The 57671-nt window shown below is 50.4% G+C and carries 50 protein-coding genes (1 of these 50 only partly in view); 31 read left to right on the plus strand and 19 right to left on the minus strand.

Annotation, left to right across the window (positions count from 1 at the left end; genetic code table 11):
- The 6 genes in view from argC to argA are tightly spaced (at most 31 nt apart) and all read left to right on the plus strand, a layout consistent with a single transcriptional unit that may run on beyond the window.
- Positions 1–435: the final stretch of an N-acetyl-gamma-glutamyl-phosphate reductase gene (gene argC / locus KJY73_RS11715; protein WP_214343933.1), read on the plus strand. Its footprint begins 591 nt before the window's first position; 435 of the gene's 1026 nt are visible here — the last part of the coding sequence; its start codon lies off the left edge, out of view; the stop codon is at positions 433–435.
- Positions 432–1202: an acetylglutamate kinase gene (gene argB / locus KJY73_RS11720; protein WP_214343934.1), complete on the plus strand. Its 771-nt coding sequence runs from the start codon at positions 432–434 to the stop codon at positions 1200–1202. The genes argC and argB overlap by 4 nt, the downstream gene beginning before the upstream one ends.
- 31 nt (positions 1203–1233) lie before the next feature.
- A complete protein-coding gene (locus KJY73_RS11725) occupies positions 1234–2142 on the plus strand; it encodes an ornithine carbamoyltransferase (protein WP_214343935.1) in 909 nt (302 codons plus the stop codon).
- A gap of 11 nt (positions 2143–2153) precedes the next feature.
- On the plus strand, positions 2154–3371 hold the full coding sequence (locus KJY73_RS11730; RefSeq protein WP_214343936.1) for an argininosuccinate synthase: 1218 nt from the start codon (positions 2154–2156) through the stop codon (positions 3369–3371).
- Complete coding sequence (gene argH, locus KJY73_RS11735) at positions 3371–4756, plus strand: argininosuccinate lyase (RefSeq protein WP_214343937.1); 1386 nt, start codon at positions 3371–3373, stop codon at positions 4754–4756. The genes KJY73_RS11730 and argH overlap by 1 nt, the downstream gene beginning before the upstream one ends.
- Before the next feature lie 11 nt (positions 4757–4767).
- Positions 4768–6078, plus strand: a complete 1311-nt coding sequence (gene argA / locus KJY73_RS11740) for an amino-acid N-acetyltransferase (RefSeq protein ID WP_214343938.1) — start codon at positions 4768–4770, stop codon at positions 6076–6078.
- Positions 6079–6127: 49 nt separating this feature from the next.
- On the opposite strand, the gene KJY73_RS11745 is transcribed toward argA, so the two are convergent.
- Complete coding sequence (locus tag KJY73_RS11745) at positions 6128–8677, minus strand: penicillin-binding protein 1A (RefSeq protein WP_214343939.1); 2550 nt, start codon at positions 8675–8677, stop codon at positions 6128–6130.
- 158 nt (positions 8678–8835) lie between these two features.
- Here KJY73_RS11745 and pilM point away from each other — a divergent pair, with 158 nt between their 5' ends.
- The 9 genes from pilM to KJY73_RS11790 all read left to right on the plus strand — a co-directional run bounded on the left by pilM (position 8836) and on the right by KJY73_RS11790 (position 17537).
- The gene (gene pilM, locus KJY73_RS11750; RefSeq protein WP_214344620.1) at positions 8836–9879 is read left to right on the plus strand and encodes a type IV pilus assembly protein PilM; all 1044 of its coding nucleotides are present in this window, start codon (positions 8836–8838) and stop codon (positions 9877–9879) included.
- Positions 9867–10454 (plus strand): PilN domain-containing protein, encoded by a 588-nt coding sequence (locus tag KJY73_RS11755; protein WP_206593437.1) that lies wholly within the window; start codon positions 9867–9869, stop codon positions 10452–10454. Before pilM ends, KJY73_RS11755 begins: the two co-directional genes overlap by 13 nt.
- Positions 10454–11062, plus strand: coding sequence for a type IV pilus inner membrane component PilO (locus KJY73_RS11760; RefSeq protein ID WP_214343940.1), 609 nt, complete (start codon positions 10454–10456; stop codon positions 11060–11062). The genes KJY73_RS11755 and KJY73_RS11760 overlap by 1 nt, the downstream gene beginning before the upstream one ends.
- Positions 11059–11598 carry a pilus assembly protein PilP gene (locus KJY73_RS11765; RefSeq protein WP_214343941.1) on the plus strand — a complete coding sequence of 180 codons (540 nt, stop codon included), beginning with the start codon at positions 11059–11061 and terminating at the stop codon, positions 11596–11598. The genes KJY73_RS11760 and KJY73_RS11765 overlap by 4 nt, the downstream gene beginning before the upstream one ends.
- Positions 11591–13351 carry a type IV pilus secretin PilQ gene (locus KJY73_RS11770; protein WP_214343942.1) on the plus strand — a complete coding sequence of 587 codons (1761 nt, stop codon included), beginning with the start codon at positions 11591–11593 and terminating at the stop codon, positions 13349–13351. Before KJY73_RS11765 ends, KJY73_RS11770 begins: the two co-directional genes overlap by 8 nt.
- Positions 13352–13566: 215 nt before the next feature.
- Positions 13567–14082: a shikimate kinase AroK gene (gene aroK / locus KJY73_RS11775; RefSeq protein ID WP_206593441.1), complete on the plus strand. Its 516-nt coding sequence runs from the start codon at positions 13567–13569 to the stop codon at positions 14080–14082.
- Positions 14083–14110: 28 nt separating this feature from the next.
- Entirely contained in the window at positions 14111–15181 is a 1071-nt protein-coding gene (aroB, locus tag KJY73_RS11780; RefSeq protein WP_214343943.1) for a 3-dehydroquinate synthase, read from the plus strand.
- A 20-nt stretch (positions 15182–15201) separates the two neighbouring features.
- A complete protein-coding gene (locus KJY73_RS11785; RefSeq protein ID WP_214343944.1) occupies positions 15202–16605 on the plus strand; it encodes an SPOR domain-containing protein in 1404 nt (467 codons plus the stop codon).
- 65 nt (positions 16606–16670) lie between these two features.
- The gene (locus KJY73_RS11790; protein ID WP_214343945.1) at positions 16671–17537 is read left to right on the plus strand and encodes a Dam family site-specific DNA-(adenine-N6)-methyltransferase; all 867 of its coding nucleotides are present in this window, start codon (positions 16671–16673) and stop codon (positions 17535–17537) included.
- Here KJY73_RS11790 and KJY73_RS11795 read toward each other — a convergent pair.
- The 3 genes from KJY73_RS11795 to KJY73_RS11805 all read right to left on the minus strand — a co-directional run bounded on the left by KJY73_RS11795 (position 17478) and on the right by KJY73_RS11805 (position 18834).
- Positions 17478–17669, minus strand: coding sequence for a DUF2970 domain-containing protein (locus KJY73_RS11795; protein ID WP_206593445.1), 192 nt, complete (start codon positions 17667–17669; stop codon positions 17478–17480). The genes KJY73_RS11790 and KJY73_RS11795 overlap by 60 nt on opposite strands.
- Positions 17669–17986, minus strand: a complete 318-nt coding sequence (locus KJY73_RS11800; protein WP_214343946.1) for a hypothetical protein — start codon at positions 17984–17986, stop codon at positions 17669–17671. Before KJY73_RS11800 ends, KJY73_RS11795 begins: the two co-directional genes overlap by 1 nt.
- Before the next feature lie 173 nt (positions 17987–18159).
- Positions 18160–18834: a TorF family putative porin gene (locus KJY73_RS11805; RefSeq protein WP_206593447.1), complete on the minus strand. Its 675-nt coding sequence runs from the start codon at positions 18832–18834 to the stop codon at positions 18160–18162.
- 276 nt (positions 18835–19110) lie between these two features.
- On the opposite strand from KJY73_RS11805, the gene rpe reads away from it, so the two are divergent.
- Together rpe and trpS are read left to right on the plus strand one after the other, a co-directional pair.
- On the plus strand, positions 19111–19788 hold the full coding sequence (gene rpe / locus KJY73_RS11810; protein ID WP_214343947.1) for a ribulose-phosphate 3-epimerase: 678 nt from the start codon (positions 19111–19113) through the stop codon (positions 19786–19788).
- 41 nt (positions 19789–19829) lie between these two features.
- A complete protein-coding gene (trpS, locus tag KJY73_RS11815; protein WP_214343948.1) occupies positions 19830–20840 on the plus strand; it encodes a tryptophan--tRNA ligase in 1011 nt (336 codons plus the stop codon).
- A 25-nt stretch (positions 20841–20865) separates the two neighbouring features.
- Here trpS and KJY73_RS11820 read toward each other — a convergent pair whose 3' ends face one another.
- Positions 20866–22401, minus strand: a complete 1536-nt coding sequence (locus tag KJY73_RS11820) for an alkaline phosphatase D family protein (RefSeq protein WP_214343949.1) — start codon at positions 22399–22401, stop codon at positions 20866–20868.
- A 179-nt stretch (positions 22402–22580) separates the two neighbouring features.
- Here KJY73_RS11820 and KJY73_RS11825 point away from each other — a divergent pair, with 179 nt between their 5' ends.
- From KJY73_RS11825 to KJY73_RS11865, 9 genes are all read left to right on the plus strand, one after another.
- Positions 22581–23177 (plus strand): anthranilate synthase component II, encoded by a 597-nt coding sequence (locus KJY73_RS11825; RefSeq protein ID WP_214344621.1) that lies wholly within the window; start codon positions 22581–22583, stop codon positions 23175–23177.
- A gap of 49 nt (positions 23178–23226) precedes the next feature.
- Positions 23227–24141 (plus strand): GGDEF domain-containing protein, encoded by a 915-nt coding sequence (locus KJY73_RS11830; protein ID WP_214343950.1) that lies wholly within the window; start codon positions 23227–23229, stop codon positions 24139–24141.
- An 81-nt stretch (positions 24142–24222) separates the two neighbouring features.
- The gene (locus KJY73_RS11835; RefSeq protein ID WP_214343951.1) at positions 24223–25377 is read left to right on the plus strand and encodes an HDOD domain-containing protein; all 1155 of its coding nucleotides are present in this window, start codon (positions 24223–24225) and stop codon (positions 25375–25377) included.
- 309 nt (positions 25378–25686) lie between these two features.
- Entirely contained in the window at positions 25687–26892 is a 1206-nt protein-coding gene (locus KJY73_RS11840) for an aspartate aminotransferase family protein (protein ID WP_214343952.1), read from the plus strand.
- A gap of 144 nt (positions 26893–27036) precedes the next feature.
- A complete protein-coding gene (gene astA, locus KJY73_RS11845; protein ID WP_206593454.1) occupies positions 27037–28065 on the plus strand; it encodes an arginine N-succinyltransferase in 1029 nt (342 codons plus the stop codon).
- 2 nt (positions 28066–28067) lie between these two features.
- Entirely contained in the window at positions 28068–29537 is a 1470-nt protein-coding gene (astD, locus tag KJY73_RS11850; RefSeq protein WP_214343953.1) for a succinylglutamate-semialdehyde dehydrogenase, read from the plus strand.
- Positions 29538–29802: 265 nt separating this feature from the next.
- Positions 29803–30603, plus strand: a complete 801-nt coding sequence (locus KJY73_RS11855; protein ID WP_206593456.1) for a DUF1338 domain-containing protein — start codon at positions 29803–29805, stop codon at positions 30601–30603.
- A gap of 103 nt (positions 30604–30706) precedes the next feature.
- Positions 30707–31633, plus strand: a complete 927-nt coding sequence (locus tag KJY73_RS11860; RefSeq protein ID WP_214343954.1) for a chemotaxis protein — start codon at positions 30707–30709, stop codon at positions 31631–31633.
- Between the two features lie 172 nt (positions 31634–31805).
- On the plus strand, positions 31806–34154 hold the full coding sequence (locus tag KJY73_RS11865) for a zinc-dependent metalloprotease (protein WP_232848581.1): 2349 nt from the start codon (positions 31806–31808) through the stop codon (positions 34152–34154).
- Between the two features lie 156 nt (positions 34155–34310).
- Here the strand turns inward: KJY73_RS11865 and KJY73_RS11870 are convergent, their stop codons facing one another.
- Positions 34311–34571 carry a hypothetical protein gene (locus KJY73_RS11870; protein ID WP_214343955.1) on the minus strand — a complete coding sequence of 87 codons (261 nt, stop codon included), beginning with the start codon at positions 34569–34571 and terminating at the stop codon, positions 34311–34313.
- 183 nt (positions 34572–34754) lie between these two features.
- Between KJY73_RS11870 and KJY73_RS11875 the strand changes: the two genes are divergently transcribed.
- On the plus strand, positions 34755–35810 hold the full coding sequence (locus KJY73_RS11875) for a peptidase M42 (RefSeq protein ID WP_214343956.1): 1056 nt from the start codon (positions 34755–34757) through the stop codon (positions 35808–35810).
- 16 nt (positions 35811–35826) lie between these two features.
- On the plus strand, positions 35827–36858 hold the full coding sequence (locus tag KJY73_RS11880) for a WD40/YVTN/BNR-like repeat-containing protein (RefSeq protein ID WP_214343957.1): 1032 nt from the start codon (positions 35827–35829) through the stop codon (positions 36856–36858).
- Positions 36859–36917: 59 nt separating this feature from the next.
- On the opposite strand, the gene KJY73_RS11885 is transcribed toward KJY73_RS11880, so the two are convergent.
- From KJY73_RS11885 to KJY73_RS11905, 5 genes are all read right to left on the minus strand, one after another.
- Complete coding sequence (locus KJY73_RS11885) at positions 36918–38459, minus strand: amidase (RefSeq protein ID WP_214343958.1); 1542 nt, start codon at positions 38457–38459, stop codon at positions 36918–36920.
- Positions 38460–38621: 162 nt separating this feature from the next.
- Positions 38622–39422, minus strand: a complete 801-nt coding sequence (locus KJY73_RS11890) for a PEP-CTERM sorting domain-containing protein (RefSeq protein ID WP_214343959.1) — start codon at positions 39420–39422, stop codon at positions 38622–38624.
- A 295-nt stretch (positions 39423–39717) separates the two neighbouring features.
- Positions 39718–40758 carry an ACP S-malonyltransferase gene (locus tag KJY73_RS11895; protein ID WP_214343960.1) on the minus strand — a complete coding sequence of 347 codons (1041 nt, stop codon included), beginning with the start codon at positions 40756–40758 and terminating at the stop codon, positions 39718–39720.
- Positions 40758–42983, minus strand: a complete 2226-nt coding sequence (locus KJY73_RS11900) for a dehydrogenase E1 component subunit alpha/beta (RefSeq protein WP_214343961.1) — start codon at positions 42981–42983, stop codon at positions 40758–40760. The genes KJY73_RS11895 and KJY73_RS11900 overlap by 1 nt, the downstream gene beginning before the upstream one ends.
- Before the next feature lie 18 nt (positions 42984–43001).
- The gene (locus KJY73_RS11905) at positions 43002–44177 is read right to left on the minus strand and encodes an acyl-CoA dehydrogenase (RefSeq protein ID WP_214343962.1); all 1176 of its coding nucleotides are present in this window, start codon (positions 44175–44177) and stop codon (positions 43002–43004) included.
- A gap of 129 nt (positions 44178–44306) precedes the next feature.
- On the opposite strand from KJY73_RS11905, the gene KJY73_RS11910 reads away from it, so the two are divergent.
- On the plus strand, positions 44307–45140 hold the full coding sequence (locus tag KJY73_RS11910; protein ID WP_214343963.1) for a LysR family transcriptional regulator: 834 nt from the start codon (positions 44307–44309) through the stop codon (positions 45138–45140).
- A 24-nt stretch (positions 45141–45164) separates the two neighbouring features.
- Here the strand turns inward: KJY73_RS11910 and KJY73_RS11915 are convergent, their stop codons facing one another.
- Positions 45165–45929 (minus strand): substrate-binding periplasmic protein, encoded by a 765-nt coding sequence (locus KJY73_RS11915; protein WP_214343964.1) that lies wholly within the window; start codon positions 45927–45929, stop codon positions 45165–45167.
- A 249-nt stretch (positions 45930–46178) separates the two neighbouring features.
- Positions 46179–47099, minus strand: coding sequence for a LysR substrate-binding domain-containing protein (locus tag KJY73_RS11920; RefSeq protein WP_214343965.1), 921 nt, complete (start codon positions 47097–47099; stop codon positions 46179–46181).
- A gap of 98 nt (positions 47100–47197) precedes the next feature.
- Here KJY73_RS11920 and KJY73_RS11925 point away from each other — a divergent pair, with 98 nt between their 5' ends.
- Positions 47198–47347 (plus strand): hypothetical protein, encoded by a 150-nt coding sequence (locus KJY73_RS11925; RefSeq protein WP_206593468.1) that lies wholly within the window; start codon positions 47198–47200, stop codon positions 47345–47347.
- An 80-nt stretch (positions 47348–47427) separates the two neighbouring features.
- Here the strand turns inward: KJY73_RS11925 and KJY73_RS11930 are convergent, their stop codons facing one another.
- The 6 genes from KJY73_RS11930 to kynU form a co-directional block, all read right to left on the minus strand.
- Positions 47428–48651, minus strand: a complete 1224-nt coding sequence (locus KJY73_RS11930; RefSeq protein ID WP_214343966.1) for an outer membrane protein assembly factor BamB family protein — start codon at positions 48649–48651, stop codon at positions 47428–47430.
- A gap of 108 nt (positions 48652–48759) precedes the next feature.
- Entirely contained in the window at positions 48760–50166 is a 1407-nt protein-coding gene (locus KJY73_RS11935; RefSeq protein WP_214343967.1) for a winged helix-turn-helix domain-containing protein, read from the minus strand.
- Between the two features lie 100 nt (positions 50167–50266).
- Positions 50267–51295: a 4-hydroxy-2-oxovalerate aldolase gene (dmpG, locus tag KJY73_RS11940; protein ID WP_214343968.1), complete on the minus strand. Its 1029-nt coding sequence runs from the start codon at positions 51293–51295 to the stop codon at positions 50267–50269.
- 10 nt (positions 51296–51305) lie between these two features.
- The gene (locus KJY73_RS11945; protein WP_214343969.1) at positions 51306–52190 is read right to left on the minus strand and encodes an acetaldehyde dehydrogenase (acetylating); all 885 of its coding nucleotides are present in this window, start codon (positions 52188–52190) and stop codon (positions 51306–51308) included.
- A gap of 13 nt (positions 52191–52203) precedes the next feature.
- Positions 52204–53589 (minus strand): sodium-dependent transporter, encoded by a 1386-nt coding sequence (locus KJY73_RS11950; protein WP_214343970.1) that lies wholly within the window; start codon positions 53587–53589, stop codon positions 52204–52206.
- Between the two features lie 65 nt (positions 53590–53654).
- On the minus strand, positions 53655–54893 hold the full coding sequence (gene kynU / locus KJY73_RS11955) for a kynureninase (RefSeq protein WP_214343971.1): 1239 nt from the start codon (positions 54891–54893) through the stop codon (positions 53655–53657).
- A gap of 448 nt (positions 54894–55341) precedes the next feature.
- On the opposite strand from kynU, the gene KJY73_RS11960 reads away from it, so the two are divergent.
- The gene (locus KJY73_RS11960) at positions 55342–57645 is read left to right on the plus strand and encodes a TonB-dependent receptor (RefSeq protein WP_214343972.1); all 2304 of its coding nucleotides are present in this window, start codon (positions 55342–55344) and stop codon (positions 57643–57645) included.
- The last annotated feature ends 26 nt before the right edge of the window (positions 57646–57671 follow it).

Genomic DNA, 57671 nt, shown 5'->3' on the forward strand with positions numbered 1-57671 from the left:
AACACCAGTTACTGTGAAGTCAGTCTGCAAGCTTACGGTGTGCTTGGGCACAGACATCAGCCGGAAATTTCTGCCGAGTTGGGACGTCAGGTTATCTTCACGCCGCATCTGGGCAATTTCAAACGTGGCATATTGGCCACGGTAACCGTTAAGGTTAAAGCCGGTGTAACGGCATCTCAGGTGAGTGATGCTTATAACTCCGCCTATCAGGGCAATCCTATGGTGCGGATTCGCAGTAGCTGGCCGAAGATCGACGAAGTGGCGGGTACCTGCTATTGCGATTTGCACTGGAAGCTGGATGAAACGTCCGGGCATCTGGTGGTGACCAGTGCCATTGATAACCTGCTAAAAGGTGCAGCCGCACAAGCCTTGCAATGCGCCAATATCCGTTTTGGCTACGCCCCTGAGACGGGTCTGGCGGAGAAAACCGTATGAAACCCTTAATCGTTAAAGTCGGTGGTGCTTTTATTGGTGATGCGCAAGCAGCCAAAGCCCTGCTTGATGTGTTGGCCCAGTTGCAAAAAAGCCGACCTGTGTTGTTAGTACATGGTGGTGGCCCGATTGTAGAAGAGTGGATGGTGGCCCTGAATCTGAAAACCGTCAAGATAGATGGTTTGCGGGTCACCAGTGCCGAACAAATGCCTTATATTGTGGGTGCTTTGGCTGGAACGGCTAACAAGCAACTGGTGGCGCAAGCCATCGCTAGCGGTCTGAACCCTGTGGGACTGGCACTGACTGACGGCGGTATGGTGAAGTGTACCCCGATGGATGCTAAATATGGTGCAGTGGGCAGTGTTGAGCCAGCTGATGCCACCTTGCTGAAGTTGTTACTTAGCCAGGATTATCTGCCCGTGGTCAGTTCTATTGGTGCCGACCCATCCGGTCAGTTACTCAACATTAATGCCGACCAGGCGGCCACTGTGATGGCCCAACTGTTACATGGCGAGCTAATTTTGTTGTCTGATGTGGCTGGCGTATTAGACGCAGACAAACAACTGCTCAGCGAACTGAATGCCGTACAAATTCAGCAATTAATCGACGCTGGTGTTATCCGTGACGGCATGACTGTCAAAGTTGAAGCTGCGCTCAGTGCTGCACGTGATATTGGCGTGCCGGTTACTATCGCCAGCTGGAAACAACCCGAATCTTTGTTGCGCCTGGCGGGCAATCAGTCCGCCGGAACGCGTATTTATCCTGACTGAAACCCATTTAGGGGAAACTGGGGAAAGACCTATGAAAAAGGATCTGCTGACTTTTGCTGATTGGAGCAAAGCAGAACTACTGAGCCTGCTGGAGCTGGCTCAACAGACTAAGCAAAATCCATCTGCCTATCGTAAGGCGCTGGATGGCAAAGCCGTCGCTGCTCTGTTTGAGAAGCCTTCATTACGTACCAGGGTCAGCTTTGACATAGGTATCAACAAGTTGGGTGGCCATATGGTGTATCTGGACAGCCAGGCCGGTAAGCTGGCTGGCCGTGAAGATGCCCGTGATATGGGCGGTAACCTGGCGTGCTGGGCCGATGCCATTGTAGCCCGGGTTTATAGTCATCACACCCTAGTGCAGATGGCCGAAGCCTCGAAGGTGCCGGTCATCAATGCCCTTTGTGACTTGTATCACCCTTGTCAGGCGCTGGCGGATTTTCTCACCATCAAGGAAGTGCTTGGTGAGGTGGAAGGCTGTCGTCTGGCTTATATAGGTGACGGTAACAATGTCAGTAACTCACTATTATTGATGGGGGCTATCCTGGGTGCCGATGTACGGGTGATAACGCCGGTTGGTCACGAAGTGAAGCAAGAAATCCTCGATCAGGCGTCTCGTCTTGCCCAAATCAGCGGCGGTAAGATAACCGCCAGTAACGAGTTGAGTGCGGCCACTGGCTGTCAGTTTTTGTATACCGATACCTGGTTATCCATGGGGGATACAACACCACTGGCGCAAATTAAAGATAAGTTCCAACCTTATCAATTGAACAACGCTTTGATGGACAGCTGCGGTGCGACTTATGCTATGCATTGCCAGCCAGCTCATCGGGACCTGGAAATAACCAGTGAATTAGTTGATGGTGAGTGTTCGCTTCTGCTTCAACAGGCAGAAAATAGGATGCACGCCCAGAATGCGATTTTAATCAGCCTGCTCGGCTAAGGAAAAACAGAATGTCAAAGTCTCAAGTGAACAAAGTGGTATTGGCCTATTCTGGTGGTCTGGATACTTCCGCCATCATTCCATGGCTGAAAGAAAACTATGACTGCGAAGTGGTCGCTTTCGCGGCTGACGTGGGTCAGGGTGATGAAGAGCTGCAAGGCCTGGAAGAAAAGGCCATCCGCAGCGGTGCCAGTGAATGCCATATTGTTGACCTGAAAGAAGGTTTTGTCGGTGATTACATTTACCCCACAGTGATGACGGGTGCCGTTTATGAAGGTCAGTATTTGCTGGGTACTTCAATGGCACGCCCCATTATTGCCAAGGCGCAGGTTGAAGTGGCATTGAAAGTTGGTGCCGATGCACTGTGTCACGGTTGTACCGGTAAAGGGAATGACCAGGTGCGTTTTGAAGGTGCCTTTGCTGCTCTGGCTCCACAACTGAAAGTGATTGCTCCTTGGCGTGAGTGGGACATGCATTCCCGTGAAGACCTGTTGGCCTACCTGGCCGAGCGTAACGTGCCGACCACAGCGTCTGCGACCAAAATTTACAGCCGTGATGCCAACGCTTGGCATATCAGCCATGAGGGTGGCGAGTTGGAGAACCCTTGGTGTGAACCTACCAAACAAGTTTGGACCATGACGGTAGATCCAGAAGATGCCCCTAATCAGGCTGAACGTGTACAGCTTGGTTTTGAGCAAGGCCGTCTGGTGTCCGTTAATAACGAAAAACTCAGCCCCTACCAGGCGTTGGTTAAGTTAAACCAGATTGGTGCAGCCCACGGTGTTGGTCGCTTGGATATCGTTGAGAACCGTCTGGTTGGTATGAAGTCCCGCGGCTGCTATGAAACGCCGGGAGGAACTATCCTGATGGCCGCTTACAAGGCCCTGGAGCACCTGGTACTGGATAAGAGCGCACTAAAATTCCGTGAGCAACTGGGTCTGGAATTCTCTCACCTGGTGTATGACGGTCGTTGGTTCACGCCGCTGAAAGATTCTATTCTGGCTGGCGCCCAGGCGTTTGCCAACCAGATCACCGGCGATGTTGTGGTGAAGCTGTATAAAGGTCAAGCCACCGTTGTTCAGCGGCGTTCGCCCAACTCCTTATACTCAGAAGATTTCGCCACCTTCGGTGCGGACGATGTGTATGACCAAAGCCATGCAGAAGGTTTTATCCGTTTGTATAGCTTGGCCAGTCGTATCAAGGCCCTTAAAGACAAGGGACAAGCCTAATGGCGTTGTGGGGCGGACGCTTCCAGGGCGGAAGCAGCGACATGTTCCGGCAGGTGAACGATTCCCTGCCCTTTGACCAGCATCTGGCCAGTCAGGACATTCGCGGTTCAATCGTCTGGTCTCGTGCCATTGCCAAAGCTGGTGTCCTGACCGAATCCGAACAACAGCAACTGGAGCAGGCCTTAAATGGTCTGCTGGCCAAGGCCGAAGCCGGTGAGCTGGACTTTGCGGGCAGCAATGAAGAAGACATTCACAGCTTCGTGGAAGCGGCGCTTACTGAACAGTTGGGGGACATTGGTCGCAAGCTGCATACCGGTCGCAGCCGTAATGATCAGGTGGCCACCGATTTTCGTTTGTGGGTGCGTGAGCATTGTCAGCAGCTACAGCAGGACCTGCGCCAGCTAAAAGCGGCATTGGTGAAATCTGCCGAGCGTCATCAGCATGTAATTCTGCCTGGTTATACGCATCTGCAGCGCGCTCAGCCGGTACGCTATCCCCATTGGTGTTTAGCTTATGTGGAGATGTTCAAGCGTGATATCAGCCGCATGGGCGACCTGCTGGTCAGAATGAACCAGTGCCCTTTGGGCAGTGGTGCACTGGCCGGCACTGTGTATGCTATTGATCGTCAGGACATTGCTGAGCAACTGGGCTTTGACAGCCCCTGTCAGAACAGCCTGGATGCGGTGTCTGATCGTGATTATGTGTTGGAACTGCTGTTTTGTGCAAGTACCAGCATGATGCACTTGTCGCGTATGGCTGAAGACATGATTTTCTTCAATTCCGGTGAAGCAGGCTTTCTGCGCCTGGGCGACAATGTTACCTCCGGCTCGTCATTGATGCCTCAGAAGAAAAACCCTGATGCACTGGAGCTGATCCGTGGCAAATGTGGGCGGGTATTCGGCAGCCTGCAAGGCTTATTGGTGACTATGAAAGGGTTACCGCTGGCCTACAATAAAGATATGCAGGAAGACAAAGAAGGTGCCTTTGACGCCGTCAATCAATGGCATATCTGTCTGATGATTGCCTGTGAAGTGGTCGACAGTGTGGAACTGAACACCGAGCGCTGTGCTCAGGCCGCACGTGAAGGTTACGCCAATGCTACAGAGCTTGCGGATTATCTGGTGGGTAAAGGTGTACCTTTCCGCACTGCCCATGATATCTCAGGTCAGGTGGTGTTGACTGCGTTAGCCCAGGGTAAAGCCATTGAGGAGCTGAGTCTGGCAGAGATGCAGAAGCATTCCGCTTTGATTGGTGACGATGTTTACCCTGTGCTGCAGTTGGAGTACCTGGTGGACAAGCGCAATATTCTGGGTGGCACGGGTAAAGACCCTGTGTTTGCGGCACTTAAGCGCGAGCTTGCCGCTATTGCCGACGAACAGTGCTAGAGGAGTCTCGCGTGGTGCTATCTGAATCTGACAATGTGAAATTGTTTCGTCAATCAGCCCCTTATATCAATTCTCACAGGGGCAAGACCTTTGTGTTGGTATTTGGCGGTGAGGCGGTGGAAGATGCCAATTTTGCCAATATCATCAATGACATTGCCTTGTTGAATAGCCTGGGCGTACGTCTGGTGTTGGTGCATGGGGCTCGACCTCAGATAGACCAGCGTGAGGCGCTGCGTAACCGGCCTTTACGTTTTCACAATGACGTACGAATAACCGACAAAGAGACCATCGAGTCGGTAAAGGATGCGGCTGGGTCGGTACGTTCTCAGGTTGAGGCTTTGCTCACCATGGGGCTGGCTAATTCGCCCATGCATGGTTCACAGATCAGGGTCTGCTCCGGCAACTTGGTTGTCGCGATGCCAATGGGCGTGCGCGAAGGCGTGGACTATGAACTGACCGGGTTGGTGCGTCGCATTGATGTATCTGGTATCAATGACCATCTGAATGATGGTTCCATTGTGTTGCTTGGCCCCATGGGTTACTCCTCTACCGGAGAGGTATTTAACCTTTCTCATGAGGATGTCGCCACCCAAGCGGCCATTCATATGAAGGCCGACAAGCTTATTGTGTTCACTGAGCAAGACGGTTTGCTGGATGAAAATGGCACCTTGATCCGCAATTTGGATCGCAATCGCCTGCAAAAACAGCTAGACCGGCCCCATGATATTCGTACTGCGAATATTCTGTCTGCGGTAGCCGCCAGTCTGGATGCAGGTGTCAGTCGTTGTCATTGTGTCAGCTATCAGCGTGACGGTGCTTTGTTACAGGAGCTGTTTACCCGTGACGGTGTTGGCACCCTGATCTCGCACTACTATTACGAGCAGCTCAGACAAGCCACCATTGATGATGTGGGTGGGATCCTCAAGCTGATTAACCCTTTGGAAGAGAAAGGGGTGTTGGTTAAACGCTCTCGGGAATTGCTGGAAAGTGAGATTGATCGGTTCACCATCATTGAGCGTGACGGCATGATCATCGCGTGTGCGGCTTTGTATCCTTATGCTGATGAGGGTATGGGCGAACTGGCCTGCGTGGTTACCCATCCCGATTATCGCGGTTCAAACCGGGGTGAGCGGATGATGAACGCTATTATTGAGAAAGCCAAAGATCAGGGACTGAACCGCATCTTTGTGCTGACCACAGTCACAGGTCACTGGTTCAGGGAGCAGGGTTTCCTGCCTTCTGGGGTGGAAGAACTGCCCGAGGGCAAGAAACGACTCTACAACTACCAGCGAAACTCTAAAGTGTTAATGTTAGCAATCTAAGTTGCGGGTAAAAAAAACGGGCGTCTGGCGCCCGTTTTTTTGTGGGTGCTTAAAAGATATCTTCGGTTTCAAGCACCGGCGTATCTTGCTCAAATGGATCGATAAACTCCTCTTCGTCTACGTACTGAGTAGGCTCGGTGCCTTTGATAAAGTACTCAAAACGGGAGGTGTGATCAGTTCGCTGAGTCAGCTTTCCACTGGTACGGTCGATGCGCACAGTGACAATACCATCAGGTACTGGTGGGTAGGCTTCCGGCACGCCTTCCAGCGCTTCACGCATAAAACGGATCCAGGCTGGCTGTGCGACTCTGGCACCGTCTTCCGCACCCACCATGGCGTTACCCATCCAGTTAAATTTCTGTGGGTTCTGGTTGATGAGATATTGATTGCGACTGGTACGCCCTAATGAGCGGCTCATGTCATCGAAGCCAACCCAGGCTGTTGCCACCAGGTTGCCACCTAAACCACTGAACCAGGTATCTTTGGAATCGTTAGTGGTACCGGTTTTGCCTGCCAAGTCGTCACGACTCATCAGGTTATTTGCCCGCCAGCCGGTGCCTTGCCAATAGGTCTTTTTAGACCAGTTGCCGCCGCCGCTAATGGCGGTGCTCATCATTTCGCGGGTAAGGAAGGCATTTTCTCTTGAAATAACGGAAGGTGCATATTCTGTTGGGATAACCTTATCCGTCAGAATTTGCTCGTCGACAGCCGAATCTGTTGCTGTCTCCTCGATATAAGGGGATGGCGCTACTGCGGGGTTTGCATGCCATAGCGGCTCACCAAACTCGTTGTCGATTCGCTCAATAATATGAGGTGTTATCAAATAGCCGCCGTTAGCGAAAACAGCAAAGCCAGTGGCCACTTCCATCGGCGTCAGAGAGGCGCTGCCTAACGACAAGGACTCATCACGAGGCAAATCCTGCGGATTAAATCCAAATTTGGCCATATGCTGAATGATGTTATCTATGCCAACACCACGTAACAGACGAACGGAGACGACGTTCTTGGATTTACCCAGGGCTACCCGCATTCGGATAGGGCCATCGTATACTTCCGGCGAGTTCTTTGGTCGCCATACCACGCCCGACTTTCTGTCCCACTGATTGATGGGGGCATCATTCATAATACTGGCCAGGGTAAAGCCATTTTCCAACGCGGCCGAATAAACGAAGGGCTTAATATTTGAGCCTACTTGACGCTTAGCCTGGGTAGCTCGATTAAACTGACTCTGATAGAAACTGTAACCGCCTACAATGGCCTGCACTGCGCCATTGACCGGGTCCAGTGCAACAAAAGCGCCGGTTGCATCTGGAAACTGTGAAAGTTGCCAAATACCGGTTTCATCATTAAATCTTATCCACACCAGGGCACCGGGCGTGACAATGTCTGCGGCTACTTTGGGTTCATCGCCTTGACTGGTGTCGGTCACAAAAGGACGTGCCCAGGCAAGACCTTCCCAATTGATCTCAAGGTACTCACCTTGCTGATTGATAACGCGGATCTGCTGCTCTTCAACCTTAGTGACGATAGCAGGGTGCAATGGCTTAAAGCTGGGTTGGGTTGCCAAAAACTCCAGCATCTGTGGTTCATTCCAAGCCGTTGCCTCGTCATCTTCGCTGGTTTGCCACAATTGCTGAATTGGTCCTCTAAAACCGTGGCGCTCGTCATAGTCATGCAAATTACGAATGGTGGCTTGCTGAGCTAAACGCTGCAATTTTGAACCCACTGTGGCATAGACCTGATAGCCACCGGTTTCGGCCTCTTCTTTTCCGTAACGGGCAACCATCTCGGCATAAATCATGTCAGCCAGGTAGGGCGCATCTAATTCAATTTCAGCGCCATGCTTTTTGGCCTGGATATCTTCGTTGGCGGCTTGTTCGAATTCCTGCCTGTTGATATAGCCTTCATCCAGCATCCTGGCCAGCACCACCCGTCTGCGCTCCTGAGAGCGTCGCGGATTGCTGATTGGATTCAGTGTTGAAGGTGCTTTGAACAACCCGGCAATAGTGGCTAACTGTGCAAGGCTTAGATCACGAATGTCTTTACCAAAATACACTTGTGCAGCAGCGCCGACACCGAATGCCCGGTGTCCCAGCTCTATCTTATTGAGGTAGAGCGCGAGAATTTCGTCTTTTGTCAGCACCTGCTCTATATGCCATGAGATAAAGGCTTCCTTAATCTTACGCATCCAAGCTTTGTCGGGGCTCAAAAAGAAGTTTCTGGCCAATTGCATAGTGATAGTACTGGCCCCCTGACCTTTCTCCCCGGTGATCACCAGGTTAGCGAAAGCACGCATTACCCCAATAGGATCAATTCCTGGGTGTTCGTAAAATCGTGAATCTTCGGTGGCAAGGATGGCCTGGATCAGTCCGTCAGGTATGTTATTTAATTCCAAAGGTATGCGTCGTTTCACTCCGTACTGGGAGATCAACAATCCATCCTGGGAATAAATTTTCATTGGCGTTTGCAGTCGCACATCCTTTAGGATGGCAACACTAGGTAGCTCAGGCTTAATATAAAAGTACAGGGAAATCAAAGAGATAGTTCCCAGTACCGCCGAGCAAAAAATAATCAGAATAAAGAGTTTGAGATACTTCACAAATTTATGTTATCAGAGCATTTCTAAAGAAATGGCTTATATTTTATACCTATGTACCGTTATTAGAACCATTAACTAATTAAAATTAGTGAATAATGGTTTCAGCTAGTTTAACAAAATAGGAAGCCTTCGTGCTTGAGAATCTGTTCAGCAAAAAAATGCCTGCCATGTTGGGATTAGATATTGGCACACGCTCGGTTAAGGGTGTGTTGCTGAACAGTTCCGGTGGACAGGTGCAAGTTATTGCCCATGCTTGCGAGTCAATTGTCGGTAACGCTTTTGTTGACCGCGATATAAAAGACTTCGACGCAGTCAGTAATGCTATTCGTAAAGTGAAGATGGCGCTTAAGACCAAATGTAAGACAGTTGCCTCTGCGGTTTCTGGTGCATCGGTTATTACCAAGGTCGTATATATGGACCCTGATCAAGCCGATCATGAGTTGGAAGCGCAGATTGAGATTGAAGCCGATAGTCTGATTCCTTATCCACTGGATGAGGTTTACGTGGACTTTGAGGAACTGGGCGAGAGTAAAGTGCATTTAGGCAAAGTAGATGTGCTACTTAGCGCCGCGCACAAAGATATGATTGATAGCCGGGTGACATTGTTACGCGAACTTGAGTTTGAACCTAAGGTAATGGATGTTGAAGGATATGCTTTGGGAACCGCCTTGCTGCACTATGGGCCCGAGCAATTGCCAGATGTGCCCCTGTGTTGTGTAAACATTGGTGCCAGTCAATTGCTGCTTACCGTGGTGGAGAATGGCAAGGTGATTTATAGCAAAGAGCATGCCTTTGGAATGGACAGCCTGGTTCGGGATCTGGCGTTAGTGTATGGCATGGATCTAGCTGAAGCCGAAAAGCAACTGATGGATAACACCTTGCCGGATGGCTGGCGTCAACAAAATGGTGCAATGTATCTGGCCAATCTGCAACAGCAAATCAGCCGGGCATTGCAGATGTATGCCTCTTCAACCAGCCGTAAAGCGCCGCAAACATTGTTGATCAGTGGTGGTGGGGCTAATCTGCCAGGTATCGCTGAGGAACTTGAACAAGAGCTTTCAATACAAGTCTCGGTGTTCAACCCCTTCAGTACTATGCAAATAAAAAACAATAAATTGAGCGAGGAGTTGCAGCGTATGGCTCCACAGTTGGCTATTGCAGTAGGTCTGGCGCATAGGAGCTTTACACCGTGGCATTTATAAATTTACTGCCCTGGCGTGAAGCTCAGCGCCAGAAGCATAAAAAAGATTACATAGTGATGTTGGCGATGGTGGCGCTACTGGCGCTGGCTATTTTCTGGGGCATTGGTGCTGTGGTGGATAATATGATTGCTGCCCAGCAAAAGAGAAACGGTTTTCTTGATCAACAAATTGCGTTGTTGGATGCGCAAATTGCCAAGATCAAGGATATCAAGGAACAGAAAAAGCAGGTCGAGCAGCGTATGGCGTTAATTGAGCAGTTGCAAGCCAACCGCAATGCTGCACCTCATGTTATGGATGAATTAGCCAAGATTGTTCCACCTGGTGTGGCTTTCAGAACGTTAAGCCGCAAGGGCAACCGTATGGAAGTGATGGGTATCAGTGAGTCAAATAACCGACTGTCTGAGTTTATGCGCCGGCTGGAATTGTCAAAAGTCTTCACTAATGGTGACTTATCCTCAATCGTTGCCGATACCAGCAAGTCTGATGCGGTAAGTGAGTTTAAATTGACCTTCAACATTAGCCCCAGTGTAGCGCCGGAAATTCTGGCTGCCGGAGCTGGCGAGGGGAAAAAATAATGAAGTTTGATTTCAATAAACTCAAAGAAGTCAATGATCTGGATTTTGAGCAGGTTGCGATTTGGCCGTTTGAAGTAAAGGCACTGGTTGCGTTGATACTGGCAATTTTGGTCAGTGTATTAGGCTACTACTTGTTAGTGAACGACAAGTTACCCGTGTTAGCCAGTGCTGAGCAAAAAGAAGCTGAGCTCAAGCAAACCTATGAGGCTAAATATCGTATTGCAGTGAACTTGCAGGCCTATGAAGATCAACTGGCCAAGATTCAGCAGGACTTCTCCTCAATGCTGAAGTCACTGCCAACCAGTAATGAAACGCCTGGGTTATTGGATGATATTACTTTCGTGGGTACATCGGCAGGCTTGAACTTCAAGCTACTGAACTGGCAGAAAGAAATTCCCAAAGAGTTCTATACAGAGCTGCCGATACAGATGGAAGTCAGTGGTAGCTATCATGAATTTGGGCAGTTCCTTGCTGATGTGGCTGGTTTGCCACGGATCGTGACAGTGCACGATTTCGACCTGAGTCAGGAAGGTGACAGCTTAAAGCTAAGCCTGCAGGCTAAGACCTACAGAACCTCCAGCACCAATGTTCGGGGGGAAGGTAAATGAAGCACTATGTATTGAGCCTGGCTGTACTTGGCACCTTGATGGGTTGTCAGTCGGACACGCAGGACTTGCAGGAATTTGTTGCGCAAGTCAAACAGAACACCCAAATTAGCATTGAGCCTTATCCAACGTTTAGCAAAACACCTGCGTTTAAGTACCAGGTGGCAGATAAACGCAGCCCGTTCCAGCGTCTGTCGGGTATAAGCCCAGATGCAGTGCAAACGGTGAAGGCCAATTGTTTGCAACCTGATTTTAGCCGTGCCAAACATCCGTTGGAGCAGTATGGTACGGACGCGCTGTCGATTAAGGGATTTTTTACCCGACAGCAACAGACCTGGGCGTTGATTCAGGCCAATGACGGTACGTTGCACAAGGCAAAAGCCGGGGACCATCTCGGACTGTTTTTTGGACGTATTACTTCTATCAAGGACGGAAACGTATCCATTATTGAAATGCTGCCCGATGGCACCGGATGCTGGCAGGAAAAGCAGGCCACGCTAACAGTGTCACAAGCGGCAGGAGAACAGAAGAATGTCTGAGCGGTTTATATTCAACAAGAAACTCAATAAACGTAACCGGCTGCTACCTTATATGCTGGTGGTTCTGGCAAGCCTGGTGGGAGTTAAGTCCCAGCTGGCACAGGCACAGGATGTCGAGCTGGTTGATCCGCAGGCAAGTGTTACCCTGCCTCACACCATGACTGCGCTGGATTTCAGCCGTAATCAGAATGGTGGCGCGCGAATTCAGATGCAATTCAATGATGAAGAGTTCAGTGCCGCCCTTGCAAAGAGTAAAGACGGCCTGGAACTGATGCTGCCCGACACTCAACTGGGAGACGACTTATTATATAAGTTAGATGTCACTGAGTTTGGTACCCCAGTGCAATGGCTGGAAACCTTTCAACAGGACAAAGGCAGTCGGGTTGTGTTTGCCATGCAAGGCGATATGCAGTTCCGCCATCAGAAAAGTGGCAGCGTGCTGGTGGTCGAGGTAGACACACCAGTGAAAGCTGCAGCTGCTGAGATGCAGACTGATGCCAACTATAGCGGTGCACCTATTTCACTTGATTTTCAGGATGTACCGGTACGCCAGGTTCTGCAGGTTATTGCTCAGATCAACGGCTTCAACCTGGTGACGACTGATACTGTGACGGGGAACGTCACTATTAACCTGACTAATGTGCCTTGGGATCAGGCGCTGGGCATGATTTTAAAGATCAAAGGCCTGGATAAGCGTATGGAAGGCAATATTCTGCTGGTTGCGCCAGCCGAGGAACTGGCCTCTCGTGAAACTCAGCGTTTGCAGTCACAACAGCAAGTTGCGGACTTGGCACCACTCAAATCCGAGACCATTCAGATTAACTATGCCAAAGCGGCCGAAATGGCCACTATTCTCAAATCCGGTGAGGGGGGCATTCTCAGTGCTCGCGGTACTGTAAACGTGGATAACCGCACCAACTCTCTACTGATCAGAGACAGTCAGGAATATGTTGAAGAAGCCAAAGCCATGGTGAAGCAACTAGACATTCCAATTAAGCAGGTTTTGATTGAGTCTCGCATGGTGACTGTGCGTGATAACGTGGATGAGCAATTGGGGGTTCGTTGGGGCTTTAGTGATCAGCAAGACACTGATGGTGTGTCAGGCTCTCTGGAAGGCGCTCAGACCATTGCCGGTGGCGTGATTCCGGACTTAGCTAATCGCCTGAATGTGAACTTGCCTGTTGCGGGTACATCTGCAGGACGCATTGGTTTCCACATTGCCAAGCTGGCAGATGGCACCATACTAGATCTCGAATTGTCTGCGCTGGAACAGGAAAATAAAGGCGAGATTATTGCCAGTCCACGCATTACTGTGGCTAACCAGCACGAAGCTTATATTGAGCAAGGTACTGAGATTCCTTATGTGCAGGCTACCTCAAGCGGTGCAACTTCCGTTGAGTTTAAGAAAGCTGTGTTGAGCCTCAAAGTGACACCACATATCACGCCGGATAATCGCATTATTCTGGATTTGGTGGTCACTCAGGATACCCGTGGTGATACGGTACAAACTTCCACAGGGCCCGCGGTGGCTATCGATACGCAGGAGATTTCAACCCAGGTATTGGTTGAAAATGGTGAAACTGTAGTGTTGGGAGGAATTTTCCAGCAGAACCTGATTAAAGCCGTAAGCCAGGTACCTTTGCTGGGTGACCTACCCTTGGTTGGTAACCTGTTTAAAAATTCCCGCGATTTCAACGAAAAACGTGAGTTACTTATCTTCGTAACGCCACGTATCATGACCAATCAGTTGTAAGTTTATGCGGGAAGGCTTGCCTTCCCGCCCCTTCCTTTTAACCCGCCATGTTTTCCGATATTTTGCAGACTTAATTCATCGGCTTAAGGTAGATGGATTAAAAGGTCATCAAAACTTGCATAACTAGCGGCTTAGCTGAGATAATCCCGCCCCTGAAATTCGACCGGGGGTTGAGTTTATCCATTTTCAATTTTAGTTGTGTGACATAAACAGAGATGGCCGAAAAACGTAATATCTTTCTAGTTGGACCTATGGGCGCCGGTAAGAGCACCATTGGTAAACACCTTGCAGATGAACTTCACTTGGAATTCTTCGATTCAGATCAGGAAATTGAGCGTCGTACTGGTGCCGATATTGCCTGGGTATTTGATATCGAAGGTGAAGAAGGTTTCCGTCAACGTGAAGAAGACGTCATTAATGATCTGACTGAAAAACAGGGCATTGTACTGGCAACAGGCGGTGGCTCAGTGATCAGCAAGAATGTCCGCAACAGGCTGGCAGCCAGAGGTATCGTAGTGTACCTGCAGACAACGATCGACAAACAGGTTGCCCGTACGCAGCGTGATAAGCGCCGCCCGCTGCTGCAAAATAACGATCCTGAGCTGGTGCTGCGCAGTCTGGCAGAACAACGTAATCCGCTGTATGAAGAGGTGGCAGATTATGTTGTACAGACAGACGACCAGAGCGCGCGCTCGGTCGCAACGCAAATTATCGAGAAAATCGGGCTCTAATTTCCTACATTTCTGCGAGGCTACGCTCATGAACCAATTGAATGTTGAACTGGGTGAGCGTAGCTACCCCATCTATATCGATGCGAATCTACTGCGTCAGCCCAATGTACTCCGCCAGCATTTGAAGACCACCAAAGTGGTGGTCATTACCAATCAGGTAGTCGAAGTACTGCACGGCGCTTTGATGCGCGAATTGCTCGAAGGCTTGCAGGTTGAAACCATTGTGTTACCTGACGGAGAGCAGTACAAGTCACTGCAAAGTTTCGAATCCGTAATCAGTCGCCTGCTTGAAATTCAGGCTGCCCGTGATACCACCTTGATTGCTTTCGGTGGCGGGGTAATTGGAGACCTGACCGGTTTTGTTGCTGCTTGTTATCAACGTGGTATCCCATTTATTCAAGTTCCTACGACTTTGCTGTCTCAGGTTGACTCTTCTGTTGGTGGAAAGACCGCAGTAAATCATCCGCTGGGCAAGAATATGATAGGTGCTTTCTATCAGCCGCAAGCGGTGCTTATCGACACCATGACCTTATGCAGTTTGCCCAAGCGAGAGTTCGCTGCCGGCATGGCTGAAGTGATTAAGTATGGTGTGATCTATGATGCGGACTTTTTTGCCTGGCTTGAAGATAATCAGCAAGGTCTGAAGACTAAGCAACAGACCTTGCTGCAGCAGGTGATCAGTCGCTGTTGTGAGATTAAAGCTGAAATTGTCGCCAAGGACGAGCGCGAAAGTGGCCTTCGTGCGCTGTTAAATCTCGGCCATACCTTTGGGCATGCTATCGAGGCGGAACAGGGATATGGTAACTGGTTACATGGTGAAGCTGTTGCAGCAGGCATTGTTCTTGCTTCTGTGGTTGCACAGCACAAAAACTGGTTGTCCGCGTCAGATGTTTGTCGCATTCGGGATCTGCTAGTGGCCTTTGATTTGCCTGTCAGTGCGCCTGACAATATGGGTTATGACATCTTTATGCGTCATATGCGGCATGACAAAAAGGTTCAGGCAAACCGTATTCGTTTTGTCATTCCAACCAGTATCGGTAGTGCTGTGGTAACTGATGATATTGATGACGGGCTGCTTAAACAGGTGTTGGACGCCTAGCCCATGTTGGGAACCGCTTTGTGCAAAGAGCTTTTGTTGATTTACATAAACGATTGTCGCATCTGACCAGTTTTACATCTGGTCTTATCTTTGTTGCCGGTGAAGGTGCGGGGCATCAACAAGCCTTTGCCGGTGAGTTTCTCGCCAATCAGGATGATGAGTTCAATCTGGCTTATATTAAAGCCAGTGAAGGCAAAGACATCGCGTACTTTCGACAGGCTTTGGTCAACCAACTAATGGGCAATATCAGCCTTGACCCTCGTCGCCCACTGCCCCAAACACTGCAGAAGTTACTGGATAAAGACCCACAGCCTATGATGATCTGCATCAGTGCTGCCGATTTGTTGCCAGATGAATTGGTCAGGGAACTATGGCATGTGGTGCAGCAACTACATGAGCAGCGCTTCTGCGTAATTTTGTTTGGCAGTCGACACTGGACGGAACGCGTGAAACCCTCACTGTCAGGATCTGTCTTGCCTATTCAGGTCAATTACGATTTCACCGAACAAGATGCGTTGTCCGGTACCGAACTGGAGCGCATGATCGCGCAAAAGCGTCAGGCATTTAATGCCCGACTGGCAGCCAGGCAGGTGCAGGTTGAGCCTGTCAATGCGAAGCGGCCAGTCATTCTGCTTCGTCTGCTTGTTCTAATAACTTTTGCCATCTGTTTCAGCAGCGTGCTGGGCTGGTTCTATAAAGCTGAACTTATGGCGTATTGGGCACAAATTGACGAGCCAAATACTAAGGTTCTGGCGGTACAGTCTGAGCCTGAAACTCTAGCCCCTACCCCCGAAATCTTGGCTGCGCAGGAGCCACAAGCAGCAGTGATTGAAACCAGTGCCACTGCTGTAGATGAGAACAACATGAACAGTGAGTTACCCTTATCTGATTCAGCGACATCAGATGAGTTGGTGGCTGACTGGCAAAGCCAAGCCGATAAGATACAGCCGCCTTCGGTCCCCGTGGCAGTTGAGGTAAAGCCAGAAGAAAATACTGCTGATACAACAGTTAATGATGCGTTAGCTGGTGAGAGCATTGCGCTGCCTTCGGATACGGAGGAATCTTTGCCCGCCGCGGAAGACGAACAAGAAGAAAGTCCTGTCAGCATGACTTATCCCTGGAACGAAGCTGATGTATTGGCATTGGCAGCTAACCGCTTTGTTTTGCAATTGTCAGCGGCCAGTGACGCTTCGCTATTGAGTAATTTCATTCAAGCGAATCAACTCGAAGCTACTACCTGGCGATATGAGACGCGACGTTATGGCGGTTCCTGGTATGTATTACTGAGTAATCAGTCTTTTGATAGCCTGGAGCAGGCTCGCGCCTATGCCTCTTCCTTGTCTGCCTCAGTTCAGGCAGAAAATCCCTTTGCGAAAACAGTAAGGCAAGTGCAGGAAGAAATTCAGTTACTTGGCACGCAATAAATTTAATCCAATTGAACCGCGCTTTCAGTTACAATCCAGCCTTTGTGTAGCAGCGTTCGGCTCGAATGGATAATAAGAAGTGTCGCGCCTTTTTGAAGTGGGCAGGCGGCAAATACGCTTTGGTCAATGAGATTCGCAGTCGTTTGCCCACCGGGCAGCGATTGATTGAGCCTTTTGTCGGGGCGGGTTCAGTGTTTCTTAATACCCAGTACTCAGACTACCTGCTGAACGATATCAATCCGGATTTAATCAATCTGTATACTGAGCTACAGCTCAGGCCTGACCAATATATAATTGATGCAAAAGGCTTTTTTGCCCCAGAATTTAATCAGGCTGAAACCTACTATCGCTTGCGCGACGAGTTCAATCAGAGCTCAGATCCTTATCATCGCTCGCTACTGTTTTTGTACCTGAATCGTCATGGCTACAACGGTCTTTGCCGCTACAACCTTTCCGGAAAGTTTAATGTACCTTTTGGACGCTATAAGCAGCCGTATTTTCCCGAAGCTGAGCTGAATTATTTTGCCGAGAAAGCGCAGTATGCCACGTTCACCTGTTTACCCTTTAGTGAGGTATTTGCCATGGCAGGTGAGGGTGATGTGATTTACTGCGATCCGCCCTATGCGCCAATTAGCAAGACGTCCAATTTTACCAGTTACGCCACCAATGGCTTTTCCATGGATGAGCAGAAGCAGCTTGCGGTGCAGGCGAGACTGATAGTGAAAAGTGCCAATATTCCGGTACTCATTAGCAATCACGATACCGAGCAGACTCGCGAGATTTACCAAGGCGCTAATTTATCTGAATTGAAGGTTGGACGTTATATCAGTCAGAAAGGGCACAAGCGTAAAAAAGTGGATGAGCTATTGGCGCTATTTCACCAGCCAGTTAACCAGAAACACCAAACCTACGACAAAGATCGTCACAAATAGAACACCAACAATCAGGTAGGGTAGTACCGACGCGCTGTTTTCAAAGTCCTGCTGACGATTTTTAGCACTCTGCACACCAAATGCGCTCGCCAGCACACTTTTTAGTATCTGACTCCAGCCTGGACTACTCATTAACTACTGGCGCGCTGTTCACTGGTGGGTTCAACTTGTCTGGAGAGCAATTCAAGCAAGTCGAGGAAATGAAACTGTACGGATTGATTACCGCCTTTCAACCAAGATAACCAACTCACCCCTTGTTTAGAACCTGTAGCACAGCGGTTCTGAGGATGGCTCAATGGCAAGCTGCTATCCAGCTCGACACCTGTATCGCAGTTGCAATAATTATATTGTTGGCTATTTTCTTGAGCGGCAGGCACCACAGCAACAACCGTCAGAGATAAAGCTATCCCCGCGGCGGCTGAATACATCGTCCTGATTTTACTGGTCATGATAAATCCAAATCTATCTGCTTCCCGACATTATACGTCAGTTGAAAGTTTGAACAACCAGCCTAACCGCACAAAGCAGTGTATTTGTCGCATTTTTGAACAGATTTAAGGCAGGCAATTTGCCTTAAATTAGTTCTGAGGCCAGGTGGTTTACCTGGCCTTTGACCATGTTCTTAAAAACTGGTTCCCCAGCTGACAACAAACTTGGTGTCGTCATCGCCGGATTCTTCATCCGCTTTTGATATGCTGAAGGTAAAATCCCCCTTGCTTAAATCTAACTGCACATGGCCATAGTCCTTGTCTCCGTGCACCGATTCATCGATATCAAAACTGTAGTATCCATAGGTCAGGCCAAGCGCGTAATCTTGAGGTAGTGCGAAGCTGTAACTGACATGGTAGTAAAGGTCGCCTTTACCAAAAGGCGCATCGTCATCAGCATCGCTGTTAAGTGTATATGCGACGCCAAAACCCAAATCGCCAAAAGATCCATTCAGATAAACTTCACCGAAATTGGAATCGTCGTATTCTTCTTCGGGGTAGGCGTAGTAGATATAGCCCACATCATAGCCAAAGTCGCCAGCCTCGCCGCTGTAACCGGCGTACCAGTCGGTTTCAACGCCATTACCATTACCCCAGTCAATGGAGCCTAGCCAGGTGCCCGCATAGAAGCCGCTTTCATGGCTGTAATCTATGCCGCCTGACACGGATGCACCATCGGCACTTTGTGTAACGCCACGCCACAGGTAATTGCTGGTCACGCCGATATTGGCAGAGACTTCAGCGAAGCTGGCTTGGCTGAACATTGACAGGCCGAATAAGGCCAGAGGCAGTGTGTTGCGTATTTTCATGTGTGTTCTCCGTTATTTATTAGCGTGCTGGTGAAGAACTGAGCAAACATGATGCCCGCCCTGTGAAAAATATTGGTTAATTCGTTGTTCGTAACGCAACTTATTGTTATTTAGGGGATAAAACTTGTTACTTGGCCTGAGGTGTGCGGGGGCGGCTTTCCTCATTCCCGCCGAGTTGATGGTTTTTTGCACCAATAAGGTGCGGTAGGACACTGGTGGTGCAAGCGGGCAAGTTTTTTTGTATCTTAAGGGCTCAAAAAATTCTCCGGATATGTCATGCAGCCTTACTTGATTGCCCCCTCTATATTGTCAGCAGACCTTGCCCGTTTAGGTGAAGAGGTGGAAAAGGTGCTGGCCGCCGGTGCCGATGTGGTGCACTTCGATGTGATGGATAACCACTATGTGCCCAATCTGACCTTTGGTCCTATGATCTGCAGTGCGCTGCGCAATTGTGGGGTGCAAGCCGATATTGATGTACACCTAATGGTACAACCCGTAGACGATCTGATAAGCATGTTTGCGGACGCAGGTGCCAGCATGATTAGCTTTCATCCAGAGGCCTCTTTGCATGTGGATCGTAGCGTTCAACTCATTCATCAAGCTGGTTGCAAAGCGGGCCTGGTATTGAATCCGGCCACGCCATTACACTATCTGGATCACATGATGGATAAACTTGATTATGTGTTGCTGATGTCGGTGAATCCAGGTTTTGGCGGGCAAGCCTTCATTCCCTCTACCCTTGATAAATTACGTTTGGTTAAAGAGCAGATAAAGGCATCAGGCAGAGAAATCCGCCTCGAAATTGACGGCGGCGTAAAAGTCGATAATATTCGCGCCATCGCTGAAGCGGGCGCGGATATGTTTGTGGCAGGCTCTGCCATCTTCAATCAGCCTGATTATGCCAGTGTCATAGATGCCATGCGTCAGGAACTGGCTAAAGCCAACATAAAGTAACGCTGTGCATTGCAGCTCCCAACACACCAGGAAATTCTGTTATGAGTAAACCCATAGTACTTAGCGGCTGCCAGCCGTCCGGACAACTGACCATTGGCAACTACATGGGTGCACTCAAGCAGTGGGTTGGCATGCAGCAGGACTATGACTGTCTGTATATGTTGGTGAATTTGCATGCCATCACAGTACGTCAGGATCCCCTGGCACTGCGTAATGCCACCTTGGATGGTCTGGCGTTGTATCTGGCCTGCGGTATCGACCCTAACCAGAGTACCTTGTTTATTCAGTCCCAGGTACCAGAGCATGCTCAGTTAGCCTGGGTATTGAACTGTTATACCCAAATGGGTGAGCTGAATCGTATGACCCAGTTCAAGGACAAATCAGCCAAGAACGTTACCAATATCAATGCTGGGCTGTTTACCTACCCGACCTTGATGGCCGCCGATATTTTGATTTATCAAGCTGATCAGGTGCCGGTAGGTGATGATCAGAAGCAACATCTGGAATTGGCCCGGGATGTGGCTATTCGTTTTAATAATCAACATGGCGATACTTTTGTTGTGCCTGAGCCATATATTCCGAAATTTGGCGCGCGCATCATGAGTTTGCAGGATCCCACCAAGAAAATGTCCAAGTCAGACGACAACCCCAATAACTTTGTCGGCTTGCTGGAAGATCCCAAGAAAGTGGCCAAGAAGATTAAGAAAGCCGTAACAGACTCTGATGAGCAGGCGCGCATTTACTTCGATCCCAAAGAAAAAGCCGGTGTTTCAAACCTGCTGACCTTATTAAGCGGTGCATCTGGTCGCTCTATTGAGGAATTGGTGCCTGAGTATGAAGGGAAAATGTACGGGCATCTGAAGACTGACGTAGCGGATGCGGTAGTTGCTCTGCTTGAACCTATTCAACAGCGTTTCCACCAGTTGCGTGATGATCAGGCTGAGCTTGACCGCATTATGTTGGAAGGTGCCGAGAAAGCCAGTGCCAGAGCAGCGAAAACCCTGGCGGCTGTATATGATAAAGTGGGCTTTATTCCGCGACCCAGCCGATAATCAGCATGAAGTTTGTCGGCGGCCATCAGGCCGGCGACAAACTGGTTTCCCACAGTAGTTTCCCATCACGGTTAAAATGGCTCACCGTCAGCGTGCCGTCTTCCCCGTTAATCTGCATCTGACCAAAGAACTGGTAGCCCTGTGAGGGTTCTGCCCCTGGCTGAAGATCTTCAGGAATACCTTTAAATACCAGTTGTGGGCCGAAGGTGTTATCAAACGCATTGGGGCCGAAAGTACCGGCATGCAAAGGACCACTGACAAACTCCCAGAATGGCCTGAAGTCTTTAAACTGGGCCTTGTCCGGATCGTAATAATGGGATGCGCAGTAGTGTACATCGGCGGTAATAAAGTGCACATTCTGAATATCACCCTGGCGTATATGGCTGAGTAGTCCTGCCATCTCAAGCTCCCTGCCCAAGGGCGGGCCGTCAATGTTAGCCATGTTCTCGGCAATTTCTGTTCCCCAATCGGTGACCTTCAAGCCAATTGGCATATCGGCGGCGATAATTTTCCAGGTCGCCGTTGATGCGGACAGATTCTGTTTTAGCCAATTCAGTTGTTTTTCGCCGAGAAAAGCCGTTTGTGGGCCTTGCTTTGTCTGCCGATTGAGGTTGTTGGCGGCCCGATAGCTGCGCATATCCAACATAAACAAATCCAAGTGAGGACCGTAGCTGACCTTGCGATAAATCTGTCGCTCGTCCTGGCTGTTTAGCCGGATGGGGTTACATTCCATCATGGCGCGGCGGGCGTATTCTGACAGCAACGAGATACTTTTCTGCTTATAGCGTTTGTCATCAAGGATTTCACCGGGGTACCAGTTGTTGCGTACTTCGTGGTCATCCCACTGCTGGAAAGTGGCAACCTGACGGTGAAAGACTGAAACATGTTCATCCAGGTAGTTATAGTAATAGCGCTCCCTGAATTCCTGCAGGGTCTCGGCCACTTTACTGACCCCTTCGGTTTGCAGATTTGTCCATTGGCTACCATCGGCCAGGCTCTTGGTGGCCTCGATGGGATTATCGGCGTATATCAGATCACCGCAGTGAACAAAGAAATCCGGCTGCTGGCGCAAAATGGCGGCATAAGTCTGCATGCCGCCGCGATGGGTGTCGATACCAAAGCCCTGTCCGGCGGTATCACCTGACCAGCAAAAACGTACATCACGTTTATCCATGGGGGCGGTTTTAAATTGCCCTTGCCAGACGTCGCTGACTGCTCCCGGCTTTTCCAGACTGTCAAAGCTTACCCGGTAGTACCAGGTGCGGCCTGGCAGCAGGCCGTTCAGTAAGGTCTTGGCATTAAAATCATTGGGTGCCAAAGCCGCGCTGCCAACGAATTTAGTCAGGGTTGAGAAGCTCTCATCAGCGCTTACCTCAACTTGCATCAAGGCTGGTCGGTCGGTACGGCCCCAGATTACGGCGCCGTCATAGCTTACGTCACCGGCGCTGATGCCAGTAAGTAGCCTGGGGCGCTGTGGATCGGCTGACAGTGCAAATATTAAGGGGCTGGCAGAAAGCCCTGTGGTCAAAATACCTAGTTTTATAAAGTCCCGTCTTTGCACGTTATTTACCTGATATATATAGCTTTACGCTGATTCTAACCTGAAATCGTGGCAATACTGTTACCAGCGCTTTCCAGTTTCGGCTGATGGGGCAAAGTATGTGTTGAATAGCGTGGGTTCTGTTCCGGGGCGAGTTTCGTTATTATCCGTGCCCGGTTTTATTCCTGCCAATGGCTGATATGCTGCTGCTGATTGATAACTACGATTCCTTTACTCATAACCTGGCTCGTTACTTTTCTGAGCTGGGTCAGCAGGTTATGGTAGTTCGTAATGATCAGATTGATATAACCGGAATAGAGCAACTAGCGCCGGATTATCTGGTGATATCACCTGGACCTTGTACGCCCAACGAGGCGGGGATCAGCTTACAGGCCATTAAGCATTTTTCCGGACGAATTCCCATGCTGGGAGTTTGCCTTGGTCACCAGGCTATAGGTCAGGTGTTTGGTGCCAAGGTAGTAAGAGCCAGCCAAGTTATGCATGGTAAAACCTCAGCGGTGGAACATACAGATTCTGTTCTGTTTAGTGATATCGACAGCCCTTTTGTCGCTACCCGATATCACTCGTTGGTGCTCGATTGGTCAAGTATTCCTGCCGAATTTAACGTCACTGCCTGGGTCGAAGAGTGGGATGGGCAACGCACGGCAATGGCGATTGAACATAAGACGCTGCCCTTACATGGCGTGCAGTTTCATCCTGAATCGGTTCTGACAGAAGCAGGTCATTGTATTTTGGCGAATTTTTTGCGTACTTATGACAAAAAACGCACAAAATAGTCCATTATTAGAGCATTGTTTTATACAGGAAAAACCATAGAGCCGACTCATGCAGCTGCGTTCAAGCTCCAATTTACGCCTGTTCATTCAGTCTTCCAGTAGACCGGGAAGCCCTTATTTTCTGGTGGCCAGTGCGTGGTTGTTGCTGAATCTATTGGTGTCTGTCGGTGTGAGTCTGTGGATAATGAAGCAGGCTCAGCCCATGCAGGATGCCGACTGGTTGGGTGCAAGTCTGGCTTTCGCTTCTGTGTTCGCCGTTGCTTTTATGTACTTGCTGGTTAGCTTAATACTGCTAAAGCCTCACATTAAGTCTAATGTGCTGGTGGGATTGTTGCTTTTGCAACAGTCGCGCTATTTGGATGGTTTGGAACAGGTGTTGTTGCTGAACGGCGATGGGTTGGGTTTGGCTGAAGACCTACTTTTTTTGCTTGGCGCCATCGTTTTGGCGATCGGTGTAACCTTATGGGTTATTTTGACTTATCGTCAGGCCACTCTGGATAAACTGACCCGGGTACATAATCGCCGCTATTTCGAAAAGGCGTTGCAGCAGCATTTGCAATCAAAGCGTCAGGAAGCCTTAGATAGCTGCTTGCTGGTACTGGATTTGGACAATTTTAAGCACATCAATGATGGCTTTGGCCACACCATGGGGGATTTGGTGCTGAGACGTCTTGGCGATGTGCTCAGACAATGTGCCCGAAGAGAAGATGTAATCTGTCGCAGCGGCGGAGAGGAATTTGAAATTCTTTTGGTCAGAGCCTCCGCAGAGGCCGGGACTAAGGTCGCACAGCGCATCATGCAGCAAATAGCAGCCGCAACGCCTGACGGACTGCCGACCCTCACTGCAAGCATGGGAATAACTATGGTGTTGCCAGAAGACGATGTGGACAGTCTTAGGCGTCGCGCCGATAAAGCCATGTACATGGCCAAAGGACAGGGTAAGGCGCGGGTAGTTGAACTTTAGATTTAGCTCAACCCGTCAGGTCTTTTCCTATATCATGCTTTTTTTTCTGAAACTCCGTTACATGGGCGTTAGAACTTACTAATGACACAAGATGTCTCTCAACAAATAAGCACCAGATTCAGCCGCCTGCTGATTGGCCTGGATGCAACCAGGCAGGACGCGTTGGAAGACAAGGATGTTGAGTTACCGGACTTTCTCGATCAGGATCGTGATGGCCGTCAGTTATTGCGCATTGAGAAACAAGCGCAACGGGATAAGAAGCTAAACGAGCGTTACTACCAGAATTTTCTGGAGAAGTTACAAACGCAGTTAAATGATGAAGTCAGAATACGCCTCGCCGAACAATTGCAGGATACGGAACACCTCTACAGCAAACTCATAGGTGTGCCTGCACAGTTACCCGAAGTGTTGGACATTATGTCTGTCAAAGCGGCATCCATCGGTCGTATAGAGCCCTTGGTGGCGACCATTCCCTGGTTGGTGAACGACCTCATCAAAATGGTCAACATGCCTAAGTACCGGCGAACGGATAAGCAAGGCAAAGTGATCCCGGTTGAAAGTTTGCGCATGGCATTGAGCTTTCTGGGGTTGGAAAACCTTAAACTGGTTATCCCTTCGCTGGTGTTTCGTCGTTGGTTGCCGCAAATTACCGACCCCTACCCGAATATTAAAGTAAGACTGTGGGAACATGCCATGGGCAGTGCGCAGTCTTGCAAGAAAATTGCAGAGATTAATGGCCAGGATACCCAGGCGGCGTTTACCTTAGGCATGTTTCACGAAGTGGGGATGATCGCCATTACTCGCCTTTACTTCAGGTTGTTCGAAGAAGTGCGCCGGGATGCGCTGACTGAGGCACATCAAGCGAAAATGAAAGAAGAACATTCAGCTTTGTCTGATGTTGTGCCTTCTGGCATGGCCCTGCAAGAACTGATTGAGCAACACGCCTCACGTATCAGTTATGTGCTATTGGAGACTATGGGGTTTCGACGCCTGATGCTCGCACCTGCAATGCAAGAGGTGGTTGAGTCTGCGCCCGTCAAAGATATGAATCCATTAGCTAAAGTGTTAATGCAAGGACGGGGATATAATCAGTACCGTATGCTTAAAGATGCCCGCTTAATCAACATTGATGAAGCAAAGCTATTTTTACGTAGCTTGGTGATGCCTGCCGGTGCGCTGTCTGCATTAAAAGATACCGATCTGCGCCATCTCAATCTGACTTTCGACGAAAACTAAGCGCATTTCAGCCTTTCGCTATTGGCCTGCGTGAATATTTTGCTAAAAATTTTTTTTACATATTCATGCAAGCCATGTTTCAAGGCTAGAATGCTTGGCTTGGTTCCCTATTGGTAACTAACAGCGTTGGGTTCCACGTCAGGTTACCAAAAATAGTTATTCAGAATTCCTGCAAACTTAGGCCAATCCCTTGCAGTTAGCGAGTTTCGGGCTGGTTGACAGGAAGACAGCGACAATCAGTTCTGCAATAATGGCGGCAGATTTATTCGCCATTGCCCTTCTAATCTGCAAAGCGAGAGGTATTAAAGAATGAAAGTGACCAGAGCATTATTCGACGACGTTATGGCCCCCAACTACAATCCGGCGGCCATGATCCCCGTACGTGGACAAGGTTCACGTGTTTGGGATCAAGAAGGCGTCGAATATGTGGACTTCGCAGGCGGTATCGCGGTTAATTCGCTGGGACACTGTCATCCTGCCATGGTAGCGGCGCTAAAGGAGCAAGGCGAAAAGCTTTGGCACTTGAGCAACGTGTTTACCAATGAGCCTGCTCTGCGCTTGGCCAAGAAGCTTACTGATGTCACTTTCGCTGAGCGAGTTTATTTTGCCAACTCCGGTGCCGAAGCTAATGAAGCAGCGCTGAAGCTGGCTCGCCGTTGGGCGCTGGAACATTATGGTGAAGACAAGTCTCAGATCATCGCCTTTAAACAAGGTTTCCATGGCCGTACTTTCTTCACGGTGACCGTTGGCGGTCAACCAGCCTATTCAGATGGTTTTGGTCCTAAGCCTGCGGCTGTTGAGCATGCCACTTATAACGATCTGGACAGCCTGAAAGCCCTGATTTCTGACAAGACCTGTGCCGTGATGCTTGAGCCCCTGCAGGGTGAAGGTGGAATCATCAGCCCCACACCAGAGTTTATTCAAGGTGTGCGTGAGCTGTGTAATAAGCACAACGCATTGATGATTTTTGACGAAGTACAGTCTGGCGTAGGCCGAACTGGTGAATTGTATGCCTACATGGGATTGGGTGTAACACCTGATATCCTGACTACAGCTAAGGCCTTGGGCGGCGGTTTTCCTATCGGTGCTATGCTGACCACCAAAGCCATTGCGGCAAGCCTGAAAGTAGGTACGCATGGTAGCACTTATGGCGGCAACCCGCTGGCTTGCGCGGTAGCCGAAGCCGTACTGGACATTGTAAATACCAGTGAAGTACTGGACGGTGTGAAGCGCAAAGAGCAACTTTTCCGTGATGGCCTGGCCGCTATCAATGCGAAGTATGATGTATTCAGCGAAGTGCGTGGCAAAGGACTACTTTTGGGCGCCGTGTTGAATGAAAAATATCAGGGGCGCTCCAGAGATTTCCTGGTGGCCGCGGTTGCAGAGCAACTGATGTGTTTGGTGGCTGGTGCTAACGTGGTACGTTTTGCTCCTTCTTTGATTATCCCCGATGAAGATATTCAGGAAGGTTTGGCGCGTTTCGAGCGTGCCGTAGCTAAGGTTGTACAAGGATAAGTCGCTGACCGCGGAATAGATTTTCGCTAAATCAGCCAATGATATCGGCCGGTGCGCAGTCGGGCGCCGGCTTCTACCTACCGGGTATCCGGTTCCCAAACTCTTTTTTAACAGACCGCCTCAGAAATAGCGGAGTAAGCGACTATGATGGTGATTCGCCCAATCCAAGCCAGTGACTATGCGTCACTGCATGATATTGCCGTGGAATCTGGCATTGGTTTCACGTCTTTACCGGTCAATGAGACCTTACTGCGTAATAAGATTACTTGTTCTGAAACTTCCTTTGCACAAGACGTCAAAGAGCCAGGTGATCAAGGTTATTTGTTTGTTATGGAAGATACGCTCACCGGTCAGGTGGTCGGCACTAGTGCAATTCAGGCTTCAGTGGGAGTAGATGACGCGTTTTATCACTACCATTTAAGCAAGGTGGCACATGCTTCCAGGGAACTGGATATCTACAATTTGGTGGATATTCTGACCTTGTGTAATGACTATACCGGCGTGACTGAGATTTGTACCTTATTCCTGCGAGAACAGGCGCGCAGGGGGAATAATGGTCGCTTCTTGTCCAAGTTCCGCTTTTTGTTCCTCAAAGAACATGCCGAGCGCTTTGCTGAAACTGTGATTGCTGAGATGCGCGGTGTATCCGATGAAGATGGTAACTCACCGTTTTGGCAGTGGCTTGAAGAACACTTTTTCTCAATGGACTTTCCCACCGCAGATTATCTGACAGGGATAGGCCAAAAAGTGTTTATTGCTGAACTGATGCCTAAATATCCTATTTATGTCAATCTACTCAGTAAGGAAGCCCAGGCGGTGATTGGCAAGGTACATGACAAGACGCGCCCAGCATTGCAATTGCTGCAGTCAGAGGGGTTCCGTAATCGTGGATATGTAGATATCTTTGACGCCGGTCCTACGGTAGAAGCTGATTTAGAACATATTCGTACCGCTCGTATCAGTCGCAAGCTGGCAGCCGCAACCGGTGACCCAGAAGGAGCCAAATTGCACATGGTGATAAACACCAAGCTGCAAGGCTTCAGGGCTGTGTTAGCGCCTTTACAGGTCAGCAAAGATGAACAGCGGGCCATACTGTCCCAGGCCGCGATGACGGCCTTGCAAATTGAAGAAGGCGATCAGGTGCGTTTTGCGCCCTTGTTGCTTAAGGGGTAAGAATGAGTAAAGCACAATTTATTGCAGGTCAGTGGCTGGAAGGCCAAGGCCACCCAATGACATCTGTCGACCCTGCGAAAAAGCAGGTCATTTGGCAAGCCAGTTCAGCCACTGCTGAGCAGGTTGACCAAGCTGTGAAAGCTGCGCGCCAGGCTTTTCTGCCGTGGTCTGAGTTTAGTTTTGAAGAGCGGTTAGCTTTTGTTAAGCGCTTCGCCGAGTTGCTGGGTGAGCATAAAGACGAACTGGCGTTGGTGATTGCCCGTGAAACCGGCAAGCCGTTATGGGAAACCGCCACTGAAGTGGCCGCTATGATTGGTAAAGTGGCAATCTCCGAGCGCGCTTATCAGGAAAGAACCGGTACGGTAGAAAACCCGATGCCGCAGGGGCGGGCTTTTATTCGTCATAAGCCGCACGGCGTAGTCGCAGTGTTCGGGCCCTACAACTTCCCCGGTCATTTACCTAATGGCCATATTGTTCCTGCGTTGCTGGCCGGTAACACCGTGATCTTCAAACCCAGTGAACTGACCCCAATGGTGGCACAGAAGACCCTGGAACTTTGGGAAAAAGCTGGAATGCCTGCCGGTGTAATCAACCTGGTGCAGGGTGAAGTAGAAACAGGTAAGGCGTTAGCCAGTCACACTGGCATCGATGGCTTATTCTTTACCGGCAGCTCGCGCACCGGCAAGTTACTGCATGAGCAATTCGGTGGTCACCCCGGCAAGATCCTGGCATTGGAAATGGGCGGCAACAACCCTCTGTTAGTTAAGGACGTGTCAGATATTGATGCTGCGGTACATGATATTGTGCAGTCGGCTTTTGTGACTTCCGGGCAGCGTTGTACCTGTTCACGTCGTTTGTTTATCGAGCAAGGGCCACAGGGCGATGCCATCCTTGCCAGGCTGCTTGAGGTTACCCGTCAGATACAGGTGGGTGATTACGATGCGCAGCCGCAGCCGTTTATGGGAGCGATGATCTCTGCCCGAGCCGCCGCTCAAATGCTGGTTGCACAGCAGCAATTGTTGGATTTGGGTGCGACTTCTCTGATTGAAATGCAGCACCTGGATACTGAATCAGGCTTTGTCACACCGGGTATCATTGATGTGACGGCTATTCTCGACGAAATGCCGGACGAAGAGCACTTCGGCCCTCTGCTGAAAGTGATTCGCTACAGCGATTTTGATCAAGCCATTGAGCATGCCAATAACACCGTATTTGGTTTGTCTGCGGGGTTACTGTCTGATGATGCCGAACTTTATCAGCACTTCTTCCGTCGCATTCGTGCCGGTATTGTTAACTGGAACCGCCCAATTACCGGTGCCAGCAGTGCAGCACCCTTCGGTGGTATAGGTGAAAGTGGTAATCATAGAGCCAGTGCTTATTATGCCGCGGATTACTGCGCTTATCCGGTGGCGTCGGTTGAGTTAGAGAAGTCGGTTATGCCTGGTGCATTAAATCCCGGTTTGACATTCTGAACCTCTAATTAAAAAGGCACCATCTGGTGCCTTTTTAATTTCTACTGATTATATTAATCATATTTATATGATTTAAATCAAGACAACACAGAGGCTATCGGGGTATGCTAGTAAAGTAATCTCGAATTCTGCCTGTTTTTTGTTCGCGTTTACCGTATAATACGCCGCCGCAAATTGCCGCTTGGCCTGTTAGGTTTTGAAGACCACTGGCCTGAAGCATTGAATTTACGATTTTCAATCCCCTTAGGACTGAGTAAGAAGCATCATGCACAATAACGTAGAGACCCTATTTGCTAACCTATGGCAAGACTATGTTGCCATGACCCCATCTGCCCTGAAAGTTCACCAGTTGTTGGGTGATGGCGATGAATTGATTAACGATCATGTCGCGTTTCGTACCTTCAATATCGACAAGGTTGGCCTTGAAAAGCTGGCCGCTCATTTCCTGGCCCTAGGCTATGAAGAGAAAGGGCAGTACAACTTTGAGCAGAAGAAACTCAAGGCCAAGCACTTCGAGCATGCTGATGAAACCAAACCTAAGGTCTTTATCAGTGAATTGCTGGTCGAAGAGTTCTCTGCACCTGTGCAGGCCATTATTCAAAAGATGGTTGATGCTGTTCCTGCGGAAGCAGTGAATAAGGAGAACTTCTTGTACTCCGGTACCCACTGGCAGGTGAGCAGTGAAGAATACCAGACGCTGTTGAGCGAATCTGAATATGCTGCTTGGGTATCCGCCTGGGGATTCCGTGCCAACCACTTTACCGTTAGCCTGAACCACCTGAAGCATTACACTATGCTGTCAGACGTAAATGAAAAGCTTAAAGAAGCGGGTTTTGAACTGAACACCTCTGGTGGTGAGATCAAAGGTGGCCCGGAAGTGCATCTGGCTCAGTCTTCTACCATGGCCGACAAGATGGAAGTGCGTTTCAGTGATAAGAGCTTGGTTATCCCCAGCTGTTTCTATGAATTTGCCCAGCGCTTCCCGCTGCCTGATGGCAAGCTGTATACAGGTTTTGTTGCCGCATCAGCGGACAAGATCTTTGAAAGTACCAACGTGGGTATGTAATCCCGCCTAAATTGTATAAATAAGCCCGCTTTTACGCGGGCTTTTTATTGGTATTATCATAGTAACTGCTATTGTTTAGCTTAAGCGGCAAATCGGAGCGTGTATGAGCAAGTTGATTGCATCAGTGGATCAGAGAACCAATATTGTTGGCCAGAACCGACTGGAGTTATTGATCTTTCGTCTGATTGGCGAACAGCCCTTCGGCATTAATGTTTTTAAAGTCAGAGAAGTATTGCAGTGCCCTGAGCTCACCGAAATGCCAGGAGCCAGTCCATGTGTTAGAGGTATTGCGCATTTGCGAGGTGTACCTATTACCGTGATCGACCTCAGTGAAGCAACTGGTGGCAGGCGTATTGAAGATCTCAAATCTGCCTTTGTGTTGGTGACTGAATATAACCGCACGACTCAAGGTTTTCTGGTTGGTGGTGTTGATCGCATTGTGAATATCAATTGGGAACAAATCATGCCGCCGCCCAAGGGGGCCGGTGCCAATCACTATCTGACCGCTGTTACCAAAGTGGACAATAAACTGGTGCAGGTTATCGACGTCGAGAAAGTCTTTGCCGAGATTTCACCTATTGATGAAGAAGTCAGTGAAGATGTGAAAAAGCAGGTTACCGACATCGATCTCAGCAGTATGACCGTCTTGGTTGCCGACGACTCGTCGGTGGCTCGGAATCAGGTGAAGCGGGCGCTGTCTTCCATTGGCGTGAACGTGGAGCTCGTCAACGATGGTCGCCAGGCCTTGAATTGGCTGGAGGATAAGGCCAAAGAAATGGGCGGCGATATTACCTCCAAGGTGCCTTTGCTGATTTCGGATATTGAAATGCCGGAGATGGATGGTTATACCCTGACGACCTCGGTAAAAAACCACCCCGACCTGCGTAAGGTTCATATTATTCTGCATTCTTCCTTGAGCGGCGTGTTTAACGAGGCAATGGTACGTAAAGTCGGCGCTGATCAGTTCATCGCGAAGTTCCATCCTGATGAGCTGGCATCCGCGGTAAGAAAGTGGATGGCAGAGCCTTAAATAAGGTGAGTTACACCCTTAAAAGCCCACAGATAGTGGGCTTTTTTGTATTTGTCCTGCGCATAAAGTAATTGAACCGCCTTTGCGGGCAATTGGACAAGCAGATGGTTTCACCCTAGGGCATGCTGATATAAGGTAAGCATTGGAATTATAAAAATACACAGAGGGCAAAATGGCAAGATGGGGACTGTGGCTGTGTTTGATACTCAGCCCACTGGCGAATGCTGCCGGTATTAAAGATTTCACCAAGGGGATGGAGTTACGTCAGGGCTACTTTGACTTTTATTACCAGGCCAGTGAAGACAAGCTTTATTTGCTGGTGGACAAAGTGGAACAGCCGTTTATTTTTCAAAGTTCACTGCCTCGCGGTATGGGATCTAACGACATAGGGTTAGACCGGGGCCAACTGGGCGAAACTCGTCTGGTGCAATTTGAACGTTTCGGCAACAAGCTGCTGCTTAAGCAACTCAATACCTATTACCGTGCCGACAGCAATAACCTTGCTGAGCGTGCCAGCATTGATGAAGCCTTTGCCACGTCGGTATTGGCAGGGTTACCTATTGTGGCCAGCGATTCAGGTAAGTGGCTGGTGGACTATACGGCTTTTCTTTTGAGTGATATCCATCAGATTGCCCCACGGCTGGATCAGCAAAAACAGGGCACCTACAAGCCCGATGCTAAACGCAGTGGCATCTATCTGAATCGTTCCAAGGCATTTCCTCTGAATACTGAGCTGGAAGCCCTGGTTACTTACGTTGGCAATAAGGCGGGTGAGTATGTGCGTCAGGTTACTCCTGAACCAGATGCCATCAGTGTGCATCTTCATCACTCGTTGATTGCCTTGCCTGAGGCGGGATATCAGCAACGTGAATTCCACCCCTATTCCGGTTACTGGAAAGTGGAGTATATGGATTATGCCGCCGCTATCGATCAGCCTATGGTGAAACGTTTGCTACCCCGTCACCGCCTGCAAAAGAAAAATCCTGATGCGGCAGTGAGTGAGGCTGTAGAGCCTATCGTTTACTACCTTGACCCAGGTGTGCCGGAACCGGTACGCACCGCCTTATACGAAGGGGCAATGTGGTGGAATTCGGCGTTTGAACAGCTCGGATATAAAGATGCGTTCCAGGTTAAAGATCTACCCGCCGATGCTGATCCCATGGATGTGCGTTACAACGTGATCCAATGGGTTCACCGAGCCACACGTGGCTGGTCTTATGGTGCTGGCGTAACCGATCCCAGAACCGGTGAGATTCTAAAAGGCCATGTTACCTTGGGCTCGCTACGTGTACGCCAGGACTTCTTGATTGCCTCTGGCCTGACCGGCCCCTACAGCGGTGAACAAGCCGATGTAGAGAAACAAAAGGCCATGGCCTTGGCTCGTATTCGCCAATTGTCTGCCCATGAAGTGGGGCACACTATTGGTCTGATCCACAACTTTGCTGCCAGTGCCAATGGCCGTGCATCGGTGATGGATTACCCTCATCCGTTGGTAACGCTACACAACAATCAAGTCAGTTTAGAAAGTGCCTATCGTGAAGGCCTTGGTGAATGGGACCACTATGCTATTCAGTATGGCTACGGTGATTTCAGCAAGGCGCAGCTTGCCAAGCTGGTTGCCAAAGCTAAACAAGATGGTCTGGAATACATGGCGGATGCCGATGCCCGGCCGGCCGGTGGTGTCAGCGCCATTGGTCATCTGTGGGATAATGGCAAAGATCCTGTCGCTGAGCTTATGCGTTTGGACGAGGTTCGCCGTTTTGCCTTGCACAACTTTGGCTTGAACAATATTGCCCATGGGCAGCCGTTATCCAGCCTACAGGAAGCTTTGGTACCTATTTACCTGTTACACCGATACCAGGTGGAGGCCGTGAGTAAATTAGTAGGTGGGGCCTTCTATGAGTACGAGCTAAAGGGCGAGCATGCCCAGCCTAAGGGCTTCAAATGGGTTTCAACCGAGCAGCAACAGCAAGCGGTACAGGCTCTGCTGGCCACTTTGACACCACAGTTTTTGGCCTTGCCGGACAGTCTGCTGGCGCTGATCCCCCCTAAGGCTTATGGTGACAGCGATGGCAGGGAAAGTTTCAAAGGCCGCACTGGTCTGGCCTTCGACCCCTTGAGCGCGGCGGAGGCATCAGCCAACCATACCTTGTCTATGCTGCTAAATCCGTTACGGATAAATCGTCTGGCGGGTCAGGGGCAACTGGATACCACGCTAAGCACCTTGTCTGAAGCTGTGATGAAGAGTCGAAATCAAAAAGGCCACGCGCTGCTTATCCAACAGCGGGTCAGGCATGTGGCTTTCTATCAGTTGATGAACAGCCTTACGCATGCCGAGTTATCGCCTGAGGCCAGAGCCGGTTTGTATCAACATATGCATGCACTGAACGAGTGGCTGGATAAGCATGATAAAGATCCAAATCTCAAACTGCTGCATCAGCAATGGCAGCAGTTTGAGGATAGTGGCGAATGGAAACCGGTATTTAAACCTTTGGCGCTGCCGCCAGGGTCTCCGATCTGATTTACCTGGGCCGGTTTCAAGCCGGCCCTGTCTTCCACAAATCCTTCATTTTTCAGTCACTAAAGTGAGATTTTGAGGGGGCGCCCTCCACAGTATTGATGGCTTGGGCCTGAATCCACAATAAAGGCATGAACCGCCGTAACGGCATCTTCGCTACTACTCTTTTGAGGTCAGTTCGGTCTTGTCTTCGGTTGAGCCTTGGCCGGGTAAATCATTGCAAACTTTGCAATACATACCTTTGCGGTAATAGTAAAGGCGGGTGCTGGCAAATATGGCAAGGCTGATTAGGGACCACAGCAAACCAAAACTTAGCGCGTAATCCCAGCTTCTGCCTTTCAGATATTGAATGCCGCTCAGTAAGGCGAAAAGTATGGGAAAACCCAGCAAATACTGAATAAACCACTTCTTAATCGGCATAAATTTCAGCTCCGCTTTTACATCCATGAGTTTGTATGGGCTGGTATCTGAAGACACTTAACCTTGACCAGTATCTATTACAAAACGTACAGCTACAAGGGAGCCGATGTGCAATGAATCAGCTGTGATTTTTTGCATTTACCAGTATGCTAACAACACTTTTGCTCTGGTGTTGTTGATGCCATGTCTGAATTAAATGAGGTCTTTGATTTACTGAAAACCCTGATCCGTGAACCTAGTGTGGTGGGGGCGGAGCATAGCTTTTTCCGGGTACTGCAACGGGAGCTGGAAGAACGTGGTGCTCAGGTAACCTGGTATGAAGGGGTACTGGTGGCGCAGGGCAGTAAGCCATTCTCAGCCATGTTCTCCGCGCATATTGACCGACATGGATTAATTTGTACTGGCCCTAACGAATTTCAGTATGCCGCTTTTGTGGCGGGCAATCGTTCGGATTTGCTAGGTAACTCGGTCTCAGAGCAATTAATTAATAAAATTGTCGACCGTTTCGATGCCACGCCGGTAATGGCCTATGAACCTTGGTCAGGTGCTTATCGTGGTAAAGGACGCATTGCGAAAAGCTATGTGTGTGAGCGGCGTAACAACTTGATTTTCACTCTGGAAGGCATGGAACATCTGGTGGCTGGTACGCCGGTGGCCTTTGCTGACAAGCTGAGCGTAAAAGAGGACACCATCAGCGGCCAACTCGATAATGTGCTGACTGCTGCGTTTTTGGTGCATTTATTCAGTCTTGGTTTTCAAGGCTCGGCATTTTTCACCGCTCAGGAAGAGGCAGGTAAAAGTTGGCGCTATTTGCTGGAGTGGTTCAGACGCTTTGGCAGCACAACCAACCGTCTGATTGTGGTGGACACCAGCCCTTATCCAGATCGTGATGAGGCGGATAAGCAGCAATTGGTGTTACGCCATAAAGACGCTAACGCCGAGTTTGACGCTTTACTTACCGAACAGCTTCAGGCTATTTGTGAAGTTTACGGCCATACCTGCAGCTATAAGGATGAGTACATTGACCAGAAGAATGCTCAACTGCTATTGCAGGGGTTAACGCCGCAGTCCTACGGCAGTACCGAAATGGGACGGATTATTGCCGCTTCTAATGGCATGGTTACAGGCTCCACCCTGCAAATACCTACCACTGGCTACCACACCATGGAAGAAACGGCCTCGATTGCATCCTGTCAGGCATTTCTTACCGTGTTAAAGCGCATTGCCGAAGTACATTGAGCATAAGGGAAAAACCATGTTGAGATTACCCACTATCGCCCTATCCATATTGACCGTGCTCTGCTCGACAAAGGTATTGGCCCTGGATTGGCAAATACAAAGCTTACCCAACACGCCGTCTTTACGGGCCAGTAGTGCAAATTTTGGTCAGCTTTGGGTGGCGGGTACCCAGGGGCAGGTTTACAAGAGCCTGGATGCAGGGAATACCTGGCAAGCTGTGGCGATTTCCTCTGAGGCTGAGGGGGATATTCGTGACTTACAGCAATTTGCCGACGGCAGTGTACTGGCCATGACGGTGGGGCCTGGCCAAAGTTCACGTTTGTACCGCAGCACGGATGGTGGATTGAGTTGGCAACTGTGGTTGCAAAATGAACAGGCAGAAGGCTTTTTTAACTCCATCGATTTTTGGGATCAGAGCCAGGGTTTGCTGTTTGGCGATCCCGTGGATGGTTTCTATGTGGTAATGAAAACCGCGGATGGTGGTAAATCCTGGCGACGTATTCCTAAAGTGCAGTTACCGGCCATACTCGACAAGGAAGCGGCTTTTGCTGCCAGTGGTAATACCCTGAAAATTCAGGACAAAGATAACGTCTGGATCGCCACCGGCGGCTTTTCAGCGTCGGCCTATCATTCAGATGATGGAGGCGAGCACTGGCAACGAGTTTCGCTACCTATACATCAACTGGGGCAAACCGGCGGCGCTTACGCTATAGGTTTGAATAGCAAGAATGAAGTCTTTGCCCTGGGGGGCGATTTTCAGGACAGACCGGGCAAATACCCAAACTTGGCAAAACTCACTGCGCAAGGTGCGCAACGGCTGGATGCCGGTGAGAGAGGGCTGCGCACGGCGATGGCCTGCATTGAAGCAATTTGCCTGGCAACGGGTAAGACAGGTACGGATATTTCCTATGATCACGGCATGAGCTGGCAGGCATTTTCTGAACAGGGTTTTTATACCCTGGCAGCGGATAAACAGACCTTTGTCGGGGCCGGTCATGATGGTCGGGTAGGGATACTAAACCTCAGCCAACTCAAAGCTCAACGATAACTCCCTTACAAGATAGGGTTTATCTAAAACAGGGCGCCCACAAGGCGCCCTGATAGCCCTTAGTTTAGCATGGGTGGGCGGCGTTTCTGGCTACTTTGCTCGTAACCAAAAGCGGCTTCTATCAGCACAGGCTCTGACTTAGCGGCACCGAAAAAGCTCATTCCCACAGGCAAGGCCGGGCTGCCCGGTACCTCAACAAAGCCCATGGGGATAGTAATGTGTGGGTAGCCAGCCACGGCTGCGGCGGAACTGGCCGCGCCCAGATAGTGATCGCCATTGATATGGTCGGTTTTCCAGGCTGGTCCCACTGTCGGTGCGATCAGTAAATCCAGTTTATCCTTGGCCAGCAACGCATCTATACCGTCCGCTCCGGCCAAGCGTTTAGCGCGCGCCAGCGCTTCCAAGTACTCTGCTTGTTGTTCATCAGTACGGGCTACTGCCATGGCAAAAATTTCCTGACCGAATATCGCCAGTTCCTGCTCCTGATGCTGGAGATTGGCTTCCAACAGGTCATTCAGACTGCGGTAGGGCAGTTTTGTGGTGGCCAGATAGGCGGCCATATCCGCTTTGAATTCATGCAGCAAGATGGTGAACTCGTCATCTCCCCATTGCTCATCCAGTTCGGTATCAACCAGTGTGGCACCTTGTGCGCGTAATAGGTCGAGCTGCTGCTCAAAAACGCTATCCAGCAGGGGGTGATAACCCATTAGGCTGCGCACCACACCTATACGTTTTCCGCGCAATCCGTCTTTTATAAGATGCTGCGTTAAATCACGGCTATCCGTGTAGCTGGCAGCATCGCTGGTATCTTCGCCTGCCATGGCCTGTAGCAGCAACACGGCATCGCTTAATGTGCGTGTCATGGGACCGGCGGTGTCCTGGCTATGGGCAATAGGGATAATCCCATCGCGGCTAATCAGGCCCAGTGTAGGTTTGATACTGACAATGCCATTAATGGCTCCCGGACAAACCAGTGAACCATCGGTTTCTGTGCCTACCGCTATTGTGGTGAGGTTAGCGGCAACCGCAGCACCTGAGCCTGAGCTGGAACCGCAGGTAGAGACGCTGGTGTCGTAAGGATTACGGGTTTGTCCACCCATGGCACTCCAGCCTGAGCTGGAGCGGGTGGAGCGAAAGTTGGCCCATTCGCTGAGGTTGGCTTTACCCAGGATAATCACGCCAGCATCGCGCAGCTTTTTCACCAAAAACGCATCGTCGGCGGGCAGGTTATCCTTGAAGAGTACTGAGCCGCCGGTATTGGCTACACCCAAGCTATCAATATTGTCTTTGAGCAGCACCGGAATACCATGCAAAGGGCCGCGGATTTTTCCTGCCTGTCGTTCTTTATCCAGGGCTTTGGCTTGTGCCAGGGCACTTGGGTCAACACTGATCACAGCGTTCAGCTGTGGACCCTGATCATCCAAGCGTTGGATACGGGTCAGATAGTATTGGACTAATTGCTCAGCCGTTAAGGTCCCCGCTGTCATTTGCTTTTGCAACTGAGCGGTATTGGCTTCTAACAAATCAGGTGCGGAAGGTGACGTAGCGGTGCAGGCACTCAGGGTAAGTGCCAGTGCGGCGATTAGGCTGACTAAGCGCACTATGGTTCCTTAACTATTTGATTTATAGGAACTACAGTAAACCTGATCTGGTAAAAAGATGCCAGCCTTTGGCTAGCTTTTCACCCTCAGGGATTGGCCTGGAAAGGATGCAATGTAGCGATATATTGACGCACAGGCTGAGCCTGTGCGCCATCCATTTTGCTATCGGCGGCGCGAAGATCTGCTCAGGCCAAGTAGGCCGCCCAGGATTAATAGCAATGAAGCCGGTTCAGGCACTTCCATGCGTCCACCCTGACCTACAATAATTTGAATTTCCGTTCTGGCCAGCTCCTCTCCTGCTTTGGTCATGGCAGACAAGAAGATATTGTAAGTACCGTCTACCTCAGGATTAAAGCCTGGGATATACCAATGAGGTTTCCAGGAGTTCTGTGCCACATTGAAATCGCTAAGGTTGGTGGCATAGTCAACTTCGGCTGAGCCCAAGCCGCAATTGGTTTTGATACCGCCTCCGTTGCCTGTACTGTTATCCCCTAAGGCATGATCCCAGCAAAGAATGCCCAGGCCTGGATTAATGCCATTGATTGGGTCGAAGGTTGTATAGGTGGCTGACAAGCTGGGGTTGCTGTCCAGTCCCAGCACAAAGCTTAAATCAGACAGATTGAGGTTGGTGCTGTTCTCAAAATTGGTGTTGATGGCCCATTCAAAGCTCCATACTGCGGTAGGTGATGCTTGGGTGGGGGCTACGCCGGCAGCAAAGCTGTATGTGCCATCGCCATTACTGTTGAAGGTGTTTTCTGGTTGCCCAGCCGCGTTATGGCGTAATTTGCCGCGCAAACCCAGTTCAATACCGTTTTGCTGATCCAGGGTAAAACTGCCATTAGCGTTACCACTGCCAAAAATGACGTCTGGTGTTACGTTGCCGTTGTAAATAATGCCGGCATAGGCACCACTTGCGACCAGCATTGATGCAGCTGCAAGTGCGTTTAACGTTGTCTTATACATTGTTATTCCCTTTAGGTAATCGAATATGCAAAGTTGCCATCCAATCCTGCTTTGCTCTTGCAAAACAACCTCCTGGGAGTTTGGCCAGCCATAGTAATGGCGCGCGTCCGTGACCTGTTTTTTTGTGGCGTTACTAAGCATAAACGCCACAGGAGGAGTTCTAAGCAATAACTATACCTGCAACAATAAATGCATAAATTTCAATCAGATAGGTTTTTATTTTGATGTGCTTGTTGGATAGATGTTAAATAGTTGGACGGTGACGCGCCGCGAATAATGCGGCGCCGGGATTGAACTATTTAGTGGCCAACTGGCGCTGCCCCTCAAGGCCCATCGCCAGGAGCAGCGGTTCCTGTTGCTGTTGTTGGATAAAATCCTGTTTGTTTTGCAGGTTATGCCACTGGTGTTTAATCAGTACTTGCGCTGTTGCGCCTCCCAGGGTGGCGCCAGGGCCGAGAATAATCAGCTTATCCGGGGCAAACTCTTTAATCGCCACTTCGATGGCCTTGCTGTAGTCATAAGGCGCTACCACTTGGGTGTCCAGTGTGTATCTATGCAAAGCCGCGGTGTCAGTGCTATGGGGTTGCCAGATGCGTCCCTCACCATCAATCAAAGGTAACTGTGGCCGTTTAAATAAACGGGCCGGTAATTGTTCAAAGGCTTTTTGCGAAACGGACGCCAGCAACGGAGTATGAAAGGCCGCGTGGTTATAAAGGCGCATGGGGTAACGGTCCTGCAACCTGGGTAAACGCTGCTCCATGGCTTTAAGGCCAGCCTCGTTGCCACCAAGCACCAGATAGCCGCCAAGCCAGATAGAAGGGTAAACTTCGCAGCCTGGCAGCTGATTAGCTTCTTCCATCCATTGCATGATTTGCACTTTCTGCGCGCTGTCTTCATGCCAATTGTCGTCGCTGATGGGGTAGATCATCTGGCCGCCAATCACACCGCCGCTCATCATCGAACCCATAGTGTTGATCAGTTCAATGGCACCTTGTTCATCAAGTGCTTCGGCCATAGCCAGGGCGATATACCAGCCCATGGAATTTCCGGTAACGGCAACAATGTCATATTTATCTCTGTCTATGGCGGCGAAGTCGCCACGGGCGCAGGCGTAAATCAGGGCTGAGGCATTTTCGCCAGCCGTATGCACGGGCAGCTTATAGGCAGACATGGCGTCCAGTCCGGTTACACTTGGCTGTCCCTGGGCCTGCCGATAACGGTCAATCACATCCAGCATGGCCTTTTTGTCACTGTGATAACGACTAAGATAGCCAAGCTCTTCTTTGTTATAGGTGCCTCGGCCGGGGCAAATGACCACGGCAGTTTGTTTGGTCATCAGCTTGCCTCTCTTATGGTTTTGTTAAGCATGCTAAGGGCGGCATCAACAATGTCCTGGGTTTTGGGCAGGACTTCATAGCTGGCGCTACCTAAAGGGATAAAGCAGTCTTCGGCACAGACCCGCTGAATATTGTGCATCCCCGCTTGGTTTTCGCTCAGCATGGTTACCAGTGCTTCACTGATGGACGCGGTTTGCCGGCATTCATCCACTATCAGCACCTGCTGGTGGCCGGCAACCTGCTGCAAAATGGCGTTTTGATTCAGTGGGGCTAACCAACGCAAATCAATAAGTGTGGATTGGATGCCTAGCTCCGCCAGTTGCTTCTCGGCCTGACGACTGAGGTAATAACCGTTACCGTAACTGATAATACACAGATCTTTGCCACTGCCATGCACGGCGGGTTCGCCAAGGGCAATAGGTTTGGCTTCGGCAGGCGGCACGTAAGGGAATGACCACAGGTTGTCACCCTCTTCGTGCAGGTCCTTTTTCATATACAGGGCGATGGGTTCCAGAAATACCACCAGACGCTGCTCTTCCCGGGCCAGACGTACACATTCGCGCAGCATTTCCACGGCATCGGCACCATTGGACGGACAAGCCAGAATCAAGCCGGGAATATCGCGAAATACGGCAAAGGAGTTGTCATTGTGAAAGTGACCGCCAAAACCTTTTTGGTAGGCCAGTCCGGCAATTCGGATCACCATAGGGTTGGCATACTGACCATTAGAGAAAAACGGCAAGGTAGCGGCTTCGCCCCGAATTTGGTCCTCTGCGTTATGTACATAAGCCAGAAACTGGATTTCCGGGATAGGTAACAGACCGTTGTGCGCCATACCAATGCCCATGCCCAGAATGGACTGCTCGTCCAGCAAGGTATTAATGACCCGTGATGGACCAAACTTTTCACACAGTTTGGCGGTGACATTATATACGCCGCCTTTACGACCGATATCCTCACCACACATCACAATCTCTTTGTGCTGTGCCATTAAATCCAATAATGCCCAGTTGATCAGCTTGGCTAAGTGTTGGGGTTTAGCCAGATTGTGTTTTTCATGGGCAAACAGGCTGTCCCGTTGGGACTTGTCAATTTCCTCCAGCTTGGGTTGTTCAAGCCTGGGGGGCACAATCGAGGCCTTAATTTGTGTCGCATTGGTCAGCTTCGGCCGCGCTGCCGCCATCTCGCTGATGCGGGTAATACGGCTTTCCATTTGCAGGTACAGCGCCGCAATTTGCTCGGCCGTCATCACCTTGTTGCTTAGCAATAAACTGGCACTATGAGCGATAGGATCCTGGCGCTCTGAAGCTTCGATGGCGGCCTGGCTGCGATAGGCAAACTCTGAATCAGAGCCGGCATGGCCTAATAGGCGCACGGTGCGAACATGCAGAAACAAGGGCTTTCGGCGTTTACGCACCCAATCGGCCGCCTGCTTGGCGGTGCGATAGGTATCCAGCAAATTCAGCCCGTCGCAATAGCGGTATTCCAGTCCAGCACGATTGGCAAAATTGGCATGAATCCAACCTTGGGGCGTGGCCGTGGAGATGCCGATGCCATTGTCTTCACAGATAAATATAAGTGGCATGGGAATGGACTGAAATGCCGCCCAGCAGGCCGCATTAATGGCGCCTTGTGCGGTGGAATGGTTGGCCGAGGCATCGCCGAAGCTACATACCACCACGGCGTCATCCGGCAGTTTGGCGTCGGTACCTAATTTTTTGTTCAGGGCAATACTGTAGGCTGCACCCATGGCTTTGGGTAAGTGTGAAGCAATAGTGCTGGTTTGCGGCGGGATAAACAGCTCATGGCTACCAGTCACTTTATGCCTGCCACCGGAAATGGGATCTTCGCTGCTGGCAGCAAAGGACAGCAGCATATCGTAAAGCGGCGTAGAGCCGGGTTTTTGTTTGCTACGCTGGATAGCAAAAGCGCCGCTGCGGTAATGCAGAAACGCCATATCATCAAGACGCAAGGCGGCAGCGATAGCCGCGTTTCCTTCATGCCCGGCACTGCCGATGGTGTAGAAACTCTTGCCCTGTTTTTGCATCTGTCTGGATTGCAAATCCAGATGGCGGCTCATGACCTGAGTTTCAAATAAATCCACCAGTTGGGTATCGGTCAGGCCCGCTTCGGCCAGAGATACATCCAATACTGGTTGGGGCAGATTATCTTCTTCCAGCCATCGAAGCAGGTTATGCCTGACTATGGCGTTGCGATCCAGCATAGCAACCTCCTACTGCGCTCAGGAAAACGCCTGAAGCCCGGTTTGTGCACGACCCAGAATCAAAGCGTGAACGTCGTGGGTGCCTTCATAGGTATTCACCGCTTCGAGGTTCATCACATGGCGGATAACATGGAATTCGTCGGCGATGCCGTTGCCGCCGTGCATATCCCTGGCAATGCGGGCGATGTCCAATGCCTTACCGCAGGAATTGCGTTTAATCAGCGAGATAGCTTCCGGTGCCAGCAGGTTTTGATCCATTAACCGACCTGCTTGCAAACAGGCGAGTAAGCCCACACTGATTTCTGTCTGCATGTCGGCCAATTTTTTCTGGACTAACTGGGTGGCGGCCAGGGGGCGGCCAAATTGCTGACGGTCCAGCGTGTACTGACGCGCGGCGTGCCAGCAGAATTCGGCAGCGCCCAGCGCGCCCCAGGCAATGCCATAGCGCGCTTTGTTTAAACAACCGAATGGGCCTTTTAAGCCACTGACATTAGGTAACAGGTTGTCTTCTGGCACAAACACATTGTCCATGACGATTTCACCGGTAATGGACGCGCGCAGGGAGAATTTGCCTTCAATCTTCGGCGCACTTAGCCCTTCCATGCCTTTTTCCAGCACAAAGCCCTTAATTTCACCGTCCATTTTGGCCCACACCACGAACACATCGGCGATGGGGGAGTTGGTGATCCACATTTTGGTGCCGGTCAGGCGATAACCGCCATCCACTTTCGTTGCACGGCTGGCCATAGAGCCAGGATCTGAACCGGCGTTCGGCTCGGTCAGGCCAAAACAGCCCACCCACTCGCCGGTGGCCAGTTTAGGCAGGTATTTCTGCCTTTGTGCTTCGGTGCCGTAAGCATAGATAGGGTGCATAACCAGGGAGGACTGCACGCTCATGGCACTGCGATAGCCGCTGTCGACACGCTCCACTTCACGGGCAATCAAGCCATAGGTGACATAGTTCACCCCTGCACAGCCGTATTCTTCGGGCAGGGTGGCACCCAGCAGGCCCAACTCGCCCAGTTCATTCATAATTTCACGATGGAAGATTTCCTGACGATTGGCTTCCAGTACCCGAGGCAGCAACTGCTCCTGACAATATTGATGGGCACTGTCGCGCACCATGCGTTCTTCTTCGTTTAATAAGGAATCCAGGGCGAGAGGATCTTGCCAGTTGAATGCGGGACGAGACATGTATACACCTGCTAATTGGTTGTTAACGGATCGATAATAGGCTGAATTTAGATAAAGCAATAGTATCAAATATCTTTAATAGCTATAGTTTGTAACTATAGCTTGTTGTGGTCTTTACTGAGGGAAAACATGGACTTGCGGGTATTGGGGCATTTTGTCGCTGTATATGAACAAGGTAGCTTTAGCGCAGCATCACGCAGCCGCTTTATTGCCCAGCCGTCACTTTCTGCGGCGCTGAAACAACTGGAAGATGAGCTTGGGCGGCCGCTATTTGTTCGTCACGCCCGTGGTGTGCGCGCCACCGATGCCGCTGAACAGCTGTACCCGCTGGCCAAGCAGTTGTTGGGGCAGGCGGATGCCATTCAGGCCATGTTTAGTGGTCGTCAGGTTAAAGAACCCTTTCGTTTGGGTTTGATTAAAGGCCTGGGGGTGGCGCGTATGAGCACCTTGCTGAAGCAGTTTACGTCCACAAGAGATAGCCTGGAACTGACTCTGGTGCCACCAGAAGAGGCCTGTGATGCTCGTCTGATAACCCGTGATCTGTTGTTGCCGGGGGAGCAGTTTCTGCCTACCTGGGTAGAGGAATATCAACTTGCGATTCCGGTTGGCCATCCTCTGTCTTTATTAGAAAAGGTTTGCATTACAGATCTTGCCGACGTGGCCTTTATTCAGCGTACTCCTTGTGATGCATGGAATAGCCTGAAAACCTTGTTAAGAGAAGCCGCCGTGAGTGTGGATATCCGTGCCCGTATTCAAACCATTGAATATGCGGTGGGGCTGGTCAGTGCCGGGGTGGGATGTGCTTTGATTCCGGTTCATGCGGAGTTGCAACAACATGATGTGTTGTTTAAACCTTTGCAGGAATTGCAGTTAAACCGGGAAATAGGCCTGGCTTGGCGCCGTGATGGTGAGGTGGTACAGCTTCTCAGGTTGTTGTTAAGACCCGACTTTTTGGGACAGTGATATCAACATTGAAACTGTGCGGTTTTAATCAAGGTGAGCTGTCGCCGCTGGCGTGGTTGCTTCTGGCAGGTTGGGCAATAGCTGGGATAGTTGTCGGTTAAATTCCGAGATAAAGCGGTCATCCAGGTGCATTTTACTGAACATATAATGTTGATCAGCCACATCGACCGGCCGGGGAATGATGCAAAGATCATTAAGATGCAGTCTGTCTATTTCTGCCAGCACGGTTTCCTGGTCATCAATAAAAGCATCCACGCGGCCCCTTCGCAGAAGCTCAAGACGAGAGGCAAAAGTTTCTACATGCATTAATTGTCTGGCCCATTTTGAGTCCAGAATGCCAGCAACCTCAGGGCCGAACCAGCCACCCCGATTGAGGGCAATCAACTTGTTCTGCTGCACCATCTCGCTGACGGTATTTAAGGCGGACGTTCTTTTATCGGCTTTACGATAGACCAACACATTTGTCTGCTGGCGGTATGGCACTGACAATATAAACTGCGCTTGCCGTTCTTCTGTCTCTGTTGCGGCTATGGCGACATCAATACGCCCACTCAACAGGTCGTTGGTAATTCTTCGTTCCGGTAAGTGCATTATATTGAGCTTGCAGCCCATGTTGTTGAGCGCTTGACGCAACAGGTCAATATCGACGCCTGTGTATTGCCCTTGCTTGTCCTGATAGAAGTAGGGGTACCAATCACCGCTGAAAACGATGCGAATTGGTTGTTGGCAGAATGTCTCACTGTATGCGTGTGAAGAGATCAGGCTTAGGAGTATTAACATGCGTTTCATCAGGTTACACCGTGAATATATAAAACGGTGCAGTTGATGCCATGTTATTGCTATGCATAACCTGGAGCCCTCTTCACATGACGGTTAATTATTATTCTAATTCAACATTTGCTTTCTGCCTTAATATTAAAGGGCTGTAGCAAGTGCCTCAGTTTTTGCAGAATAGCGGAATCCATCGTTCGGCATATGAGAATGTTGTGTGGCTTTTGTTATATAGGTATGAGATGGAATATCTATTTGTTGTTTTATTCAACGTCCGTTTTCTGTGGCAGGCGCATCATTTTCTGCCAGTTCCTTTTTCAGCCAGTCGCGGAACACCTGAATACGGGCAAGACGAGGTGAATCGGGGTTATGCAGAATGGAAAAGGTCGGCCCTGGTGTGATCTCAATTTCAAATGGACGTACTAAGGTGCCGCGCTTTATCAGCTCACCCGCCAGTGTGCTGGTGGACAGACAGATCCCATGACCGGCGGCCACAGCGTTAATGCTCATTTCCCAGGTAGCGACCTCCACCCAGCGCAACTCTTTGCGATTAAACTCCAACCCTGCCTGGCTGAACCAGTTTTGCCAACTAAACAAGCCAGGATCATGGCCTTCTACCAAAAGGCATTGGTTGACCTGAGCCGGGTCGGTCAGTTGCATCTCGTCGGCCATGCGTTTTGAACACACGGCAAACACCGGGTCGCTGATTATCACTTCCTGACAAAGCTCGTTCCAAACGCCGTTACCTTGTCGAATCGCTACGTCGATATCGCCATGGCGAAGGTCTTCTATATAAGGTGAAGCCATCACCCGAATAGACACCTGAGGATGCTCAACGGAAAACTTCCAGAGCCTGGGCATAAGCCACATGGAGGCAAATGAGCCGGTGGTGGTCACGGTCAGCACACCGGCTGCTTCCTCGCATTGCACGGTATTAAAGCCACGCACTAGCTGGGCAAAGGCTTGCTCTACCGAATTGGCCAGGGTCTGGCCGCGTGCGGTCAGGCGCATTCTGCGACCGTCACGGTAAAAAAGTTTAACCCCCAGTCCTTCTTCCAGCACTCGAATTTGCTGGCTTACGGCCGCCTGAGTAATGGCTAACTCATCAGCAGCCTGACGGTAACTCTGGTTTCTGGCCGCCGCATCGAAACAGCGCAAGGTGGGTAAATGTCGTAGTCTTTTGTCCATTAGTTAAACTTATCCGATACTTAAGATTTTGTCGTTCGTTATCGTTCGATAAATGTTCAATAATATCCGCGGGTTGAAACACAAAAAGGATGCGGATTATGTTGGTTGCTACTGCAAAAGTTTCGGTAAATCATGACAGTAACAAAGCCTGTGAGCAAGCGTTAGCTTCACGTCGTGCGCGTTTGTGGCATTGGCTTGGACAAATGGCCAAAACCATGAATTATGCGCAGATGGTTAACTTCAAGTAATGTATTCGTTAAGCTGTACTTATCGATTCGGTGTGTAGACTGACTGCCTACACACCGCTTTTTTCTGCCATTAGCCTTGCTCAAGGTTGCCAGGCCAACAGCCTGCCACCGGCCAAACCAAGAAACAGTGCGCCATTTGCCGTGCTCAGGCTGACAATACTGTCCATATCCCCCAGCATTTCTGTTACTTGTTTAATGCTCGCTTGGTGCACTGACAGCGATGGATCCAGCGGTTGATAGTTGGGGCCACCTCCCTGCTGTACATGCTTCTGGTAGTGAGTTTGACTGCTCTGGGTTTGATAATGCTTGGTTAACTCGCGGCTGGTCGGTTGATAGCTGAACAGCTCACCGGATAAGGTTGCAAAGTAGAGTTGTTCGCCCACGAGCACCGGAGTGGCAAAGATCAAATGCGGTGCGCGAACTAAATGCTCGATGTTCCCTGACTGCCTATGCTGGCCGATCAGGGCTAAACCATCAGACAGCCCATAATAGACATGGTCCTTATGCACTAACGCCGCTGAGCCAATCCAACTACTGGCATGTTTGGTACTCCAGGCTTCACGGCCATCTTTTAGGCCTAGCTTGAAGAACCAGGTGCTACGGCTGCCAACATACACATAGTCGCCACTGATGACGGGATTTAGGTTAAAACCCTGCCAGCCGTCCCATCCGCCCAGTTCCCCCTGGGGTAAGGGGCTTTCAAGCTGCCAGAGGATATCGCCATTTTGTGCGTTTAGGCCATACAGGTGATTGTTCCAACTGCCAACTACCACTATGCCCTGTGACACTGCCGGTTGGGTGTGGGTGGTGCCAGTATGTTGCTGCCAAAGTCGTTGCCCGTCAGATACGCGTACGGCATAAGTGCCGGTTTGACTACCGTAATAGGCAATGCCGTTAGACAGGGTGACTGATGATCTATACCAGCTCCACGGGTCGATAACGTTGCCTTGCCCCCAGCCCCAGCTCTCACCATTTACCCGACGAGGGCCATCTGAACTTTTGTGCTGCCAGAGCGGCAGGCCTTGCAGATTAAATGCCTGTAACCCCTGCTCGGTATGCACTAGCAGCGTCTGATTTGTAATGGCTGGTGTGCTGCGAGCCTGAGCAGATAAGGATTGTTGCCACAGGGTTTTACCCTCTCTGTCTAAGGCCCATAAGGTGTTGCCATTAGCCAGATACAGCTTATCTTGGTGAGCAAGTGGAGATGCGAACACCCCTTGCTCGGCTTGTATCTGCCAAAGTTGTTTGGCCTGAACTGAAAGCGGAGCCAGTAGTGCAAATACAACTAGATACAGTGTTTTCATCAGCGTTTCCGGATTAGCTAAAACCGGCACCCTGACAAACTCCAGCAATTAAGTCCTGAATTTCCGGCAAAGAAATCTAAAGAAAGCTTAAATTCCTTTCTAATCAATCTATGGAGAGGGGGGCTTTAACCCCAGTTGATTGAGAATTAGGTGAAAATCCGGGTGTAAGCGCAGTGGGTCGTAGTAGGGGTCAACAGCCATCCAGAGAAGCTCAATTTGTCGCGCCTGCTGGGCTTGCTTTAACCACTTGATGGCTTGTTCTGGTTGATTGGCTTTGATGGCGTAGCGGGCATAGGCCAGTGGCGCGGTATAGTGGCCCAGATTATCGCTAATCTTTTGCTCAATAAACCAAGCGTAAACTTGTGTCAGGCCGCCGGCAGTGAATTGAGCACGCGTTTGGCTTATTTGCTCGGCCGTAAAGCCGCTAAGCTGCATACTTTGCAAGACATGATGAAAGGCACGCTGATCCTGACCAAGATTCTCAAGGATTTTAATTGCCGAGTGATGAAAGGAAAGGTCTGGCTCGGTCAGTGCGGCAATTTTCTCTAGTTCCGACAGGGCTTGCTGCGGCTGTCTGGCAGTGTTGTAAATCCAGGCAACTACGGGAACCGCATAATATTGAGGCGCCAGGTCGATATAGCGGCGGGTCGCCAACAGAGCCGCATCATTTTCGCCCATAGCCATCAGAAATTGAGCGTATAGAAAATGCTGAATGGGGTCGCGACCATCCAGCTCTATGGCCCGTTCGAATTTCTGTCTGGCCAGCCCGAAGTCCCTTTGATGGGTGAAGTATTGCCAACCTAACTGCAATTGCACCGCGGCATTGTCTGGTGCTCGTTGTTCGGCTTCTTCCAATAGTTGCATAGCTTGGTTGCGAAGCGGCGCAGCCTGTTCCAAGGAAGTATTCTCAGCCTTGAGGATCAGTACCATAGCTTTACCCCATAAGGCACTGCCTAGCTGGGGATCCTTCTGTAATGCCTGGTCAAATAAGCTATCCGCACGTAAAAGATGGTCATCTTCCTGCGAAGATAGCAAAAAGCGCCCCTGATTATATAAATCCTGTCCGGCCGAGGACGGCACTGCGCCCGCCACTGTTAATTGAGCCTTATTTGGCCAGAACCACCACAGGAGTGGGACCAGCAGCAACAATGGCGCAAAGTGCCACAACGGCCTTTTCTTCTCGACGGGAGTATTGGTTGGCGGCAGGGCTGTTGGGGGACAAATCAGACAATAGCCTTTACCCGGTAAGGTTTTAATGTACTTGGGGGTGCGTGCGCTGTCTCCCAGCGCTTTACGGATATTACTGATGGCAACCGTCAATACTTCTTCACTCACCACCTTACCCGCCCAGATATGCGCTAGCAGTTGTTCTTTACTGAGTGTTTGATTGGCATGCTGAGCCAGAAATAACAGCAGTTGCATTGGTGTATGTTCAAGCTGTCTGGTCTCGTTACCTCGGGTCAGGCTGTTTTGCGTGGGGCATACCTGCCATTCGCCCAATATGAAGTCCTGCATATAGCTTAAGTAAGATTAATTTACTCAGCATTAGATAAACAAAGCGGCCGGGGGTAAAGCCTCGGCCGCTTAAATCATTAAAAATATAGATAGTCTTAGATCAGTTTGGCTTTCTTTGGTTGGCCATATCCAGTGCCAGATCCTCAATCATATCCTCTTGTCCGCCGACCGTGCCGCGTTTACCCAGTTCCACCAGAATATCTCTGGCACTGACGCCATGGCGGGCTTCGGCACGCTTGGCAAACAGCAGAAATGACGAATACACACCCGCATAACCTAGTGTCAGGGCATCGCGGTCAACCCGGATGGGCTGGTCCATCATAGGCACCACCAGGTCTTCGGCCACGTCCATGATTTTGTACAAATCGATACCGTGTTTGGCACCCATACGTTCCAGCACCGCCACTAATACCTCAAGCGGGGTGTTGCCAGCGCCAGCACCTAGCCCTGCCACTGACCCATCAATACGCTGGGCTCCGGCTTCAATGGCGGCCAGTGAGTTGGCAACCCCCATGGCCAGGTTGTGATGGCCATGAAAACCGATCTCTATGTGGCTGCCAAGCTCAGCCCTGAGCAGGCCAATTTTCTGACTGACTTCATCGGGCAACATATAACCTGCCGAGTCAGTGCAGTAAATGCAGTTCGCGCCGTAGGCCTCCATCAGTTTGGCTTGTTCCAGCAGCTTCTCGGCGCTGATCATATGCGCCATCATTAAAAAGCCAACGGTATCCAAACCAAGCTTGGCGGACAGGCCAATGTGCTGCTCAGAGACGTCCGCTTCGGTGCAGTGGGTGGCTACGCGAATGGTGGATACGCCTAAGTCCCTAGCCATGCGCAGATGATCAACTGTGCCAATACCAGGCAATAGCAGTGCTGAAACCTTGGCTTGTTGCATCTTAGGGATTACCGCTGACAAGTATTCCTCATCGCTGTGGGCAGGAAAGCCGTAGTTTAGTGACGCACCGCCCAGCCCATCACCATGGGTGACTTCAATCAGCGGCATACCGGCGGCGTCTAATCCTGTGGCGATATTCACCATTTGGTCTAGGGAGATTTGATGACGCTTGGCATGCATACCATCACGCAGGCTCATGTCATGCAGGATCACGGATTTGTCTTTCAGGTTCATGCGGTTCTCCTCAGGCCTGCTTGTATTTGGCGATAAGCTCAGCGGTGTGTAGTGCCGCTGCCGTCATAATGTCGAGGTTGCCAGCGTAGTGCGGCAGGAAATCTCCACGACCTTCCACTTCCAGATAAATAGACACTTTATTACCGTCAAACACCGGGCCGTTTTTCAGCCGGTAACCTGGTACATAGGCCTGCACTTTTTCCAACATAGTCAGCACTGAGTGGGTTATTGCTTGTTGGTCAGGCGTGTCGGCGCATAGACAATGCACGGTATCGCGCATAATCAGCGGTGGCTCGGCCGGATTGATGATAATAATGGCCTTGCCCTTATCTGCGCCGCCCACGGACTCCACGGCACTGGCGGTGGTGCGGGTAAATTCATCGATGTTTTGGCGGGTACCTGGACCCACCGAGCGGCTGGATACCGTGGCGATGATTTCAGCGTAGCTGACCTTCTGAACCTGGCTGACCGCCGCGACCATGGGAATGGTGGCCTGGCCGCCACAAGTGACCATATTGACGTTATCTAACTGGGCCGGATTCAAGGCATTGAGATTCACTGGCGGAACACAAAATGGGCCAATAGCCGCTGGCGTCAGATCCACCATAGTGACGCCCAAAGGGTTCAGTAATTCACAGTTCCCCTTGTGGGCATAAGCTGACGTGGCATCAAAGGCGATTTGAACCCCCAATTGCCTGACTTGCGCCAGCGCACCCGGCACACCTTCAGCGCAGATCTGCAAGCCCAATGCGGCGGCACGTTTAAGTCCTTCAGAATTCGGGTCAACACCAATCATTAACACCGGCTCGATTTGTTCGCTGCGCAGTGCTTTATAGAGCAGATCAGTACCTATATTGCCCGGCCCAATAATGGCGGCTTTAATTTTCTGACTCATAATGGCCTCTTGGTTATAGATGGAAAGTAGGGCTGAGCTTGCTGATAAACACCAACAATAAGGCGCCCGGCGCAATTAGCCTGGAGGTCCAGAGCCATAAACGGAACCACAGGCTCTGCTGGGTAAAACCCAGCTCATCGGCGGTGAAGCGGGATTTCAGCGCCCAGCTGACGAACAACACCACAAAGATACCGCCCAAAGGCATGGCAATATTGGACGTGAAGTAGTCAAACAGGCTGAAGAAGGTTTTATCTGCAAACAGCGGGATAAAGCCCAGTGGATGCACATCCCCCAGCAGGTTGAAGGAAAGCGCAGATAAGACGCCCAGTCCCCAGGCCACACTGCCAGCACCCAAGCAGGCTTGGCGTCTTGACCAGCTGGTTTTATTCATTAGCCAGGAGGTCGGCACTTCCAGCATGCAAATGGCGGACGTCAGGGCGGCGAAAAACAGCAGCACGAAGAACAGTGCCCCTAACAAGGCTCCGGCAGGCATTTGTGCAAAGGCCACGGGCAGGGAAACAAACACCAGGCCCGGCCCTTCACTGGGATTTAAACCAAAGGCAAAAATAATCGGGAAGATGGCCAAACCCGCCAGTAAGGCAACCAGTGTGTCAGCGCCTACTATCACCACCGAGGAACGTGGAATGGATGTTTGACGCTGCATATAAGCACCGTACACCATGAGGTTGGTAAGCCCGACACTGATGGAGAAAAACGCCTGGCCGACGGCCTCTAACACGACATTGGCGGTGACTTTGGAAAAATCCGGGGTAAATAAGAAGCGCAGCGCCTGGGCAAAATCACCAATCCAGGCGGCGTAGGCCACCAGTAGCAACAGCATGATAAACAGCATGGGCATCACCAATTTGACTACCCGCTCTACGCCCCCTGCCAGGCCCAGTGAGGAAATGCCGATCACTAACGCTAGGAACAGCAAATGCCAGAACAGCATTAAGCCGGGTGATGACTGCAACTGGTCAAACACCACAGAAATCGCCCCAGGATCCATCCCTTGCATACTGCCGCTGGCCAGTTTAAGTACGTAGGCGAGTGTCCAGCCTCCGACTATTGCGTAAAACGACAACACTAACATGGCTCCTAATACGCCAAGATTTCCCATATGTCGCCACCAAGGGCTGGCACCGGACTCTTTGGCGACCGCAGCAATTGCCTCTGGTGGGCTGTTTCTACCCCGGCGCCCCACCATCAGCTCGGCAATGAGCACCGGCATGGCAATCACCAGGGCGGCCAGAATATAAATCAGCACAAAGGCGCCGCCGCCGTTGGTACCTGTGGTATAGGGAAAACGCCAGATATTGGCCAGGCCCACCGCCGTGCCGATGGAGGCCATCAAAAAAGCAAAATGAGAAGACCACATAGGGGCCTGGCGTTGGCTCATAGCAACTCCTGAAACTGACGAAAAAGTAGAGTGGCCCACGGTGTTGCGGGCCGAATTATGGCTTGTTAGGTAACGGCATGGCGCTGATTAAACTGCGCTTCGCGCCAGCGCTCTTCATCCATGATAGTTTTAAAGCGTTGTACCGCTTCCCAGATATCCACGTAGCTGTTGTACAAGGGCGCAAAGCCAAAGCGCAGAATATCAGGTGCGCGGAAGTCGCCAATCACACCAGCGTCAATTAACGCCTGCATAATGGGGTAACCCTGAGCATGGCTAAGTGCGACCTGGCTGCCACGTTTTTCATCGTCTCGCGGGCTGACCAGTTCAAAACCATATTGACCGCATTCCTGATCGAGCAGCTCGATAAAGTAGCGGGTTAGCGCCTGGGACTTGTTGCGCAGCACCTGCATATCTGCAGCACACATCAGGTCTATACCGACTTCGGCCACCGCCAGGCTGATAATCGCCTGGGTGCCTGACAACATTTGGCTAATGCCCTGACCTGGTTGGTAGTCACGATTGAAATCAAAAGGTGCTTTATGTCCCCACCAGCCGCTTAGCGGTTGCTGGGCGCGGTTGTGATGGCGTTTGGCGACAAAAATAAAGGCCGGGCTGCCAGGACCACCATTTAGATACTTATAAGTGCAACCTACCGCGAGGTCTGCATTGGCCCCATTCAAATCCACCGGCAGTGCACCGGCGCTATGGCAAAGATCCCAGACCACCAGGCAACCCTTTTGCTGGGCGTACTCGGTAATGGCCTGCATATCCAATACCCGCCCGGTTTTGTAATGCACCTGAGTCAGACATACCACGGCAACCTGCTCGTCGATCTGTTCCAGTAACTGCTCCTCTTCCACAAAACGGACTTGGTATTCGTCACCTAATTGGCTTAGCAGCCCCTGCACCATATAGTTGTTGGTGGGGAAGTTACTGCCTTCCATAAGCACGACTTTGCGCGACGGATTAAGCTGCAGGGCGGTGGAGACTGCCTTATATAAGTTTAGTCCGGTGGCGTCGGTACAGACGACTTCACCGTCCTGTGCACCAATCAGGCTGGCGATTTTATTGCCGATGCGATAAGGCAATTCAAACCACTGATGTTTGTTCCAACTGCGGATTAAATCCTGTCCCCATTCCTGCTCCACCACTTGATGCGCGCGGGCTAAGGCGGCCTTGGGACGTGCCCCCAGGGAATTACCGTCCAGGTAAATTTCACCGGCATTCAGGGCAAATTGGGCCTGAAAAGGCGCCAATGGGTCTTGTTTATCTAATTGTTCAAAAAATGCTTTTGTATAGGTCATTGAAATACCTGCTTGTTCTGCGAGACAGCCAGCAGTGCTGCCTTCAATGGATGATGTCATGTTAGGTATATGTATCTTTTGTTAAAAATAATAATAAATTGCCTGGTTATAATGTAATTTATATAGCTTATTGGGTTTGAACAAGGAGGAAGGGTATAGCAAGGCCGGATAGTGGATGGCCTTATCTGCTCGCTTGGTTGTTTGACTGCTGATGCTTGTTGGGCTGCCAAGGTTTTAAGCCCGGATAGGGTAGTGGTTGGCAAAGTGACTGTGTTGCCACAGCAGCGGTTGAAGTCCATGGGTTGTTGCGGATATGTTAAATATGTTATAGCGGCGTCAAAACAAACTATTTCTATTATAGCTGGCCCTCCCTTAGGGTGAATTCAGTGCTCAGGGGAATTGTCCCCGAAGAATAATCACATCCTTGATTGGGAAGGAGCTAGCAACAATGAAGTCAACCTCAATACCCCAAACCCGCCGTCGTGCCCTGGCCGTCGGTATTGCATTGGCCATGTCAGGATCGGCATTGGCGCAGGAACAAGACCAAGACGCGCTTCCCCAAGGACAGAGCAATAAAAGTGTTGAAGTGATCCAGGTTACCGCCAGACATAAGGTGGAAAGCCTGCAGGAAACCCCCATCGCCATTTCTGCCTTCAGCGGCGACCAACTGGCCAACTCCCGTATTGAAGCCTTAAACGGTATCGCCGAGCGGGTGCCGGGTTTTCAGATGAACGTATATAACGCTGCCGAGCCTGAGCTGTTTATGCGTGGTATTGGCAGTGATATTGAAAGTGCCGGTGCAGGTGCTGCCATAGGTATTTATGTCGACGGCGTGTATATCTCCCGTGGTGTGGCTGCTGCCATGGATCTGTATGACCTGGCCAGTGTGGAAGTATTACGTGGCCCCCAAGGTACCTTATACGGCAAAAACGTGGTGGGCGGGGCAATCAACTTTATTACCAAAAAGCCGTCAATGGCTTATCCCGAGGGTAAAGTTGAGCTGACCGCAGGTAACTACGGCTTATTACAGGCCCGTGGCTATGTCACTGGCGGATTGTCTGACAATGTTGGTGCCAAGCTGGCGTTTAGTGCGGTTGACCGTGATGGCTTTGGCAAGAATACCCACACCGGCAATGATGCGGATACGCTGGAACGCTACAGCGTGCGTGGTCAATTGCTGATCAATCCCAGCGATGATCTGGAAATCCTGCTAAGTGCCGATTATTCCAAGTCTGACTCAGTGCCTACCGTGCGTCATATCAGTTACAGTGAAGGGCGCAATGCGGCCTTTATCAGTGCTGATCCCCGTGAAGCAGACAACGAGTTTGACGGCTTTGAAGATACCGAGGTCAAAGGCCTCAGTGCCAATATTCGTTATGACCTGGATGGCATGACATTTACCTCTATTACGGCATATCGAGATAACGATTTCGGCTTCTATGAAAATGCCGCAGCCGGCATGGTGGATGACAGCCTGTTCTTCGACCCCTGGGGGGACCCGGCTAACAACAATGTAGCCGATGATGATGCCCTGGCGGCAATGCAAGTAGACGATATGTGGTACCAGCACAAGGAAGAGCAGTCCTCGCAGTTCTCACAAGAATTCCGTCTGGCTGGGGTACAGGGCAAGCTGGACTGGCAGATGGGCGCTTACTATATGCGTGAGGATATCGACCGTCACGAAATGGTGAACTATTGGTTCCATACGCCCTGGGGCACAACCACAGGCAAGATTTACAATAGCACCTATGCCGTCACCGACAGTTATGCAGTATTTGGTCAGGCCAGTTACAACCTGACCGACGCCTGGCGCCTGACAGCAGGTTTACGTTGGAGTGAAGACGAAAAAGACTTCCGTTCCGTCGCCAGTGGTCGTCGCTTTGATAACTGGGACAATATGCACGGCGATTTAAAGGGTAACAGGGTTGAAGGTTACGATGTCAGCACCCAAGGCTCGTGGGACGCCTGGACTCCTAGCCTGGTGGTGGACTACAAAGCTAGTCAGGATTTGTTCTTCTACTATTCCCTGGCTCGCGGTTATAAGGCGGGGGGCTTTAATGGTGAAGGACCGGAAAGTGCTGAGGAAGCCTTGGCTTCTTTTGCTCCTGAGTTTGCCCTAAACCATGAACTGGGCTTTAAATCTCAAGCCTTTAATGACCGTCTGCGTTTCAACGGCGCGCTGTTCTTTACCAAATACACCGATCTGCAAAGCCAGGTGTGGGTAGAGACAGGGCCAAATACGCCAGCCGATCTGGAGGTACGCAACGGTACTGGTGAAGCGCAAGGGCTGGAGCTGGAATTTACCGCGCTGCTGACCGACAACCTGACCTTAAATGGTGCTTACGGCTACATCGACTCGGAGTTTACCGACACTTTTGAAGTGGATGGTAATGATCTGAATGGCAATCGTATGCGTCGTACCCCGGAACATACTCTCAATCTGGCTGCTGCCTATGAGTGGGAGTCAGATCTGGGACTGTGGGCTGCCCGCCTGGATTATCAATATCAGGATGAGTATTTCTTTGATAACTCAAATGACCCGTTAACCAAAGTGGACTCCGAATATACCGTCAATGCCAGCTTGCAACTGGCCTCTTTGGATGACAGTTGGCGAGTACAGTTGTGGGCTAAGAATCTTACCGATGAGCAGAACATCGCCTCAACTACCGTTTATGCGGCCTGGGATAACACTGTATTTAGCTCCTACAAGGCGCCTCGCACCTTCGGTATTTCTGCCACATACCAATTCTAAGCACTGTGCATTCTCGTGTTTAAGCC

The organism is Bowmanella yangjiangensis (genome assembly GCF_018531185.1).
GTDB lineage: Bacteria > Pseudomonadota > Gammaproteobacteria > Enterobacterales > Alteromonadaceae > Bowmanella > Bowmanella yangjiangensis.

What these genes read in the sequence shown, in the direction of transcription:
- KJY73_RS11875 (WP_214343956.1), top strand. Translation starts at nt 34,755, where the DNA reads ATGTCTGAATTAAATGAGGTCTTTGATTTACTGAAAACCCTGATCCGT.
- KJY73_RS11925 (WP_206593468.1), top strand. Translation starts at nt 47,198, where the DNA reads ATGTTGGTTGCTACTGCAAAAGTTTCGGTAAATCATGACAGTAACAAA.
- KJY73_RS11900 (WP_214343961.1), bottom strand. Translation starts at nt 42,983, where the DNA reads ATGCTGGATCGCAACGCCATAGTCAGGCATAACCTGCTTCGATGGCTG.
- KJY73_RS11870 (WP_214343955.1), bottom strand. Translation starts at nt 34,571, where the DNA reads ATGCCGATTAAGAAGTGGTTTATTCAGTATTTGCTGGGTTTTCCCATA.
- KJY73_RS11770 (WP_214343942.1), top strand. Translation starts at nt 11,591, where the DNA reads ATGTCTGAGCGGTTTATATTCAACAAGAAACTCAATAAACGTAACCGG.
- KJY73_RS11790 (WP_214343945.1), top strand. Translation starts at nt 16,671, where the DNA reads ATGGATAATAAGAAGTGTCGCGCCTTTTTGAAGTGGGCAGGCGGCAAA.
- KJY73_RS11795 (WP_206593445.1), bottom strand. Translation starts at nt 17,669, where the DNA reads ATGAGTAGTCCAGGCTGGAGTCAGATACTAAAAAGTGTGCTGGCGAGC.
- KJY73_RS11915 (WP_214343964.1), bottom strand. Translation starts at nt 45,929, where the DNA reads ATGAAACGCATGTTAATACTCCTAAGCCTGATCTCTTCACACGCATAC.
- KJY73_RS11730 (WP_214343936.1), top strand. Translation starts at nt 2,154, where the DNA reads ATGTCAAAGTCTCAAGTGAACAAAGTGGTATTGGCCTATTCTGGTGGT.
- KJY73_RS11950 (WP_214343970.1), bottom strand. Translation starts at nt 53,589, where the DNA reads ATGAGCCAACGCCAGGCCCCTATGTGGTCTTCTCATTTTGCTTTTTTG.
- KJY73_RS11840 (WP_214343952.1), top strand. Translation starts at nt 25,687, where the DNA reads ATGAAAGTGACCAGAGCATTATTCGACGACGTTATGGCCCCCAACTAC.
- astA (WP_206593454.1), top strand. Translation starts at nt 27,037, where the DNA reads ATGATGGTGATTCGCCCAATCCAAGCCAGTGACTATGCGTCACTGCAT.
- KJY73_RS11800 (WP_214343946.1), bottom strand. Translation starts at nt 17,986, where the DNA reads ATGACCAGTAAAATCAGGACGATGTATTCAGCCGCCGCGGGGATAGCT.
- KJY73_RS11890 (WP_214343959.1), bottom strand. Translation starts at nt 39,422, where the DNA reads ATGTATAAGACAACGTTAAACGCACTTGCAGCTGCATCAATGCTGGTC.
- KJY73_RS11905 (WP_214343962.1), bottom strand. Translation starts at nt 44,177, where the DNA reads ATGTCTCGTCCCGCATTCAACTGGCAAGATCCTCTCGCCCTGGATTCC.
- KJY73_RS11880 (WP_214343957.1), top strand. Translation starts at nt 35,827, where the DNA reads ATGTTGAGATTACCCACTATCGCCCTATCCATATTGACCGTGCTCTGC.
- KJY73_RS11855 (WP_206593456.1), top strand. Translation starts at nt 29,803, where the DNA reads ATGCACAATAACGTAGAGACCCTATTTGCTAACCTATGGCAAGACTAT.
- KJY73_RS11930 (WP_214343966.1), bottom strand. Translation starts at nt 48,651, where the DNA reads ATGAAAACACTGTATCTAGTTGTATTTGCACTACTGGCTCCGCTTTCA.
- aroK (WP_206593441.1), top strand. Translation starts at nt 13,567, where the DNA reads ATGGCCGAAAAACGTAATATCTTTCTAGTTGGACCTATGGGCGCCGGT.
- KJY73_RS11910 (WP_214343963.1), top strand. Translation starts at nt 44,307, where the DNA reads ATGGACTTGCGGGTATTGGGGCATTTTGTCGCTGTATATGAACAAGGT.
- KJY73_RS11835 (WP_214343951.1), top strand. Translation starts at nt 24,223, where the DNA reads ATGACACAAGATGTCTCTCAACAAATAAGCACCAGATTCAGCCGCCTG.
- astD (WP_214343953.1), top strand. Translation starts at nt 28,068, where the DNA reads ATGAGTAAAGCACAATTTATTGCAGGTCAGTGGCTGGAAGGCCAAGGC.
- KJY73_RS11725 (WP_214343935.1), top strand. Translation starts at nt 1,234, where the DNA reads ATGAAAAAGGATCTGCTGACTTTTGCTGATTGGAGCAAAGCAGAACTA.
- trpS (WP_214343948.1), top strand. Translation starts at nt 19,830, where the DNA reads ATGAGTAAACCCATAGTACTTAGCGGCTGCCAGCCGTCCGGACAACTG.
- KJY73_RS11825 (WP_214344621.1), top strand. Translation starts at nt 22,581, where the DNA reads ATGCTGCTGCTGATTGATAACTACGATTCCTTTACTCATAACCTGGCT.
- KJY73_RS11805 (WP_206593447.1), bottom strand. Translation starts at nt 18,834, where the DNA reads ATGAAAATACGCAACACACTGCCTCTGGCCTTATTCGGCCTGTCAATG.
- argB (WP_214343934.1), top strand. Translation starts at nt 432, where the DNA reads ATGAAACCCTTAATCGTTAAAGTCGGTGGTGCTTTTATTGGTGATGCG.
- kynU (WP_214343971.1), bottom strand. Translation starts at nt 54,893, where the DNA reads ATGACCTATACAAAAGCATTTTTTGAACAATTAGATAAACAAGACCCA.
- KJY73_RS11920 (WP_214343965.1), bottom strand. Translation starts at nt 47,099, where the DNA reads ATGGACAAAAGACTACGACATTTACCCACCTTGCGCTGTTTCGATGCG.
- pilM (WP_214344620.1), top strand. Translation starts at nt 8,836, where the DNA reads ATGCCTGCCATGTTGGGATTAGATATTGGCACACGCTCGGTTAAGGGT.
- KJY73_RS11945 (WP_214343969.1), bottom strand. Translation starts at nt 52,190, where the DNA reads ATGAGTCAGAAAATTAAAGCCGCCATTATTGGGCCGGGCAATATAGGT.
- dmpG (WP_214343968.1), bottom strand. Translation starts at nt 51,295, where the DNA reads ATGAACCTGAAAGACAAATCCGTGATCCTGCATGACATGAGCCTGCGT.
- aroB (WP_214343943.1), top strand. Translation starts at nt 14,111, where the DNA reads ATGAACCAATTGAATGTTGAACTGGGTGAGCGTAGCTACCCCATCTAT.
- rpe (WP_214343947.1), top strand. Translation starts at nt 19,111, where the DNA reads ATGCAGCCTTACTTGATTGCCCCCTCTATATTGTCAGCAGACCTTGCC.
- argH (WP_214343937.1), top strand. Translation starts at nt 3,371, where the DNA reads ATGGCGTTGTGGGGCGGACGCTTCCAGGGCGGAAGCAGCGACATGTTC.
- KJY73_RS11860 (WP_214343954.1), top strand. Translation starts at nt 30,707, where the DNA reads ATGAGCAAGTTGATTGCATCAGTGGATCAGAGAACCAATATTGTTGGC.
- KJY73_RS11865 (WP_232848581.1), top strand. Translation starts at nt 31,806, where the DNA reads ATGGCAAGATGGGGACTGTGGCTGTGTTTGATACTCAGCCCACTGGCG.
- KJY73_RS11765 (WP_214343941.1), top strand. Translation starts at nt 11,059, where the DNA reads ATGAAGCACTATGTATTGAGCCTGGCTGTACTTGGCACCTTGATGGGT.
- KJY73_RS11935 (WP_214343967.1), bottom strand. Translation starts at nt 50,166, where the DNA reads ATGCAGGACTTCATATTGGGCGAATGGCAGGTATGCCCCACGCAAAAC.
- KJY73_RS11830 (WP_214343950.1), top strand. Translation starts at nt 23,227, where the DNA reads ATGCAGCTGCGTTCAAGCTCCAATTTACGCCTGTTCATTCAGTCTTCC.
- KJY73_RS11960 (WP_214343972.1), top strand. Translation starts at nt 55,342, where the DNA reads ATGAAGTCAACCTCAATACCCCAAACCCGCCGTCGTGCCCTGGCCGTC.
- KJY73_RS11760 (WP_214343940.1), top strand. Translation starts at nt 10,454, where the DNA reads ATGAAGTTTGATTTCAATAAACTCAAAGAAGTCAATGATCTGGATTTT.
- KJY73_RS11895 (WP_214343960.1), bottom strand. Translation starts at nt 40,758, where the DNA reads ATGACCAAACAAACTGCCGTGGTCATTTGCCCCGGCCGAGGCACCTAT.